We start from the raw sequence: 55,928 nt of genomic DNA, 5'->3' as shown, positions 1-55,928 counted from the left end.
TTTTCAATGTCAATGTGTTGTGAACGAAAACCTCAGTAGCTGACATGGATATTTCACAAAATGCTCATACTTTTTTCATTTTTCCCGAACATTTATTTCATATACAAAGAAGACCGTCCGCTATTTCGGACGGTCTTCTTCTATTATTACTTTACCTCAAAGCGCTCTGGTGCATCAGAGGCCGCTTTGAAATGGTATCGGATCGCATCGCAAATGCGCCGGGATGCTTCACCGTCTCCATATGGATTAGAGGCTTTAGACATTTTTTCATACGCAGCGTCATCTGTTAAAAGCTCAGACGCCAGCGAATAAATCGTTTCCTCGTCGGTACCCGCAAGCTTCAGCGTCCCGGCGTCAATGCCTTCCGGGCGCTCTGTTGTGTCGCGCAGCACAAGCACTGGCACGCCAAGAGAAGGCGCTTCTTCCTGTACACCGCCAGAATCGGTTAAAATAATGTGCGCACGCTCCGCAAAGTTATGGAAGTCGATGACGTCAAGCGGTTCAATTAAGTGAATGCGCGGATCGTTGCCTAAAATAGAGTCAGCTGTTTCACGCACTACCGGATTAAGGTGAACTGGATAAACGACTTGAATAGCTTCATGATCTTCCACTAACCGTTTGATCGCCCGGAACATATTTTTCATCGGTTCACCAAGGTTCTCACGCCGGTGTGCAGTCATCAGCACAAGACGGTCTTCTCCAAGCTTCTCCAGCACATCATGTGTATACTCTTCCTTCACCGTCGTTTTCAGTGCATCAATCGCCGTGTTGCCTGTGACGAAAATCGAGTCGGCTTTTTTGTTTTCATTCAGCAAATTTTGCTCAGACTGCTCTGTCGGCGAGAAATGAAGATCCGCCATAACGCCTGTTAGCTGGCGGTTCATTTCTTCCGGAAACGGCGAGTATTTATTCCACGTACGCAGACCCGCTTCCACGTGGCCAACCGCAATCTGATTGTAAAATGCCGCAAGTCCGGCAACAAACGTTGTCGTTGTGTCACCGTGAACTAAAACGATATCCGGCTTGACTTCCTTCATGACCCGGTCAAGACCTTCAAGTCCTCGCGTCGTGACGTCAATTAACGTTTGACGGTCTTTCATAATATTCAAGTCATAATCTGGTGTAATATCGAAAATGTTCAGCACCTGGTCAAGCATTTGGCGGTGCTGGGCTGTTACGGTTACGATGGCTTCAAATTCTTCCGGCCGTTTTTTTAATTCCAAAACGAGCGGGGCCATTTTGATCGCTTCCGGCCGCGTGCCGAAAATCGTCATTACTTTAATCGGGCGATCCATTCTCTCCACCTGCTTTTCTTTATTTTGTGCCAAACAAACGGTCACCGGCGTCGCCGAGACCAGGAACGATGTAGCCTTTTTCATTCAGCTTTTCATCTAAAGATGCGATGTAAATGTCGACATCCGGATGCGCTTCTTTCAATAAATCCACGCCTTCCGGTGCAGCAATCAGACACATAAATTTAATACTTTTCGCGCCGCGCTTTTTCAGCGAGTTAATCGCTTCAATGGCCGAACCGCCTGTTGCAAGCATTGGGTCAACGACGATGAAATCGCGATCCTCTACATCTGTTGGCAGCTTCACATAATATTCCACCGGCTGCAGTGTTTCAGGGTCGCGGTATAAGCCGACGTGGCCGACTTTAGCGGCAGGAATCAGCTTCAGTACGCCATCGACCATGCCGATACCTGCACGCAAAATTGGGACAATCCCTAATTTTTTACCTGCTAAAACTTTTGCTTTCGCGTCACAAACCGGTGTCTGCACCGTTACTTCCTCCAGCGGCAAATCGCGTGTAATTTCAAATGCCATCAATGTGGCTACTTCATCTGTTAAATCACGGAAATCTTTTGTTCCCGTGTTTTTGTCACGGATCATTGTCAGCTTATGCTGAATAAGCGGATGATCAAAAACATACACTTTTCCCATCAAGTTCACTCCTCATTATACGGACATGCAAAGTCAATCCTATTTTACTTGAAAAGCAAGCGGCGGGCAACAAACTGAAAAATCCGACATTCTTATTCTGCTGCGAATGAAAGCAGCCTCAAGTATGGCGCAATTATAAAAAATACGGCGCAATTCGCATGGAATTGCGCCGTATTTCCGGGAAATGCGCTGTAAACTCGGGAAATCGCGCCGTAATCTCTGTAATTGCGCGCTAATCCGTATAATTGCGCCGTATCCGTATCTGCGCAAAACAAAAACTGCCGGCTCATGCAGCCGGCAGTTTTTCCTTACGCTTCCTGGTAAAGCGCGTATTTAGCTGTTAATGAAAGAACACGGTCTGCTGATTCCTTTAAAACCGCTTCGTCATCGTGGTTTTTCAATGTTTTGGCGATGATTGACGCTACTTCATCCATTGCGTCAAGATCGAATCCGCGTGACGTAACCGCCGCCGTCCCGATGCGAACACCGCTTGTGACAAACGGGCTTTCCGGATCGTATGGAATCGTGTTTTTGTTTACTGTGATGCCGACTTCATCCAACACCGCTTCCGCTACTTTGCCTGTTAAACCAAGTGAACGTAAGTCTACTAGCAGCAGGTGATTGTCTGTGCCGCCTGATACGATGTCAATGCCTTCTTTTACTAAGCCTTCAGCGAGACGGCTTGCATTGTCAATGACGTTTTGAGCGTATACTTTAAAGTCATCCTGAAGTGCTTCTTTAAAAGCAACCGCTTTTGCTGCAATGACGTGCATAAGCGGGCCGCCCTGAATACCAGGGAAAATGGATTTATCAAATTTCTTTCCATACTCTTCTGTTGACAAGATCATGCCGCCGCGAGGACCGCGAAGCGTTTTATGCGTTGTCGTTGTCACAAAGTGAGCGTAAGGAACCGGGTTCTGGTGAAGGCCTGCAGCCACAAGTCCAGCAATGTGAGCCATGTCTACCATCAAATACGCACCGACTTCATCCGCAATCTCACGGAATTTTGCAAAGTCAATGGCACGCGGGTAGGCACTTGCACCGGCAACGATTAGCTTCGGCTTGTGCTCAAGCGCTTTTTGGCGAACATCTTCATAATCGATAAGCTGCTCGTCTTTTGTCACGCCGTATTCAACAAAGTTATACTGCACACCGCTGAAATTAACCGGGCTTCCGTGTGTTAAGTGGCCGCCGTGAGATAAATTCATGCCAAGCACCGTATCGCCTGTTTCTAAAACAGCAAAGTAAACACCCATGTTTGCCTGTGCACCTGAATGCGGCTGAACGTTTACGTATTCTGCACCGAAAAGCTCTTTTGCACGATCGCGCGCTAAATCTTCTACAACGTCCACGTGCTCACAGCCGCCGTAGTAGCGCTTGCCCGGATAGCCTTCTGCATACTTATTCGTTAAAACCGAACCTTGTGCTTCCATTACCGCTTCCGATACGAAGTTTTCTGATGCAATCAGCTCAATTTTCGTCTGCTGGCGCTTCAGTTCATCTTCAATTGCTGCAAATACAGCCGGGTCTTGCGCTTGAATTTTACTCATCGTTGTTCCCCTTCCCAATCTATAAAATAATATGTGCGAATGGTCGTTAAAAAATCCTCTTTCATAATAACATGTTTTCCGAATCTTTCAACTGTCTTTTTTGCTTTTTTCCGTACTTTCTTTTAAAAAAAGATGTTTTTCACCAAAAAACAGGCTATTTTCTTAACATTCCGTTCCGTTCAAATCGCTTACATTCGTTTTTTCGTATACAGCACGCGGACCCCCGATTAATTTCGGACGGGTCCGGGCCATCGTTACATGCGCAGCGCCAACGGAATGGCCTAACACGCGTACGGGAACCGCTACGTGCTTTAAGTGCATGCCGATCAACGTGTCGCCAATATCAATGCCGCCATCTGCCTGGACAAATTCAACGAGCATACAGTCCTTTTGACCGAATGCATAAGCTGCCATTGCACCGCCCGCTTTTCGGACCGGCACCGCTGCAACTTCTTCATAGCCAAGCTTTTCTGCTACATCTCGTTCTACGACAACGGCTCTGTTTAAATGCTCACAGCACTGAAACGCGAGGTGCACGCCTGTTTTTTCCGAAAAGGATTGAAGCACCTCATAAAGAGCAGCAGCTGTTTCTTCTGTTCCTGCCGTGCCAATGCGGTCTCCGGCAACTTCAGAAGTGGAACAGCCTACGACAAACAATTGGTTTTGTTTAAATTGTGCCTGATCCTGAAGCTCCGACAGCAATGCGCCCAATTCTTGTTTGTACGTTTCGAGTGTGTTCATCACTGCCCGCTCTTTTCTTCATATTCTGCAATTTTACCGATCCGCGTCGCATGGCGTCCTGCCTGAAAATCCGTCGTCAGCCATGTTTGGGCGATTTCCCGTGCCAGGCCAGCGCCAATGACGCGTTCGCCCATTGAAATGATGTTGGTATCGTTATGCTGCCTTGTCAGCTTTGCGCTGTACACATCGTGGACGAGCGCGCACCGAATGCCTTTGACTTTGTTTGCCGCAATCGACATGCCAATTCCTGTTCCGCAGATTAAAATGCCCCGGTCAAATTCCCCTGCTGCCACTTTTTCCGCTACCGGAAGAGCATAGTCCGGGTAATCGACGGAATCTGCACATTCACAGCCAAAATCCTCGTACTCTATACCGAGTTCTTCCATTAATGATTTAATTTCTTCCCGAATATTGATGCCGCCGTGATCTGACGCGATGGCCACTTTCATATAGAGCGCTCCCCTCGACTGTTTTCTTTTATTTTCTCATATTTCACGCAAAAACTACAATTTGAAACGGGTGATCACAGACTTTAACGCTTCCGCCTGCTCTTGCAGCGTTTGGCTGATGCCACCGATTTCATGGATGACATTGGATTGCGTGTGAGCCGCATGTGTGACTTCATTCGCCCCAGCTGACGTTTCCTCCGCAATAGCCGCTACTTCCTGTGATTGGCGTGTGGTTTGTTCAATTTTGCTCATTTGGCCATCAACAAGGCGGGAAATCTCTTCAACCTCTGCCGCCATATTCATGATTTTGCTGCTGATTTGGCCAACCGCTTCTTGAGCGGAGGCTCCTTTTTTCACACCTTCTTCGGCCGCCTCTGCTTGATCCGTAATCTTCCGGACAACATGATCCACTTCAACCTGGATCTGCTTCACAAGCCCGGAAATGCTTTGCACGGCAGATGCACTTTCGTCCGCCAGCTTCCGGACTTCTTCTGCTACAACCGCAAAGCCTTTGCCGTGCTCGCCTGCGCGCGCCGCTTCAATTGACGCATTCAATGCCAGCAAGTTGGTCTGCGCTGCAATATCACCGACCAGACCAATCACATTGCCGACCTTTCGCGCATTTTCTTCCAAAGACCGGACCGCTTCAAGCGACTCCTCATTATCCGCGGCAAGAGAATCCATTCCTGAAATAAGGGACTGGAAAGCCTGCCGGCTGATCTCTAATTCCTGCACCATTCCCTCTGCTTGATGAGCGGATTCTGTTGCTTTTGCTTGAACTGTTCCAGCGATGCCGGCGACATCCTCCATCGCTTCTGCTGTTGCCTGAACCGCATGCGCTGAGCTTTCCGCGCCGCCGGCGATTTCTTCTGCCGTCTGCGCCATGCCGCTTGCCTGCTGCGCTGCTTGTCCACTAATATCAGCAATATGGCTGACACTTTCGTTTGTCACCGCAAAGTTGCTTTCAATGCTTTGCACCATCGTCCGCAGGTTCGTCATCATATCGTTAAAGGCAAGACCAAGCGCGCGGATTTCATCATCGCTTTTCGGCAGCTCGACTTCCTGGTCGATTCGGCCATCAGCTGCCGCACGGGCTGCTGATTCAAGACGGACGATGGGCTTCACAAAATAAGCAGCTGCAAAGTACGCCAGAATACCCGACCATAAAATGCCCATTGCCAGAGTCGCAATCGTAAACATTGTTTCATTCATGTGAGAAAAATAAGCGGGGTATAAATAATACATAAAAACAGCACTGAACGTGTATGTGACAACTGCAAGCAGAGTCACAAGCAAAATCATTTTTTTCCGAATACTGAATGAATATGTCTTCGTCTCTCTCATTCTTTGTTCTCCCTTTTAAGCCAGTCGCTTATGTAATAGTCCAACTCTTCAAATGCCTTGCGATAATCTGCATCCGTCCCGCCGAATGGGTCCGCTACATCGCCGTCTGCTTCTTTCAGCAGTCTGACCTTGTCTTGAAATTGCGGAAAATGGATATCAATTAACTGTTTGTGAGAGGCTGTCATGGTCAGTACAGCGTCTGCCCATTGAAGCAGCTCCTCCGTCACTTGAGAAGAATGGTGTTCATGTGTAATGCCTTTTTCATCTAAAACAGCGGCTGTTCCTTTTGAAGCAGGCTCACCGGGGTTTGCGTACAAGCCTGCTGATCGAATGTGCCAGTCCGGCTTTCTCGTGCGCAATATCGCTTCAGCCATCGGGCTTCTGCACGTATTTCCAGTACAAACAAACAAAATGTTCATAACAACCACCTTTGCATCCGTTTTCTTTCATTATAAAGGAATAAATAACAGGAAAATAGTCCTTTTCACGGGAAAAGGACTTTATCATGCCAATAACCATTTTATCCCCATAACCAGCAAAAGAATGCCGCCCGCCGCTTCGCCTGCCTTCCCTACCGCACCGCTCATTTTGCTGCTGAGGATCAGGCCGCCCATGGTCATCATGCCTGCGCACAGGCCAAAGCTAATGACGGATGCCTGCTTGTCCAGCCCCAGCACCCCGAGCGACAAACCGGTTGAAAAGCTGTCCATGCTGACGCCAAAGGAAAACAGCAAAATCCCAATACCCATTGGCTTTTGTTTTTCTTCGTCTTTGAAAAAAGCGAGAATCATTTGCAGGCCTGTCAACAAAAGCACAATGCCGCCAGCTGAGAAAAGCCAGTCCCCAAATACATGAAAAAGCTCGCTGCCGATTGTCATGCTTATAAACGGAAGCAGGATGTGCATGAGTCCCACCGCAGCACTTAACTTTAATTTATCCACAAGACCAATCCGCCTCATGCCAACAGCCAGCGCCGCTCCGAAAGCATCCGCTGACAGAGCAAGCGATAAAATGAGAATGTCCATGCTTATGGATACGTTCCATCTTCTCAAATTATGAGAAAAAGAAGCAAAGAAAGCCGAACGATTGAATCGTCCGGCTTTTTCTTGTATGCAAAACTATCTGTCCCAAGCTTTTTCACGCTGTTGTAAAGCTGATTAGCTTGTAATCCATTTATGCCCGGCTGCTTTTTCGAGACGGTTCATAATCGCTTCTCCAAGTCCGTCTTTCGAAAATGTTTCCGCTATAATGACATCGACCTGCGAATCGTTAAAGGAGCGGATCGCTGTGTAAAGCTTTCTGGCGACAGACTCGAGATCGCTGCGCTGGCCGCAGGTGATAATAGCGTCTGCATGGTACTGCTCAGCCGTTTCTTCTGTCGCGAGCACGCCTACCTTTTTTCCTTCTGCCTGCCATTCTTCTACTTTTGCTTGAAGAGCAGCGGGCTTTCCTTCCATTAAATAAAGAGGTGCTTCAGGAGCGTAATGTGTGTATTTCATGCCCGGTGATTTCGGCGCTTTTTCTTCTTTTTTCAATACAGCATCGGTGGACGCTTGTCCTACAATGGATACAATGTTTTCCTGCGTAATACCGCCCGGACGCAGGATCACTGGGTAGGGTCCTGTGCAGTCAACGACCGTTGATTCGAGACCGACACCTGTTTCGCCGGCATCCACGACACCAGCAATCCGCCCATTCAAGTCTTCGAGGACGTGGGCAGCTGTTGTGGGACTCGGCTTTCCTGACCGATTGGCACTTGGCGCAGCGACCGGCACGCCCGCTTCTTTAATAAGAGCCAGCGCCGCAGGATGATTCGGCATCCGAATGGCAACGGTTTGAAGACCAGCTGTGACTCGATCTGATAATACGTCTTCCTTTTTCGGCACAACGACTGTTAAGGGCCCCGGCCAAAAAGCGTCCATTAATTGATAAGCATATGCTGGAATCGAGTGTGCCAACTCGTCAAGGTCCCGGTTATCTGCAATGTGGACAATGAGTGGATTGTCGGACGGACGTCCTTTTGCTTGAAAGATTTTTTCCACAGCTTTGTCCATTTTCACCTGTCCACCCAGTCCGTATACTGTTTCAGTTGGGAAGGCGACCACTTCTCCCTGCTGCAGAAGTGAGGCAGCTTCTTGTATCTGTGGATAATGTTTATTAGTTATACCGAACTTATCCACAATCCAATGCTTCGTTTTCATCATCGTCACCCTTGCTTTTAAATTTACAAAATCTTAATATAATCAATCATTTTTATACATAAATCGACTTTTCACTTTTTATATCACCAAAGTTATGCACATAATGTGTATAACCAATATCATTTTGTGCATAACTCTGTGGACGAATGTGGATATTAGTTGATTATTTTCAGTTAATTCTGCCATTCCCCCCACAATTCGACAACCGCCCATTTATATTCCGGCTTTTTCTCATCCTTTTCGAACTGTTCTTCCGGAAAACAAAACGATGGGTACAGCAAACACCACCAGTTATCCCCATCCCCGTCCCCAATCGTCATGACGAGTGTTTCGTATTCATTCGGCGGATACAAATAACGACCGTATTGTTTAACCGGAAATGCCTCCGTGCCAAACAGAACGTGCACGTTTTCCCCTGCCGTTTCAGAGGCTATTTTCTTCAAAGCAGGAATATTTTCTTTAATCAGCAGGCGCGCTTCTTCAATGGATCCGGCAGAAGAAGCCCATTCGTTTATTTGACCAGCAACCGCTTGATGCACGCGTTCTTTTTTATTTTGTTCAGCGCGGCTGTTATCGTGCGCGATCACCCGAATGCGAATGGCTTCCTCCGGTATTCCACCCGCTTCCGGATTTTCCGGTGCAAAGTATAGCATAAAAGCAGCAGCTGCTGAAAGTGTATATACATATAAAATAAGTACCATTGTTTTCATCGGTCCATCCCTCCCAGCAATCAGTATCGCCGGGAAGCTGCTGCTTTAAACATACAAAAATACCATTCTATCTTTTCCGTTAATATCGTCTATCACTTCTGTTTTTCCGTCTGGAAAGGCTGCCTGGAAAAGCGCCGCAACGGCTTTTGTCTGCCCGGCACCGGTCTCCACTCCAGCGATCCCGCCTTTTTTCAGCACAAATGGAAGCTGCGCAGCCATTTCCCGGTAAAGATCCAGTCCATCCTGTCCACCAAAAAGAGCCAAATGCGGTTCGTAATCCACAACAACTGTGGATAATGTTTGTTTTTCGTTTAACGGGATGTACGGTGGATTGGACAACAGCATATCAACCATCAGCCCTTTTTCGATGAGCGGCTTTAGCAAATCCCCATGCAAAAACATAACATCTGCATGAAGAGACTGGGCATTTTGAGCCGCTGTCGCCAGTGCCGCCTCAGATACGTCAATGGCATACACCGATGCATCCGGGCGCTCCGCTTTCATCGTGACCGCGATGGCTCCGCTTCCTGTCCCAATATCCGCGATAACCGGATTCGGGATTCTTTTTCCTTTTTCAAGCGCGTGATAGACAAGCTCTTCCGTTTCCGGGCGGGGGATGAGGACGTCACGATTCACGATAAAGGTACGGCCGTAAAACTCCTCCGTGCCAATTAAATGCTGAACAGGCACTCCATGGGCATGACGATGAATCATTTCTTGAAAAGCAGCTTCCTGTTCGCCGCTGAGTACATCATGCAGTCTCGCCAGCATCGAAGCCCTGTTCACCTGCAGAACATGCTTCATCACCAGCTCGCCGGCATTGGCATCGCGCCCGTTGTCCGTTAAATAAGAAGAAGCCCATTTGAGGGCCTCGTATATTTTTTGTGTCACGTATTAATCCTCCAAATTTTCAAGCCGGCTTGATTGATCTTCTACAATCAGCGCGTCAATCACTTCGCCCACTTTGCCTTCAAGAATCTGGTCCAGCTTTTGAATCGTCAAGCCAATGCGATGATCCGTCACCCGGTTTTGCGGGAAATTATACGTTCGAATGCGTTCAGACCGGTCGCCGGTCCCGACCGCTGATTTACGGACAGCGTCATACTCAGCCTGCGCTTCTTTTTGAAATTTATCGTAAATGCGTGCACGAAGCACCTTCATCGCTTTTTCTTTGTTTTTAATCTGTGACTTTTCATCCTGGCAGGACACAACAATGCCCGTCGGAACATGCGTCAGACGCACAGCAGACATGGTCGTGTTCACAGATTGCCCGCCCGGTCCGCTCGATGTGAACGTGTCCACGCGGATATCCTTATCATGGATGTCGATCTCGACTTCTTCTGTTTCCGGCAAAACCGCAACCGTGGCCGTTGATGTATGAATTCGTCCGCCTGATTCTGTTTCCGGCACCCGCTGTACACGGTGAGCCCCATTTTCATATTTCAGCTTGGAATATGCACCCCGCCCGTTGATCATGAAAATAATCTCTTTATAGCCGCCAACCCCGGTCGTACTGGCTTCGATCACATCGATTTTCCAGTTGTTCGCTTCTGCATACCGGGAGTACATACGGTACAAGTCACCAGCAAAAAGAGCCGCTTCATCACCGCCGGCCGCTCCCCGGATTTCCATAATAACGTTTTTATCGTCATTCGGGTCTTTCGGGATCAATAAAATTTTCAAGCGCGCTTCCTGGTCCGCCAGTGTTTGCTCCAGCTCACTTAGCTCTTCCTTTACCATATCACGCATGTCTGCATCCAGTTTTTCCTCGAGCATCGCTTTCGCGTCCGCATACTGTTCTTTTGCTTCTTTATATTCACGGTATACCTCAACCGTCTCTTGAATATCAGACTGTTCCTTTGAATAATCACGGAGCTTGGCCGGATCGTTGACGATATCCGGATCACTTAATAATTCATTGAGCTTGTCATAGCGGTCTTCCACCGCCTGTAATCGATCAAACATGCCGGTCACCTCTGATTTTTTGTTTATAATATTTCATTATAGTCTATCCGCTATGCTCGAGACAATGACGTCAAGAACGTTTATTGCTTTCGGACGTTTCGCTCCTTCTTTCTCCAGAAGGAAAAAGGGTGAAACAAAAGATTTTTAATAAAAAAGAATATGTCCATGAAAACCAGGTGACCATTTCTCTTTTTAAAGGCTACTGTGCTTGCGCAAGCATAGTCTGGGCGGCTTCTGCAGGACTACGCGTTCGGAGGGGCGGGCGGTGAGGAAAAGCAAATTGTAAAACCTAAAAAGAGAATCGTTCTTATGAGAAATAAAAAGAAGTCGAACGATCATTCGTTCGACTTCTTTGTTGATTCTTATTTAAAAGCAGCTTTTTCCCACACACTTTCCATTTGCTCAAGCGTCTTTCCTTTCGTCTCAGGAACGAGCTTCCAAACGAAGATCGCGGAAAGAACGCTCATTACACCATAAAACCCATATGTCATGCCACCGCTGAATTCCATCATCATCGGATATGTGGACGAGATGAAGTAGTTGGCTGCCCATTGTGCCGCTACGGCGACGGCTACTGCCTGACCACGAATCTTATTCGGGAAGATTTCCGAGATGAGCACCCAGCAAATAGGTCCCCATGACATCATAAATGACGCGGTGTATATGATGATAAACACGAGCGTACTAATCCCAATGACATTCGAAAAGGCCAGCCCGGATACACCAAACATCCCGATGGCCATCCCAATTGAACCCACAATTAGAAGTGGCTTTCTCCCCCACTTATCCACCGTCATGATGGCCAAAACTGTAAAGATAACGTTTACCAATCCCATTACGATGGTTTGAAGCATGGACGCATCTTTGGCAGCACCCATGCTTTCAAAAATACGCGGAGCATAATATAGAGCCACATTAATGCCTACAAACTGCTGAAATACCGACAACAGCACACCAACTACTATGACAATCTTGCCATACGCAAACAGTTTCGTCGTTTTTCGCTGAGACGTAAGCGTTTTCTGAATATCTGCTAAAATATGATTGGCTTCTTTTTTGCCATTCACTTTTGTTAAGACTGTCAATGCTTTTTCGTGATCTTGCTTCATTGCCAGGTAACGCGGTGTTTCCGGTACGAAAAAAAGTAAAATACCGAATAATAACGCTGGAATCGCTTCTGAAGCAAACATATAACGCCAGCCGACATCATTGATCCATTCAATCGACTGTCCTCTTGAAATTCCCCAGTTAACAAAATACACAACCAGCATACCGAAAATAATCATAAACTGGTTAAAAGAAACAAGGCGTCCACGGATATCAGCAGGCACGATTTCACCTATGTACATGGGTACAACAGCTGAAGCCAATCCCACTCCAATCCCGCCAATAATACGGTAAACATTAAACGTCATTAACAACGCCAGCGTTGGTTCCCCTTTTGTAAAAAACAAAAATTCCGGATAAGCGGACCCAAGCGCTGAAATAAAAAACAAAGCAGCTGCGAAAATAAGAGAACGCTTACGGCCAAATGCAGCCGCAAAATAACCAGAAATGACGCCGCCAATAATACAGCCGATTAATGCACTCGAAATCGTTGCGCCATGAGCTAAAGCTCCCAAGCCGAGTGGTTCAACCAAGTAAGCTTGAATCGACTGGTCTGCACCCGATATAACAGCCGTATCGTAGCCGAACAACAGGCCCCCAATTGCCGCAACAATGGTAATAGCCCAAATGTAAAAAACATTACGCTCTTTCTTCATACAAGAAACTCCTTTCGATTTAAACGGCTAGATAATCTTTTTTTGATACCGTTTACAAATCACTACGTAAAAAGTGTATCAAACTTTAACTATGTTTGTCTATTAGATAAACTAAGTTTTTTGTTTTTTATGATGAAAGAAATATTTCAGCCAGCAGTATTCAAAAAAAGAAGAGTCGGCGAAACTCTTCTTTTTTATCCTTTTTATAAAGGCGGATGCTGATGGCATTTCCGGCACACCGGATAGTAGGCATCATTGCCGCCGATTTGAATTTGTTCCCCTGTGTAAACAGGCTTGCCCGCTTCATCAACACGCAGGTTCATTGTCGCTTTCCGTTCACAAAACCAGCAGATGGTTTTCATTTCTTCCACCTTGTCCGCATAAATGAGCATATACTGGCTTCCTTCGAACAGCTCGTTTTGAAAGTCATTTTTCAAGCCAAAGCCCATGACAGGAATGTTTAATTCGTCCACAATTTGAGCCAGTTGAAGGACATGCTCTTTTGATAAAAACTGCACCTCATCGATTAAAATACAAGACGGATGTGTCAGATCTTTTTTCACTTCTTCAAAGACATTCGTGTCAGCAAAGATGGGTCTTGCTGGTCTGCGCAGCCCGATCCGGCTGGATATGTAGCCGACTTCATCCCGCGTATCTAAGCCTGACGTAAACAGCAGCACACATTTGTTTTGTTCTTCATAATTATTGGCAACCTTCAAGATTTCAATCGACTTGCCGCTGTTCATTGCACCATATTTAAAGAAAAGCTGGGCCATCCCACTTGTCCCTCCATTTTTACATACAAAAAAACAGGCAAGCAGTTTTCACTTCTTGCCTGTTCCTTCTATCATTATCTTGCTTGATCTTTAATGCCGTATTTTTTGTTGAAGCGATCCACACGTCCGCCTGCGTCAGCAAATTTCTGACGGCCAGTATAGAATGGATGGCACTCAGAGCAAACCTCTACGCGAATTTCTTCTTTTACGGAACCAGTTTGAAACTCATTTCCGCATGCACATTTAACAAGTGCTGTTTTGTAGTTAGGATGAATTCCTGATTGCATGTCTTTTCTCTCCTTCCGCCCTGAGTCATTCCGAAACAGAGTTAATGTCACACAACTTACATTATAACAGGCTGTTCGATAAAATGCAATTCTCTTACAGCATCTTTTTCGAAGCGCCGTTTTTCTTTGTTTCCGCTAAAAGCTGGGTAATAAATTCTTCGTTCGTTTTCGTTTGACGCAGACGGCGAAGCACTTTGTCCGCCAGATCCGGGGCATCCGACATTGTTTTCCGAATCGCCCAAACCATGTCGAGCTGCTCTTTGCCAATAAGAAGCTCTTCCTTCCGCGTACCGGAGCGGCGAATGTCGATCGCCGGGAATACGCGGCGTTCTGCGAGCGATCGGTCCAGGTGAAGCTCCATGTTGCCTGTGCCTTTAAATTCTTCGTAAATAACATCGTCCATGCGTGAGCCTGTATCCACCAAAGCCGTCGCCAGAATGGTTAAGCTGCCACCCTCTTCAATGTTACGGGCGGCTCCAAAAAAGCGCTTCGGCCGGTGAAAAGCAGCCGGATCAATCCCGCCGGAAAGCGTCCGTCCGCTCGGTGGAATGACAAGGTTGTATGCCCGCGCCAGACGCGTGATCGAATCCATCAAAATAATGACGTCGCGCTTGTGCTCCACAAGACGCATCGCGCGTTCGAGAACAAGCTCCGATACTTTAATGTGGTTTTCCGGCACCTCATCAAACGTGGAGCTGACAACCTCTGCCTGCACAGAGCGTTCAATGTCTGTTACTTCTTCCGGACGCTCATCTATAAGCAGGACAATAAGCTCGGCTTCCGGGTGATTGGCCGAGATCGAATTGGCAATTTCCTTGAGCAGCATCGTTTTCCCTGCTTTCGGGGGTGCAACAATTAAGCCACGCTGTCCAAATCCTACCGGCGAAACGAGATCCATGATTCGAGTGGATAAGTGGCGCGGCTCCAGCTCGAGTCCGATTTGACGGTCCGGATAAAGAGGCGTTAAGGCAGGGAAATGAACGCGTTCCTTTGCTGTTTCAGGATCGTCACCGTTTACCGCTTCTACATGCAGAAGCCCGTAATACCGTTCGTTTTCTTTTGGCGGACGAACTTTTCCGGATACTTTGTCCCCATTACGCAGGTCAAACCGGCGGATTTGGGAAGCTGAAATGTAAATGTCCTCGGAGCTGGCTGAATAGTTGATCGGGCGCAAAAATCCGAAGCCTTCTGACTGAATAATTTCCAGGACGCCTTCCATGAAAAAGAATCCCTGCTGTTCAGCACGTGCTTTTAAAATGGCAAAAATGAGTTCTTTTTTGGTGAGCTTGCTATAGTAGGAGATTTTATACGTTTTAGCCAGTTCATATAATTCTTTCAGTTTTAAGTTTTCCAGATAATTAATTGTTAATTCTTCCATTATAGGCACCACACTTTATTAAATTGATTGTTGGGAGGGAGGTTCTGAAGCATTTGGACAAGTGGATAATCAAATAAAACAGCGGAGAACCGGACCGGCTGCAACCGCTGCTTTTTTCATCATTATGGTTTGATGACAAAGTTAAGATTTTATAGTCTGTCTTGTTCATGCTGATCGCTTTTGAACCAGCAACGGTCTTGTCCATCCTATATTATAGCACATTTAAAAATTGTGCAGAATAATCTTCTAGGTTTTTCAAATGGAGAAGCCGCAGCATGACGGGTTCAGCGAAGCATCCTGTGACAGATGCTTCACTTGACCTCACTGTATTCTTCTTCTGTCATTTCTTCACGCCAAATGTCGGCGCCGAGGGCCGTTAATTTCTCCGTCAGCTTGCTGTAGCCGCGGTCGATGTGCTCAAGACCGGTGACTTCCGTTACGCCATCCGCCATCAGCCCTGCTATCACAAGAGCAGCTCCTGCGCGCAGGTCACTTGCTTTTACCTTTGCTCCCTGCAGCTGGACGGGTCCATTGATGATCGCAGAACGGCCTTCTGTTTTCACATTGGCCCCCATCCGGCGCAGCTCGTCAATGTGTTTAAAGCGTGCTGGATAGATCGTATCTGTCACAATCGCGGAGCCCGATGCTTTTGTTAAAAGAGAGGTAAACGGCTGCTGTAAATCGGTCGCAAAGCCTGGATAGACGAGTGTTTTAATATCGACCGTATTAAGGTCTGCTGCTTTCCCGACAAAGATGCGGTCTTCGCCAAGTTCAATCGGCACATTCATCTCCCGCAGCTTCGCGGTTAATGACTCCATATGAAGCGGAATGACATTATCAATAATGACGCCTTCCCCGGCAGCGGCGGCCATAATCATAAACGTTCCCGCCTCGATCCGGTCTGGAATAATCGAGTGGCGGCAGCCGTGCAGCTTCTCCACTCCATCAATACGGATAATGTCTGTTCCGGCCCCTTTAATAGAAGCACCCATGTTGGACAGCAATGTGGCGACGTCGATAATTTCCGGCTCTTTCGCGGCATTTTCAATAATCGTCTGCCCTTTTGCCCGTACAGCGGCCAGCATAATGTTAATCGTCGCTCCTACGCTGACCACGTCCAGGTAAATCCGTGCACCGCGCAGCTCTTTGGCGCGCAAGTAAATAGCGCCCTGCTCATTCGTCACTTCGGCACCCAGTGCTTCAAAGCCTTTAATATGCTGGTCGATCGGACGCGGGCCAAGGTGGCACCCGCCTGGAAGCCCAATCACCGCCTTATTAAAACGGCCAAGCATGGCGCCCATTAAATAATAAGAGGCGCGAAGCTTTTTTACTTTTCCATTCGGAAGCGGCATTGCCGTCATCGCCGTTGGATCAATATTCATTTCACCATCTTCAAACGTGACGATGCCGCCGATTTCCTCAAGCAGGCCCTTGAGCATATGAATGTCTGATATGTCTGGAAGCCCCTCGATTGTAATCGGTGATTCCGCTAAAATGGCGGCAGGGACTAAGGCGACGGCACTGTTTTTCGCACCGTCCACTTTAATCGTCCCTTTTAACGGATGACCGCCTTGAATTTTCAACTTTTCCATCATGATGTACTCCCTTCTTCCAGCGTAAACGGAAAGCGGGAAAGCTTTCTTGGTAGTCGTAGTTTAACCGATAACACTCTTCTCATGTACACATATTATTTTGCTTTGCGCTTTTCCCAGTCAGCAAGGAAGCCTTCGATGCCCTTGTCTGTTAGCGGGTGTTTAAACAGCTGCTCAAGCACTTTAAACGGTGTTGTCGCAATATGCGCGCCTTTTAAAGCAGAAGCTGTAATGTGCTGCGGATGACGGATCGATGCCGCAATGATTTCTGTTTCAATACCGTGAATCGCGAAGATGTCCGCAATCGTTTCGATTAATTCAAGGCCATCCTGTCCGATATCATCTAAACGGCCAAGGAACGGTGATACGTATGACGCACCCGCGCGAGCAGCCATTAATGCCTGGTTTGCACTGAAAATAAGCGTCACGTTTGTTTTAATGCCTTCTTTCGCAAATACTGCGACCGCTTTCAAACCTTCCGGCGTCATTGGTACTTTTACCGTAATGTTCGGCGCAATTTTCGCAAGCTCACGGCCTTCTTCAATCATGCCTTCTGCGTCAAGCGCAATGACTTCTGCACTTACAGAATCCGAAACAAGCTCAGTGATTTCACGGAGACGGTCATGGAAAGGAATCGTTTCTTTGGCTACTAATGAAGGGTTTGTTGTTACACCAGAGAGGATGCCCCAAGAGTGTGCTTCGCGGATTTCGTCGATATTGGCTGTGTCGATAAAGAATTTCATTAAATATTCCCTCTTTTCAGTTCATTTTATTATATAAACAACAACCGCCTATTCGTTAAAAAAGGCGGTTCTTGTCGTTATTCGTTTTCAAGTATTGCGTAAAGAATGCTTATGCTTGGCCTGAAGAACCGAATTCACGCATTTTGCCGATAACCGTCGCTTTAATTGCATCGCGAGCTGGTCCAAGGTATTTACGTGGATCGTACTCTTCCGGTTTCGCTGCAAGTGTTTCACGAACAGCTTTTGCAGAAGCGATCTGGTTTTCAGTGTTTACGTTGATTTTAGCTGTGCCAAGAGAGATTGATTTCTCAATGTCTTTTGTCGGGATGCCTGTACCACCGTGAAGAACAAGTGGAACTCCTGTTGCTGCACCGATTTCTTCCATTTCAGTAAAGCCAAGGTTTGGTTCACCTTTGTAAGGACCGTGAACAGATCCAAGTGCAGGTGCAAGGCAGTCAATGCCTGTTTTAGAAACAAGCTCTTTACACTCTTCTGGGTCCGCATAGATAACGCCTTCTGCTACGATGTCATCTTCCTGGCCGCCAACAGTGCCAAGCTCTGCTTCAACAGAAACGCCTTTAGAATGCGCATATTCAACAACTTTAGATGTTGTTTCAATGTTTTCATCAAATGGATGGTGGGAAGCGTCGATCATAACAGACGTGAAGCCTGCATCGATTGCTTCTTTACATTTTTCAAAGCTTGAACCGTGGTCAAGGTGAATGGCTACAGGTACAGTTGTACCATAGTCTTCCATTAGACCTTCTACCATTTTAACAACTGTTTTAAAGCCGCCCATGTAACGAGCTGCGCCTTCAGATACACCAAGAATAACAGGTGACTTTTCTTCTTCAGCCGCCTGAAGGATCGCTTGAGTGAACTCAAGGTTGTTTAAGTTAAATTGGCCTACTGCGTATTTTTTTTCTTTCGCAGTGTCTAACATTTCTTTCATTGATACTAATGGCATTCTAGTTCCTCCTCTAAGGGAAATGTTTGCTTCATGAAAAAAACCACATTAGTATCATATCAAATTCATCTTTTTATTACCAACAGAATTTACGCTATTTCTGTTATTGGGTTAAATGATCTTTGACGGTTTTGCGAATATCATCGATGTCAAACGGCTTCGGCACATGCATAATAGCCCCGATCTGTTTGGCTTCCTGAATCATATCGAGCTCTCCATACGCTGTCATAATAATGGCGCGAATCGCTTGATTGTCACTTTTCATTTTTTTTAAAATTTCAATGCCGTCCATTCCTGGAATCTTCATATCGAGCAGCACCAGGTCGGGATTTTCATCTTTCGCCAGTTTAATCGCATCAGGACCATTTGCTGCCTGAAGGGTTTCATACCCCTCTTTTTTTAATACTTCGTTTAATAAAATCCGTATGCCATATTGGTCATCCACTATAAGTATTTTCGCCGCCATTCCGTTTTCCTCCTAAAAATATCTTCTTCCGTTTCTGTCTTTTACTTACATTCGACAGCATTTTTAAAATTCCTTTTTTTCCTTTTCCTTCAACAAGGCTGGCAGGTGTGCGTTTTCGCCAAAAGAACTTTATAATGAGGATAAAAAAGAAAGAGGCGAGACCGATTGTCTAAAATGTTTACAACCCAGCTGAGCGGTTTGTTAAAGCGCATCGGTGAAAAAGAAGAATATTCAATCGAGGATGCGGGACGTCTGCTGGCTCAAGGTTTGATCAGCGAAGGGTCTATATATATGAAGGGATTCGGTGAAATGGCTGCGATTGAAGTAGAAGCAGTATCCGGCGCTGAAACGCTGAAGGGGGTCAAAGCCTGGACTCCTGACGCCCGGCTTACAGAAGCAGACCGCGTCCTGCTTGCTTCACGATTTTCCGATGACACAGAAGCGTTTTCTTTTGCTAAAACATTGTCATCCGAGGGAATTCCCTTCACCGCAATGGCCTCCAAAACGGAAACAGCTGGATTAGAAGAGATAGCGGATGCGTTTATCGACCTTCGCCTGACCAAAGGGCTTCTGCCAAATGACGAAGGCGGCCGGACCGGCTTCCCTTCCTCGATTGCCGGGCTTTACGCTTACTTTTTACTGAAAATGACGATCGAAGAAATTATTGCGGAGTATGAGTAATTATTAACAAAAAAAGCAGGTGACACTTTCTCTTTTTCAACGCCGCTGTGCTTGCGCCAACATAGTCGGGGCGGCTTCTGCAGGACTTCGCGTTCGGAGGGGCGGGCGGTGAGCTAACTTTTGTCGCTACGCTCCAAAAGTGGATCTCACCTGACCCGCTTGATCCCTCCCGAGTCTTCGTCCTGCGCCAGCCGCCCTGGTGGGGAGGAAAAGCAGAGTGTAAAACCGAAAAAGAGAATCGTTCTGATTGGAAAGAAAGAGACGAGCCCCTCTGCTTTTCACCATGTAGGAAAAGCAGGCTTCATTCTTGATGTCACACGCTTTTCAAGAACAGCTGTCTGTTATTCCCGCTGTTCTTTTAGAACCACTACGGGCGGAGGGCTGCCGGTGAAGACTCCAGTTGGACGAGCGGACAGGCTGAAACAGACGCGCTTTTTGGGCTGGTTCAGCGTTCGCCCAACAGGAAAGCGGAACCGGCAGACCGGAGCCCCTGAATATGCTTTTTTAGAAAGTTAGACTGATTTTTTTCTTTAAAAACATGAACCATCGCCTGAAAACGTCTGAATTCTGTTGACATGTTTGTTTTTCAACAATGTAAAAAAAGCTGCCCTGATAGGCAGCTTTTTTGTTCATTAGCTATGTTCAATTGATGCTTTGATAAATTCTCTGAATAGCGGCTGTGGACGGGTTGGGCGCGATGTGAATTCCGGATGGAACTGTGCCGCGACAAACCACGGGTGATCCGCTAGCTCAACGATTTCAACAAGACGGCCGTCCGGGCTTGTGCCGGAGAAAATAAAGCCTTTTTTCTCCATCTGCTCACGGAATTCGTTGTTGAATTCATAACGGTGGCGGTGGCGCTCATATACAATTTCTTCATTGTAGGCAGCGCGCGCCTGTGTACCCGGTGTTAACTTACATGCGTAAAGTCCAAGGCGAAGTGTTCCGCCCAGATCTTCAATATCCTTTTGCTCTGGGAGCAGGTCGATAATCGGATATGGTGTTTCCGGTGCAATTTCCGCTGAATGGGCACCTTCAAGGTTTAATACGTTTCGAGCATATTCAATAGATGCAAGCTGCATACCGAGGCAAATGCCGAAGAATGGCACCTTGTTTTCACGCGCATACTTAATGGCCGCAAGCTTCCCATCAATGCCGCGATCCCCAAAGCCGCCCGGTACGATAATACCCTCAGCATCCTTCAGACGTTCGGCAGCATTTTCTTGAGACAGTTCAGCCGAGTTGACCCAATCGATTTCCACGTCGGCGTCAAACTGATAACCCGCATGCTTGAGTGATTCAGCTACTGAGATGTAGGCATCCTGCAGTTCAACATACTTCCCGACAAGAGCAATGCGTGTTTTGTTCGGAAGGTTGCGCACTTTATCTACAAGCGCATTCCATTCCGTCATGTCTGCTTCGTGACACTGCATTTTCAGCAAGCGGCAAACGAGTTCGTCCATGTTTTGCTTTTGAAGCATCAACGGCACAGCATACAGTGTATCTGCGTCAGTCGCTTCGATTACGGCTTCTTTGGCAATGTCACAGAAGAGGGCAAGCTTATCCTTCATGTCCTGCGAAATCGGCATTTCCGTCCGTACGACGATAATATTCGGCTGAATGCCAAGGCTCCGCAGCTCCTTTACACTGTGCTGTGTCGGCTTCGTTTTCATTTCACCGGCTGCTTTTAAATACGGAATCAGCGTACAGTGAATGTAAAGAACGTTATCCTGGCCAACATCGCTTTTGATCTGGCGAATCGCTTCTAAAAACGGCAGCGATTCGATATCGCCTACTGTCCCGCCGATTTCTGTAATGACAACATCTGCACCGGATTCTTTGCCGGCGCGGAAAACGCGCTCTTTAATTTCATTGGTAATGTGCGGGATTACCTGTACAGTTCCGCCCAAGTATTCACCGCGGCGCTCCTTGCGAAGAACCGTTGAATACACCTTGCCTGTTGTGATGTTGCTTAGCTTCGTTAAATTGATGTCAATAAAACGCTCGTAATGGCCAAGATCCAGATCCGTTTCAGCGCCATCGTCGGTCACAAATACTTCTCCGTGCTGATACGGGCTCATTGTTCCCGGATCCACGTTAATGTATGGATCGAATTTTTGAATAAATACCTTTAACCCGCGATTTTTCAGCAAACGACCAAGCGATGCCGCCGTAATTCCTTTTCCTAAAGATGAAACAACGCCGCCCGTTACGAAAATATATTTCGTCAAAATGAAAATCCTCCTTCAATGGTTCTAAGTTCTCCAAAAAATACAAAAAACGCCCCGCTTACTTCTCAGTAAGAGGAGCGTTATCGACTAAGTTCATCGTCTCATAAAGAGCCCAAATAAAATACTACAATTCGCGAATGAAATAGTCAAGGGCAGATTCTTGTTTATTTGCTGTCGAGGTCGTATTCATCCTCGGCGCCTTCTTCTTCTTCAAAGTCATCGTCATCGTCTTCTTCATCCAGGTCTTCATCGATATCAACATCGATGTCTTCCTCCAGATCCTCGTCCAAATCGTCTTCATCAACATCAATATCTTCTTCGACTTCATCAAAGTCCTCTTCCTCGAAGTCAACGATATCCTCTTCTTCAACGACTTCTTCTTCGAAATCATCTTCAACCACTTTTTTCGCTTTTTTCTTGCGTGTTTTCACTGGTGCATTGGTTGTTTCCTCTTCCAGTTTTTCAACTGGATACCACGCGCGCAGACCCCAGCGGTTTTCACCAAGGGGCAAAAAGCTGCCATCAATATTTAAATCTGTATAAAATTGAACCATGCGGGATTTTACTTCTGCATCGGAAATGTCTAGATGCTTTTTAATTTCCGCTAATAAATCGTTGAATGCAACCGGCTCCCGCTTTTCAGCAAGAATTAAATGTGCCAGTTCAAGGAATGCCATTTCTTTCAGTTCTTCTTTCGAATGTTGTTGCAAGCTCACCATCCGCACTTCCCTTCTCTATTTACACGCCCAAAAGAGCAAAAACATTTTTTGCATATTCTCCATTATAAACAAAAAATATGGCTGTATGCCATATTTATGTGATGATTTCTGCTTTTTTTCCTGTAGGAGCGGGAGAAGGAGCTGTTTTTTTCGCTTCCCGGCGCTTTTTTGCCCGCCCGGAAAGCTCATCAAATGTTTTATAAAAGAAAAATATCGAAAGAAGCAGGAACGGAATAGCTCCCAATTGTTTCATATAAAGCCAGTATGATCCCACCGATACTAGAGCCACAATGAGGTAATGAAGAAGCTGCTTCACGTTTTCACTTCCTTTCTTTCGACAAATTTAGTGTAGTTGCATTCCATTTTCCCATTATACTCTCTTACTATAATAAGAATATGTATGTAATGTAAATTTATTTATGCCTATTCCCGCTTTTATAAAAATTTAATCGATTTTCCACGAAATAGGATCTTTCGGCACAGTTGTGTGTCCTTGTAACCATTTTCATCCTGTTGTGTTTCGAGTCATGACTGCCGGGTATTTTAAAGAGCAGAACAGAAAAACAAAAATAAAAACAAACCTTTCAGGAGGGTATTCTATCATGGATGACAAAAAATTTATTGGCGTATATCACAGCGAAACAGATTTAATGGCGAAAATGGACGAATTAAAAGCGCATGGCTATTCTGAAGAAGATATGTACGTGACAGCGAAAGATAAGGATGCCGTTTCAATGGTGCGCGGACGGACGAATGCAGAAGTTGAAGCAGCTGGTGGATCATGGGGAGACCGTTTCATGTCGTTCCTTTCAGGTGTGGATCCGATTCGCGGCGCATTCCGCAACATGGGCGTTTCTGATGAGGAAGCAGACCGTTATTACAATGAAGTAGAAAATGGCGGCTTTCTTCTATATGTAGACCGTGATTACAGCAACCGTTATGATGACGACTACGATCCGAGCCGTACGGTAGGTATTGCCGATGGGAACAGAGCCGATTTAGAAGAAGAACACTTGGATCCGATTGATTATGACGGCCTTGATAAAGTAAACAGAAATAATCGTGATGCTTCCATTGAAACCGGAATGACGGATACAAACCTTGGCAGCAATCTGCATTCAGAGCGCGAAGACCTTCGGGCGGACCGCAGCGACGGCCTGCGGACAGAGGATGGATTAACAGAAGAAGAAACACTCCGTCTTCACGAAGAGCGTTTAAATGTAAACAAAGAACGCGTTCAGACGGGAGAAGTTCATATCGAGAAAGATGTAGTAGAAGAAGAGCAGGTCATTGATGTACCGGTTGAACGGGAAGAAGTATTCGTTGAACGACGTCCTGTAACAGACAATGACTTAACAAGAGACGAAGGCGACCTAACCGGTTTTGACGACCGCGATCGCGCGTTTAAAGACGACCACGACACGATTCGCGTTCCGATTACGGAAGAGCGCGTTGAAGTAACGAAAAAACCTGTCGTGACAGAAGAAATCGTTGTCGGCAAGCGGAAAGTACAGGATACTGAAACTGTTCGTGATACGGTTCGCCGTGAAGAAGCTCATATCGAAGAAGATATTGACGAAAACGGACGCACTCGCAAAGACCGCGACGGCTTGCTATAATAAGAAACCGCTCTTCCTTCACTGGAGAGCGGTTTTTTTCTTGTGTCCACTTACTCCTTCTAGCAGCAAATTCGTTTGCAGTTCAATGTATTCCTCCAGCGTGAAGCTTTTTTGCAGCATCCATCGGCGAAACCCCCACATTTGACCCTGTACGAATATGTTTTGTGCAATCAGGTGAACGTGCGCCTCCCCCATATCCAGTACGCCCCGGTCGACACATTTTTGAATGAGCGTTTCGAGCATGCCGGTCATGTCGACTTCTTTTTGAAGGACATAAGGAAGAGCATCCTTTGAAAGAGACTTTGCTTCCTGATACATCACGAGCACTTCGTCCTGCATTTCATCCATCACATGAAAATAAAAGCTTATACCGAGTTTGAGGCTTTCCAATGTTCCCTGCTCAAGATCAATATGTTCAAGCCGCCTTTTCACCTGGTCATAAATACTGTCGCACACAAGGTACAGCACATCTTCCTTTGTTCGAATGTATTCATACAATGTCCCGATGCTAAAACCGGCGGCCTTTGCGATTTCGCGGGTGGTTGTCCGGTGAAATCCTTTTTGCTTAAACAGCTGGACAGCGCCCCGAATCATTTCAGTCCGGCGTTTTTCAATCAGCTGTTCATCTTTGACCGACGTATGCACCGGCCGTTTTGTTCGCTCCATTTCTTGCACCGCCCTACTTTGTCAGCATTCTTGAAATAACGAGGCGCTGAATTTCCTGCGTCCCCTCGTAAATTTGCGTAATCTTCGCATCGCGCATGTACCGCTCAACCGGATAGTCTTTCGTATAGCCGTACCCGCCAAAAATTTGAACCGCTTCGGTTGTCACCATCATTGCCGTATCACCAGCCAGCAGCTTTGACATCGCCGACGCCTTTCCGTACGGCTCTCCTTCTGTTTCCAGCCAGGCGGCCTGATAAGTAAGCAGCCGCGACGCTTCAATGGCCGTCGCCATATCGGCTAATTTAAACGAAATGCCTTGATTGGCGATGATCGGCTTGCCGAACTGCTTTCGCTCCTGGGCGTATTGCAAAGCCGCGTCAAGTGCGCCCTGTGCAATTCCGACAGCCTGTGCCGCAATGCCGTTCCGCCCCCCATCGAGCGTTTTCATCGCAATTTTAAAGCCGCTGCCGATCTCGCCCAATACATTTTCAGCAGGAACACGGCAATGGTCAAAAATAATTTCAGTTGTTGGCGATGAACGAATGCCCATTTTCCGTTCTTTTTTTCCGATCGAAAATCCTTCACATTCTTTTTCAATGATAAAGGCGGTGACACCTTCTTCTGCTGCGGCAAACACGATATACAGATCGGCTATGCCGCCATTGGTAATGAAAATTTTCGATCCATTTAAAATAAAGTGTTCTCCATCGCGGCGGGCAGTGGTTTTCATCCCGCCTGCATCCGATCCGCTTCCCGACTCAGTCAGCCCGTAAGCACCGATTTTTTCCCCCAGTGCCATTGGTTTTAAATAACGCATTTTTTGCTCTTCGGTTCCAAAGGCATAAATCGGCCACCCGGCAAGGGAGGTGTGGGCAGATAAAGTCACTCCGGTTGACGCGCACACACGCGATAACTCTTCCACCGCGATGCAGTACGCTAAATAATCACTGCCAATGCCTCCGTATTTTTCCGGCCACGGAATGCCTGTTAAGCCGAGCTCCGCCATTTTCCGAAAGATGTCCTCATCAAACCGTTCTTCTTCGTCACGAATCGCCGCTGTCGGCGCCACTTCCTTTCGCGCAAAGTCCCGCACCATTTTCCGAATCATGTCATGCTCTTCTGATAACATAAAGTTCATATCCCAGTCCCCTTTGCTAAATGCTTGCTAATGACAATGCGTTGAATTTCAGAAGTGCCTTCGTAAATTTCCGTTACCTTTGCATCGCGAAAATACCTTTCCGCCCTGCTGCTCCCGCTGATTTCCCGCAGACAATCACCGGCTATCGTGACAGCCGCTTTTGAAGCAAACCATTTGGCCATCGAAGCTTCTTTGCCGCAGGACAGCCCTTTTGACCTCAAAAAAGCGGCCCGGTACACAAGAAGGCGGGCTGCTTCCACAGAAACCGCCATATCAGCCAGCAGCACGCCCAGATCGTGCTGCTTCGCTTCATCAAAAGCAGCTTCTGCAATGCCCAGTGCCTGTGCCGCAATGCCAATCCGTCCCCCATCAAGATTGGCCATTGCTATTTTAAAGCCTTCCCCTTCAGCCCCGAGCCTGTTTGCCAGCGGAACACTCATCTGGTCAAACAGCACCGTGACCGTTTTAGAACCATTCAGCCCCATCTTTTTTTCATCCTTGCCGATCACCAGTCCCGACGTTCCTTTTTCAACAATAAACGCCGTTACTCCTTTTTCCGCCCGCGCAAATGCTATATAGACATCGGCCGCACCGCCGTTTGTAATAAATACCTTTGAGCCATTCAAGATGTAATCGCTACCATTTTTATGTGCCGTTGTTTTCATTGCTGCCGCATCAGATCCGGACGATGGTTCGGTTAAACAAAATGCACCGAGCCATTCTCCGGAAGCAAGCTTTGGAATATACGTCTTTTTCTGCTCCTCTGTCCCAAAGGAAAGAATCGGATTCGTGCCGACAGACGTATGGACAGAGAGAATAACGCCTGTCGCCGCACTCACCCTGGACAGCTCGTGAATCGCTATTATATAAGAAAGAAAGTCCTGTCCGCTCCCCCCGTAGGCAGTCGGGATCGGAATGCCCATCAGCTGCTGGCTGGCCATTTTCTGAACGAGTTCAAATGGGAATTCCCCTGCCTCCATTTTCGGAATGAAGGTGGCCACGATCTGCCGGGCAAATTCACGCACCTTCCTGCGCATTTGTTCCTGCGCATCCGTTAAACGAAATTCCATCCCGATCGCCTCCGTTTACTCGTACGTATAAAATCCCCTGCCCGCTTTTTTTCCTACCCATCCGGCTTTTACGTATTTCCGGAGAAGCGGACACGGACGGTATTTATCGTCACCGAAGCCTTCATGAAGGATTTCCATTATCGATAAGCACGTATCCAGCCCGATAAAGTCCGCCAGCTGAATCGGCCCCATTGGATGATTCATGCCGAGCTTCATCACCTCGTCAATCGCTTCCTTTGTTGCCACCCCCTCATAAAGAGTGTAAATCGCTTCGTTGATCATCGGCATTAAAATTCGATTGGATACAAAGCCGGGGAAATCATTTACTTCAACCGGCATTTTCCCGATCGTTTTGGTGACGTCTTCCACCTTTTTGTAGACCTCATCCTCTGTGGCCAGCCCGCGAATAATTTCGACGAGCTTCATCACAGGCACCGGGTTCATAAAGTGCATGCCGATGACTCGTTCAGGGCGGTCGGTTGCAGCGGCAATTTCCGTTATCGGCAGCGAAGATGTATTCGAGGCTAAAATGGTATGGTCCTGCGTGATTTCATCAAGCTGGGCGAAAATGTCGCGCTTGACGTTCATCTTTTCCACGACGGCTTCTATCACCATGTCAACAGCCGATGCATCCTGTAAGGAATGTGCCTGGGTGATTTTCTTCCGCGCAGCTTCTTTTTCCTGCTCATCCATTCGCTGCTTTTCAACGTTCCGCGCAAGATTCTGGTCAATTCTGTGCAGCGCTTTTTTTGTTTTTTCTTCATGCAGATCGTAGAGCAGAACATCATATCCCGCCTGCGCACATACCTGGGCGATGCCTGCCCCCATCTGTCCTGCGCCAATCACCATGATTTTTCTTATTTTCACTTTATGCCCTCCTTCAGGGGAATGGCGGTTTTTCTTATCCGGCGCTTGCTTCCTGCTGGCCAAAAACCGATTTCTCCAAAATTTCCGCCACGTCATAAGTGGAAACCGTCTCTTCCACTTCCTTCGCCTTCGTTCCGTCACTGAGCATCGTCAAGCAGAACGGACAGCCCGAGCTGATGATAGATGGCGTGACTAAAAGCGCTTGTTCTGTACGGGCAACATTGACCCGGTGACCGGTGTCCTCCTCCATCCACATCATGCCGCCGCCTGCGCCGCAGCACATGCCATCCTGACGGTTTCGCTTCATCTCAACCAGCTCCACACCCGGAATAGCGGTTAAAATCTCGCGCGGCGGATCATACACGTCATTGTAGCGGCCGAGATAGCACGAATCATGGAAGGTGATTTTTTCGTTCACCGCGTGCTGCGGCTTTAACCGGCCTTTCTTCACAAGTGTATCTAATAATTCTGTATGGTGGTATACTTCTGCTCGAAATCCAAAATCCGGATATTCATTTTTAAAAATATTATACGCGTGCGGATCAATCGTCACGATTTTTTTCACATCATTTTTTTCAAATTCAGCAATATTCGCTGCCGCCAGCTCTTGGAATAAAAATTCGTTGCCAAGACGCCTCGGTGTATCGCCCGAATTTTTCTCTTTATTGCCCAGAATCGCAAAGGAAACGCCCGCTTCATTCATTAACTTGGCAAAGGACAGCGCGATCTTCTGGCTGCGGCTGTCAAATGCCCCCATCGAGCCGACCCAAAATAAATATTCCGGCTCCTCGCCTGCTTTTTGCGCTTCCTTAAAGGTTGGGATGGAAACATCATCGCGAAGGTCGCGCCATTTTTCCTTGTCTTTCCGGTTGAGCCCCCACGGATTTCCCTGACGTTCAATGTTTTGCATCGCGCGCTGGGCATCCGGATTCATTTTTCCTTCTGTTAAAACGAGATAGCGGCGCATATCAATGATTTTATCCACATGTTCATTCATGACCGGACACTGATCCTCACAGTTGCGGCACGTTGTACACGCCCAAATCTCTTCTTCAGTGATCACGTCGCCAATCATCTGTGGACTGTACGGATCAATCCCTCTGGCAATTTTATTTCCTTCTGTATCAGCAAAAGCAAAGGCCGGTACCCATGGCTGCTGCGAGGTGACCGCTGCCCCGGTAAAGGTTAAATGGTCGCGCAGCTTCACAATTAAATCCATCGGTGACAGCATTTTGCCTGTGCCGGTTGCCGGACACATATTCGTGCATCGGCCGCATTCCACACATGCGTAAAAATCGATCATTTGTGTTTGAGTAAATTCTTCAATTTTCCCTACCCCGAAGGATTCCTGTGTTTCATCTTCAAAATCAACTTTGCGCAGCGTGCCTGCCCGGTCGAGCCGGTGAAAGTACGTATTCACCGGTCCAGCAATTAAATGAGCGTGCTTGGACTGCGGCACATAAACGAGAAAGGCAAGCAGCACAAACAAGTGAATCCACCACATTACATAAAACAAGCCAATGACGACCGGCTGTGACAATCCCGCAAAAACGAGTGCAATGACGGATGCCACCGGCTCCGATCCGCTCCAATGAATGGATTCCTCGTGCCAGATAAGCGACATGCCGTTCCCCACCAGAACAGAAACCATAAGCGAGCCGATAAAGATTAAGACAAGGCCGCTTTTCCAGCCGCGCTTTAATCGGACGAGCTTTTCAATGTAGCGACGGTAAAACGCCCAGACGACGGCAACAAGAATCATCAGCGTGACCAGCTCCTGGAAAAAAGTGAACGGTCCGTATAGCGGTCCGAGCGGCAAGTGAGCCCCCGGCATAATCCCCTTGATAATAAAGTCCAGCGCCCCCAGCTGAACGAGTAAAAAGCCGTAAAAAAACATTACGTGAATGGCACCGCTTTTCGGGTCCTTTAACAGCTTTTTCTGCCCGAATACATTAACCATAATGGCCCGGAGCCGTTCATCCCTTTTTTGTTCGAATTCTTCTTTTTTGCCGAGCTTAATAAATTCGTACCGTGTTTTCAGTAAATAAACGAATAAATAAACCGCGTAAGCGATTACAAAAATAGCCGCGATCAAATTCAGCCACAGCAATCCGTTCATACTCTGCACATCCCTTCCAATTGATCCCCTTTTCTTCTCTCCATCGTAATATATGAATGAGCATTCAGTCAATTATTTTTTCAACAAAACAAAAAGAGCGTTCAATGAGAAATAAGGGACAAATCCGTTTTTTCAAAGCCACCGTGCTTGCGCCAACACAGTAAGGGCGGCTTCTGCAGGACTTCGCGTTCCTGGGGGCGGGCGGTGAGCTAACCCGCTTGATCCCCAAAGAGTCTCCGTCCTGCGCCAGCCGCCCATAGTGTGGAGAAAAGCATTCCATGATATCAAGGAAGGGGTCATTTTTGATTTCATCCGCATCCTCAAAATGATAAAAAGCTCTTGAACGAACAGCTGTCTTTTATACTCCCTGTACCTTCAGAACTACTAAGGGCGTAGGGAGGCCGGAGAAAACTCCTGCTCCTGTGGGACGAGCGGAGCCAGCAGCCTGAAGCCCCTGAATGTTCTTTTTTAGAAGGACAACCCATTCCTTGCTAAGAAAAAACGTCTGTTTTCTCTTGATACGTTTGCTTTTTAACACGACAAAAAAGCTGCCAGGCAAGCCCGGCAGCTTTCTTAATTACATTTTTTCCGGTGCGGATACACCGATGAGCTTTAGTGCGTTTTTCAATGTGATTTGCACTGCCTGTACGAGGGCAAGGCGTGCAAGGGATGCTTCTTCGTTTTCTTTGTCGACTACTTTTTGCGAGCCGTAGAAGCTGTGGAAGGCCGCTGCGAGCTCGTGTACGTAGTTGGCAATCCGGTGTGGAATGCGTTTATCAGCGGATTCTGCCACCACCTGCGGGAAGTCGCCGATTTTTTTCAAAAGCGCCACTTCTTTTTCAGATGTGAGCAGTGCGACATTTGCGCTGGCGGATGCATTTAAGCCCTGTTCAGCGGCCTGGCGCAAAATGCTGGAAATGCGGGCATACGCGTATTGTGAGTAGTACACCGGGTTTTCGTTTGACTGGGACACAGCCAGATCAAGGTCGAAATCCATATGTGTGTCGCCGCTGCGCATAGCAAAGAAATAGCGAACGGCGTCCAGACCGACCTCTTCCACAAGCTCGCGCATCGTTACGGCTTTGCCGGTCCGCTTGCTCATTTTCATTTTTTCGCCGTCTTTATACAGCTGCACCATCTGGATAACTTCCACTTCCAGCTGATCCGGCTTCATGCCGAGTGCTTCCACTGCTGCTTTCATCCGTGGGATATAGCCGTGATGATCCGCACCCCAGATGTTAATGACCTTTTCGAAACCTCGTTCAAATTTATCCCGGTGATACGCAATATCCGGTGTTAAGTACGTATACGAGCCGTCCTGCTTGCGTAACACACGGTTTTTATCATCGCCGAAGTCCATTGAACGGAACCAGAGCGCGCCGTCTTCTTCAAACGTATGGCCTTTTTCGTCGAGTGCGTTTAATGCTTCGTCGATTTTGCCGTTTTCATAAAGCGACGTTTCAGAGAACCAGACGTCAAAGTGGACGCGGAAATCCGCCAGGTCCTTTTGAAGCTTCGCCAGCTCCAGCTTTAAGCCGTGCGCACGGAACGTTTTATAACGCTCTTCTTCTGACGCCTGCACGAATTGATCGCCAAACTCGCCTGCCAACTCTTTCCCGATCTGAATAATATCCTTGCCGTGATAGCCGTCCTCCGGCATGTCTTTGTCCAAACCGAGCGCCTGGTAATAGCGGGCTTCAACGGATAACGCCAGATTGTGAATTTGATTGCCGGCGTCGTTAATGTAATATTCGCGCGTCACGTCATAGCCGGCAGCATCCAGCACGTTGCACAAGGAATCACCGACGGAAGCGCCGCGCGCGTGGCCCAAATGCAAATCGCCGGTTGGATTGGCTGACACAAATTCCACTTGAATCTTTTCATTTCCGCCTGCGTTTGAACGCCCGTAGCTGTCGCCTGCTTGAAGAACCGCTGGCACAAGATCCGTTAAGTAGCTGTTGTTCATGTAAAAATTGATGAAGCCCGGTCCGGCAATATCGATTTTTTGAACTGATCCTTTCGACAGATCCATGTTGGCCTGAATCGCTTCGGCAATTTGGCGCGGTGCTTTTTTGGCAATTCGCGCCAGCTGCATCGCCATGTTTGTTGAATAGTCGCCGTGCGCTTTATCCTTTGGTGCTTCAAGCAAGACAGCCGGGATTTCGGCTTCTTCGGCAAGGCCTGCTTTTAAAACAGCCTGTTTAATTTCTTCCTTTAGCTGCGTTTGCATTTGTTCTGCAATGTTCACGAGTGTTCCTCCAGTTCATAATGAATGTTCATTGTGTAGGTGCCAACCGCATCCCCCTGCATCAGCAGCTTATACACTAATTCTGCCCGTCCGGTGCCTGTACCGTCCGTTTTATGGGTAAATGTTTTCGTATCGGTTGTGACCAGCAGTGTGCCGTACTGACTTTCGTATGAGCCGTTTAACAGCTGCCCTTTTTCAAAGATCATCCGCATCTTCAAGGCGCCGCTTCTTAAAATAAGCGCATTTGCGTCTGCGAGCTTGACGATCGTATGCACCACGCCCTCATCCTGCACTTCATCGTACTTTAAAAACGTGGACCCGTCCTTTTGAAACAAACGGCCAAAGAGCGACAGTTCAAACGTCTCTTTTTCCCCTTCGTGCGCTACATCTGTTTTCACCCAGATTTTCACTGGCACCTGTTCATCCGTCACGCCGAATCACTTCCTTGTTGTCATATTTGTTTATTTTAACATAGAAATCAAAACGGCTGAACGTCTCTTTTTTTTATATCGGCGTTACCGGACCGAAAGAAGCCGAACGATTGAATCGTCCGGCTTCCTTTCCTTTATGCTTTCGTTTTTTGTTAAAAAAAGCCGAGCAGCATTTCCCGGATCAGCTTTGAGGCTGTGTTGGCAGTTTGCTCGGAGCTGTCATAAACCGGTGCAACTTCCACCAGATCCGCTCCAACCACTTGAACATCAGACCCGGCAATCGCATGGATCGACGCCAATAGCTCTTTGGATGTGATGCCGCCGCAGTCTACCGTTCCGGTGCCCGGGGCATGAGCCGGGTCCAGTACATCAATGTCGATTGTGACATAAACTGGACGTCCAGCCAACGTCGGCAGGATTTCCTTCAATGGCTCAAGCACCTCGAATTTCGAGATGTGCATGCCGTTTTCCTTTGCCCACTGAAATTCTTCCTTCATGCCAGAGCGGATACCGAATGAATACACGTTTTTCGGGCCGATGTGCTCGGCGATTTTGCGGATTGGCGTGGAGTGCGACAGCGGCTCTCCTTCATATTGCTCGCGCAAATCGGTGTGCGCATCAAAATGAATAATGGCCAAATCCTCGTGTTTTTTCGCCACAGCCTTCATCACAGGCCACGACACTAAATGCTCGCCGCCCATGCCGAGCGGCTTTTTGCCGTCAGCCAGGAGGCCGTCAATATATTCTTCAATCATATCAATGCTTCGCTGTGCATTTCCGAATGGCAATGGAATATCCCCTGCATCGAAATAAGCAACCTCGTCCAGCTCACGGTCTAAATACGCACTGTATTCCTCCAGACCAATCGATACTTCGCGAATGCGGGCCGGGCCAAAGCGGGAGCCTGGACGGTAGCTGACTGTCCAGTCCATCGGCATGCCGTACAGAACAACCGAGCTTTCTTCATACGAAGACTGCATGCCAATAAAGACATTTCCTGAATACGCCTCGTCGAATCTCATCTTATGTTAAATCCTGCACGAATTTCGGCAAGGCGAATGACGCTTTGTGCAGCTCTTTCGTGTAATACTTCGTTTCGATTTCGTGGAAACGGCTGTCCTCTACCGCAAGTGGATCGTGTTTCTTTGACCCGATCGTGAAGCACCATAGTCCGCTTGGATACGTTGGAATGTTCGCTGTGTACAAGCGTGTAATCGGGAAGATTTCTTTTACATCGGATTGTACCTGGCGAATTAAGTCTGCTTTAAACCACGGGTTGTCACATTGAGCGACGAAAATACCATCTTCCTTCAATGCTTTGGAAATGCCTGCGTAAAAGCCTTTTGTAAACAAATTCACTGCTGGTCCGACGGGCTCAGTTGAATCAACCATGATCACGTCGTATTCGTTTTCCGATTCAGCGATGTGCATAAAGCCGTCGCCTACTTTTACTTCTACACGAGGGTCTTCCAGGTCGCCTGCAATTTCAGGAAGGTATACCTTTGAATACTCAATGACTTTGCCGTCAATTTCAGCCAGTGTCGCTTTTTTAACAGACGGATGCTTTAATACTTCACGAATAACGCCGCCATCACCGCCGCCGACAACAAGAACGTTTTCCGGGTTCGGGTGCGTAAAGAGCGGCACGTGCGCCACCATTTCGTGATACACAAATTCATCGCGCTGGCTTGTCATCACCATGCCGTCCAAAAACAGCATGTTGCCCCATTCTTCCGTTTCAACCATTTCTAAATATTGAAAGTCTGTTTGTTCTGTATGCAAAGTACGTTTCACTTTCATTGTGATTCCGTAGCTGCCTGTCTGCTTCTCGGTATACCATAATTCACTCATTTTATTAATTGCCTCCTTCTTTTTCTGAGGATTTCCATTGCTGAAAGTTCAGCACTAAAAAAGTATAGAACAAATCAAATAAAAATCATAGCGATTTTGTGACAGTATGTTTAAAATTGCGCCAACATTTTCATAATAGAAGAAAACAGCTGAACACGACCTGTACTAACTATGAATCTGACCGGTAAAAAAGCCGCATTGACTGATAAACCATTCGATTTGACCGATAAACGTAAGTTATCAGTCAGATCTTGCTATTTATCGTTCGAATGAGCTCACTTACCCGTCACTTCCCATGAATATCGCTTGAGAGGAGATGTGACCGATGAAAAAATGGCTCGCTGTTTTTTTTATATTGATCGCAGGCGCTGCCGCTGCTTTTTTTTATGCGCTGTACGCCCCTGGACCGCCTGACGTAACTGTGCCCCGCTCCACCTTGTTTTATGCGGCAGATGGAACAAAAGCGGCCGAAACACATTCAGGAGAAAAAAGGTACTGGGTGAAGCTCGACAACATCGCACCGTCTGTCGTGAATGCGGTTATTTCAATTGAAGACAAGCAGTTTTATGACCATTTCGGCCTTGACCCGAAGCGGATTGCCGGCGCTGCACTAGCAGATCTCAAAGCAATGGCGAAAGTGCAGGGTGCAAGCACCATTACACAGCAATATGCCCGTAATGTTTTTTTAACGCACGATAAAACGTGGACGCGGAAGCTGAAGGAAGCGTGGCAGGCCCTTCGCATTGAAGCGTTTTATTCAAAGGATGAAATTTTAGAAGGCTATTTGAATACCGTTTATTTCGGGCATGGCGCCTACGGGGTTGAAGCTGCTTCCCAGTTTTACTTCGGCAAGTCTGCCGATGCCTTGACCGTGTCAGAATCGGCTCTGCTTGCCGGTATTCCGAAGGGCCCTTCGATTTACTCACCGCTTGCATCCCGTGAAAAGTCAGAGCAAAGACGCCGGCTGATTTTGTCGGAGATGAATCTACCGAAAGCCGAATACGAAAAAGCCATCGCCGAGATTCCAGATGTAAAAGGAGCGTTTGACCAAGGGGAAAATGCGGCTCCTTACTTTATCGATGCGGTGCGGACGGAGCTTGAAGCCCTCGGCTTTAAAGAGCAAAGCGGTCTCAAGGTGTATACAACGCTTAACTTCATCCATCAGGAGGCCGCTGACCAGGCTGTCGCCGATGGAATTGAAGCCGGAGCCTCGGTTCAGTCTGCGCTCGTGTCAATTGATCCGAAAACCCATTATGTCACCGCCCTGTCCGGAGGCCGCGACTATGCAAAAAGCCCCTTTAACCGCGCTGTACAGGCGTTCCGGCAGCCGGGTTCGTTGATGAAGCCTTTTTTGTATTATGCTGCCCTTCAAAATGGTTTTACACCTGTGACGAAACGAGTCAGTGAACCGACCACATTCAATAACACGTATTCACCAAAAAACTTTAACAGCCAGTATGCGGAACGCGGCGTCACCATGGCGGAGGCACTTGCTGTCTCGGATAACATTTATGCCGTGAAAACGAACATGCTGCTGGAGCCGGAAACACTGGTCAAGACGATGAAGCAGTTCGGCGTGTCATCTGAATTGGAGCCTGTCCCCTCTCTCGCGCTCGGCACGTCGGGCATGACGGTGTTAGAATCAGCGAACGCTTACGCCACAATCGCCTCAGGCGGTGTATACGGCAAGCCCGTTTTCATTACAAAAGTGGAAGCGGCAGATGGCACTGTTCTGTACCGCTACAAGAAAAATCACGAGCAGCGATTGGATGAAAAGAAGCTAGCCGTCCTGACCCGGATGATGACCGGTATGTTTGATGAAACAATGAGTACGTACGCTGCGCCGACAGGAGCCGCAATGGCTGCTTCCCTGACACGTCCCTATGCCGGAAAATCAGGCTCGACGCCGTACGACTACTGGATGGCTGGATTTACGCCTGCACTTGCTACTGTTGTTTGGACGGGCTACGATGACGGATCGGAAATTACCAAAACCGAAGACCGGTCACGCGCAAAGGTGATCTGGTCTGCTTTTATGGAAAAGGTTCATATGGGGCAGCAGCCGCAGGAATTCAAGTGGCCGCGCGGTTTGATAGAAGTCGAAGTCGATGTGGAAACAGGCACCGCTTGTACAGGTGGTCACAAGCTGTTGTTTGAGCGGGGAACGGAACCAACAGAAGAGTGCCAGCCGGAAACCGATCCTATAGAAGATCAGCTGTTTCCGGAGCTGCCGGAATGGTTCCGATGACATGCAAAAGCCCGGGGGTGCTGTCCCCGGGCGATTTGCATGTCCTAGCTCATGCACTTATGCATTGCTTTCAGTTTACTCCCTTTTTGCCTGATCCGGCAACAGAAGAAAGTAGAATTATGGAATCTTCACAATTCCGTCACATTTAAGCCTTCCTTCAGTTCATCGGATGACCGGTTCCACATGTCAAGGTTATGTCCCTGAAGGAATTCGCGCAAAATCACCTTTGACGGATCGTCCATCACATCGACAATAATATGGCGCTTTAGTGACTTATCCATCCGGTTGACGTGCTCCGGTAGCGATTTATACCCCCGGCGGATCTCACGGTTCACCGTCATTTCACATGCCGTCACTCCGGCATAATAAGGGCCTTCCTCATTCCGGTCAACGGTGACCCAGACGAGCCAGTACAGCTTCGCATCCGGCACCTCTTCTTTTGTTTTTAAAAATTTAATGCCTTTTTCCACCGCACTGCGGGCATGCATCGCGCCGATGTCGATGTGAGCAGAGTGATCCTCTACATCAATAATAACCGGTGACACCTGCTCCAAGCTGAGCGAGCTCTTCCCGAAGCCTTTATGGCCATCTGTCGGGTCGTTTTTAATAATATTAAAGCCAACTTTCTTTTTTTGTTCCATTGTGTTTAAGCCCTCCTTACAAAAATACGCCGAAAATCGATTCGAAACCGGCTAAAACGCTGTTCGTCATCCTGGTTAAAAAAGGACGGATCGTATGGTCGCCAAGCGGTGTGATCACGAGAATTAAAAACAGCAGCACACCATACTGCTCATACTGCGTCATTTTCACCCGTGTACGCGGCGGGGCTAAGTCTTCGATAATCCGGTAGCCGTCAAGCGGCGGAAAGGGCAGCAGGTTAAAAACAAACAGCAGCACATTCAGCCAGACCATCATGTTCAACAGCTGAATCGCAAACACCGGCGCGCTGCCGACGACCAGGTACAAGAGGCCGAAAGCAAGAAACGCGATTAAAAAGTTGCTGAGCGGTCCTGCCAGTGACACGAGCACACCGGCAAGCTTCGGGTTTTTAAAGTTGCGGCGGTTGACCGGCACCGGCCGCGCCCAGCCAAAGCCGGCAATTAAAATAAAAATCGTGCCGATCGGGTCCAGATGATGAACCGGGTTGAGCGTGAGCCGCCCCTGGTCCTTTGCCGTATCGTCCCCGAATTTAAAGGCAGTATACGCATGAGCGAATTCATGCACCGTAAACGCGACAAGCAGCGCGATAATCACAAACGGCAGCTGCTCCAGATCAAATGCTAAAAATTGTTCCAAAAAGTGAGTCCCCTTTTACTTGCGATAGATTTCTAATATGCTTCTGATTTTCCGCTTCACAGTCCGATGGGAGGATTCATCACGAAGTACATCCACCGGGAAGTACAATTTATGATCGGTCCGCCGCTTGCCGGAAATCGCTTCGACAATGTCGGACCGCCCCGAGAGCTCCTGCAGCGTTTCGTCGTCCTTCATTAACAAATAAATCGGCTGGCGCTCCGATTCAATGCCCGGCCGGTAAAAATCGTACGGCAGGTCAGACGATGAGTCATGGACCAGGTAGTAGGCCGGATCAATGTCTGCTTTCCGGAACAATTCTTCCAGCTCGGCATACTTTTCCTGCTCGGCTGCCGGGTCGAACTCCACATATTTAAACAGATTCCGGTTCATAAACCGCGTACATAAGTCTTTTAAAATCACATCTTCTTCTTCCTGCCAGACATGAAAATAAAACATAACAACCGATTCATCCAGGTTTACATATTCCTCAAGCGAGCAGTCTCCTTCAAACAAAGAGGTAAAGTGAACCGGCTCCTGACGGAAGGAATAGCCCTTTTCATACAGCTCTTTTGCCCGGTGCAGCGTTTTCGACAGCAGCACCTCGGCACTCCGCGTCACAGGGTGGAAATAAATCTGCCAGTACATCTGATAGCGGCTCATAATATAGTCTTCCACCGCATGCATGCCGCTTAACTTGAATACCGCCTGCTCCTCACGCGGACGGATGACCCGGAGAATGCGCTCCATATCAAAGTGGCCGTAGCTCACACCTGTATAGTACGCGTCACGTTGAAGATAATCCATCCGGTCCGCATCAATCTGGCTAGAAATCAAGCTTACGACCAGTTTATTCGGATACGTTTTATTAATGACTGCCGCTACCTGTTCCGGAAAATCCTCGCTGACCTTGGACAGTACCCGGTGAATGTCCGTATCCCCGAGAATAATTCGTTTCGTGTATTCTTCATGATCCAGTCCGAACACCTTTTCAAACGAATGTGAAAATGGACCATGCCCGACGTCGTGAAGAAGCGCGGCACAAAGACTGACCAGCCGCTCCTCCGCATTCCACTCGGGACGCCCTCTGAATATATCGTCGACAATGCGGCGGACAATTTCATAGACACCGAGAGAATGATTAAACCGGCTGTGCTCCGCCCCGTGAAACGTGAAGTACGTCGTACCGAGCTGGCGAATCCGCCGCAGCCGCTGAAATTCTTTTGTGCCGATCAAATCCCAGATAACCACATCGCGCACGTGGACATACCGGTGGACCGGATCTTTAAACACTTTCTCTTCCTTCAACTTCTGCTTCGCGTAGCTCACATATGCGCCTCCCGTTCCTTTTTTTGTCCATTATAACGGAAAAATCAATCATTATGGGAAAATTCGCACTGGTTGATGCATATACTGCTAGCAAACAGAAAAAAACACCTTCTGAAAAAGCAAAGGTGCTTTGCATTATGACTTTAGTTTTTTCTCTATCTTTTCCATAAGCTCGTCTTCTGTTAACGCTGCCACCGGCCGGTTGTTGACAAAGGCAAATGTCTTCTTGCGGCCAGGTCCGCAGTAGGATTGGCACTTTACGTCAATCACCGCGTCCGGATCGATCTTCTCAAGCTTTGGAATTAATGTTTTCAGATTGACTGCCTGGCAGTCATCGCACACACGGAACTCATTCGCCATGTCAAACATCCTTTCCGTTTCATTCATCACGATATTTTACATGGAAACATGCGTGTTTGCAAGCTGACGGCGTATAAAACGCCCGTACTCTGGCAATCCTGTTCACACACACTATTTTCATAAGGAGAGATGATCACATGAAAGTTCGACAAGATGCCTGGTCGGAAGAAAATGATTTGCTTTTAGCTGAAACGGTTCTTCGTCACGTTCGGGAAGGCAGCACCCAATTAAACGCATTTGAGGAAGTTGGCGATCTCTTAAACCGGACGTCTGCCGCCTGCGGTTTCCGCTGGAATGCCGTTGTACGGACCCAATATGAAAAAGCGCTCAGCCTCGCTAAAAAACAGCGGAAGCAGCGCAGCCGGACGATTGAGAAAGGAGTGCTGTATACACCTGCCGCTCCGTCCGGACTGACAATGGCCGATGTGATTGGGTATCTGCAGGGTTTGGATGCTGTTGATTCACTCAAAGCCGAAAATGAGCGGCTCCGGACCGAAAACGAGCAGCTTCAGCAGCGCCTGGACAAAATCGAGCAGTCTTCAGAAGTCATGCAGGAAGACTATGAAACATTAATGAAAATCATGAATCGCGCCCGCAAGTTTGTAGCTCTCGATGATGACGAAGCACCGGCTGTCACCTTTAAGATGGAGCAAAATGGAAATCTAGAAAAAGTAGCGGAGTAGCATCAAGCCAGCGCTTTGTCGTTTCGCTCAACTACCCGCTGCAAGTAGTGGTCGAATACGTCCGCTTCGTAAGCCGTCATAGACCCGCCTTCAAGCGGCCCGCCAAGCTCCTTTAATGACGTTAAAAAACGGATGATGACGTCCTGGACCAATAACGGTTCGCCTGTCAGCTCAGCTAAAGAAGCCATCACGTCCGGTTCAATATCAGGATAGACCCACTTCGTGTCTGCCTGCTGTTTGGCTGCTTCGTAAAACGAGCGGATGTCGGCTGCACGCTCAGAGCCGCTGCCGTTGACGCACAAGTAAATTTGAACCGCAACGCCTTTTTTCAAGCGCCGCTGCGAAATCCCGGCGAATTTTTTCCCGCCAATGCTAAGGTCATAGCTTCCCGGACAGTACGATCCAATAATTTCATAGGCGTCGATCCTGACTTCGGGGAACATGTGGCAGATTAGTGCATACATCGCTTCGTATCCGCGGTCAATGTCGATGCCTTTTTCTGTGTCCGGCACGATGAGGGACAGGTTTAAAATGCCTTCATCCAGCATCACCGCGAGCCCGCCTGAATTCCGGACGATGACTTTATAGCCCTCATCCTCCAAAACGCGCACCCCTTCTTTTAGATAAGGAAGCTTCGTATCCTGGATGCCGAGCACGACGGTGTCATGGTGCACCCACGCCCGGACCGTAGCTGGACTTTCCCCTGCCCCAATTGCTGTTGCCAGCGCATCGTCTGTCGCAAACGAATGAATCGGGTTGAACCCCGGACCATAAGCGGATTGATCGATAAACCGCCAGACCGGACGGCGCAGGATCGATTCTGATTGATCCATGTTTTAACGTCCCCTTCACAAAATAGTCTCCTTTTAATGTAGCCCTCCTGTGGAATCGGTTCAAGCCTTTTTTTTCTTCAATATGATATAGTAAAGAAGACTATAACTACATAGGAGTGAAGAGCATGAGTGAAGCAGCGAAAACGCTTGATGGCTGGTACTGCCTGCATGACTTCCGGTCGATTGACTGGGCATCGTGGAAAATGCTGTCGAGTAACGAGCGGGAAAGCGCTATTGCCGAATTCCGCAAGTTTTTGTTTAAATTAGAAGCCACGCAGGAAATCAAAGCCGGCAGCCATTCTTTCTACAGTGTGATTGGCCAAAAAGCCGATTTCATGCTGATGATTTTACGCCCGACAATGGCGGAGCTGAATGTCATTGAAACAGAATTTAACAAGCTGAAGATTGCTGAATTCACGATTCCGGCGTATTCGTACGTCTCTGTTGTGGAGCTGAGCAATTACTTGTCTTCTGATGAAGATCCATACGCAAACCCGCAAATCCGGGCGCGTTTGTATCCGGAGCTTCCAAAGTCCGAATACGTCTGCTTCTACCCGATGGATAAGCGCCGCGACGGCAACGACAACTGGTACATGCTGCCGATGAAAGAGCGCGGCAGCCTAATGCGCAGCCACGGCATGATCGGCCGCCAGTATGCGGGTCTCGTTAAACAGATCATTACCGGTTCTGTCGGCTTTGATGATTACGAGTGGGGCGTCACGCTATACGCGGATGACGTGCTTCAATTTAAAAAATTAATTTATGAAATGCGCTTCGATGAAGTAAGCGCGCGCTATGGCGAATTCGGTTCGTTTTTTGTCGGCCACCTTTTAACCGACGAGAAGTTCGACCAGATGATGCATGTAAATTAAGAAAAAGGCAGTGTCCACCGGGCACTGCCTTTTTTGTGTTGTCACCAAACCTTCCGTGTGGGCATAAGGTAAAACGGGAGGTGTTGATGTGGCTGTTGTCGCTCATACGGAAGAAGATGTAAAGCTCCTGGCTCGGCTCATGCGTGCGGAGGCGGAGGGTGAAGGGCCGCTCGGCATGCTGATGGTCGGCAACGTCGGTGTCAATCGGGCCCGTGCAGACTGCCTTGATTTTAAAGATATCCGCACGATCCGCCAGATGGTGTTTCAGTCGCCGGGCGGGTTTGAAGCAACACAAAAGGGCTATTTTTATCAAAGTGCCCGCCAAAAGGAAATCGATCTGGCCAGAAAAGCACTGAATGGCGGCCGGTATCATCCGGCATCCAACGCCCTCTGGTTTTTTGAGCCGGCGGGTGCCTGTCCTGCCACCTGGTACAACCAGCCGAACACAGGCCGGTTCAAGGCGCATTGCTTTTTCAGTCCGCTCCGTTCTGCTTGTCCATCTGTTTATTAAAAAAGGAGGCGCGTTAACATGAATCCATTTCAGTACATGCCCGCTCCAGGGAATATGAATCAAGGCATGCCCCCTGGAATGACACCAGGCGCACAGCAGGCAGCGCCGCCAATGGAAGAATCGTATATCGAAAACATCTTCCGCTTAAACCGCGGCAAAATGGTCACCGTGTATACGACATTTGAAAACAACAAGGAATGGAACGCCAAAGTATTCCGCGGCCGAATTGAAGCCGCCGGACGGGACCATTTAATCCTGAGCCACCCTTCCACCGGCCACCGCTACCTGATCCCGCTTCTTTATCTGGATTATGCCACGTTCGATGGAGAAATCGCCTACGAATATCCGTACAACAACCAATAATGATAATGCTATTTGTACAATAGCAAGGGTGAGCGCCGGTATCGTGGATATACCGGTGATAGACCATAGTGTTGAAAAACAAACGCATCAAGAAAGTTTTGATGTTTTTTTAAAAGTCCCTTCCTTTTTTAGTGCCAGAAATCGGTTGTCTTTCTAAAAAAGAACATTCAGGGGCTGCGGGCTGCCAGCTCCGCGCATCGAAAAAGCAGGCGGTGAGCTGGTCTTTGTCGCTGCCGCGCCAAAGCCGGATCTCAACAGCATGATCTATCACCGGTATCGTGAATATACCGGTGATAGACCCTTTTATATCAGCGATAAATAGGACTTCCTAGCCTTTTAATGAAAAAGGTTGTTGAATGATTTCTGTTTTCCCTCATTCTTTCCACTTTCACTTTTCCCTCTACCCGAGACGCATACCAATTTTTGTTATATAATGAATTCTAACAAACCGTTTTTTAAAGGGGGTTTAACTCCATGCGTATGAAAAAATGGCGCCCTTTTCTTTTTTCAACGTTCAGTGCAGTGATTCTTTTGATTATAGGTACATTCATTTTTTCCCCTGAACGCTTTTTCCCAGACACTTCTCTGACGTATGCAGAATCGATTAAAACCAATTGGGGCCTCACCATACCTGATCCAGATCAAGAAACTACAATCAAAAATGAACGATTCGCTCATGGAGACGGCGAGACAATTACAGAATTGTACTACGAGAAATCGACTGACCTTCAATCGATCAAAAACCTCTCCAATTCATGGATGACCGGCAAAGAATTTGAAGAAAAGAAAAAAGACCTTCCACCTTGGATTGATGACTTGATAAAAGAAGTAAATAGCGAGGCATCTTATTTTTATTTCAAAAAAGATCACAATGATTATCTTATTTTAGAATTAAGAGGTAATAACGTAACCGTGTATGAATCATACATATAATGCCCCTGCGGATGTGGGCAGCGGGTCTTTTCATATTGTTGACATACAATTTAGGCAAGAGAGTACTGGTGCTTTTTCCCGAATTTTTATCGGAGCAAGATAAAGAAAAGCCGACTGACTGCGAATTTCGCATGATCACTCGGCTTTTCTTCTGTTTGGACTCTTCTATTTTCAGACTGGAACCATCATCTGTTTAAAATGGCATCCATTCTCTTCGCATACCTCGCTGCATTATGACTGAATATGCTTTACAGCGCCAACAATGACGAGGACCCATGCGGCAAGAAACAGGACGCCGCCGATTGGCGTGATCGCACCGAGCTTGCTGACCGCGGTCAGAACGAGGACGAATAAGCTTCCTGAGAAAAAGATGATGCCGGCAAACATGAGCCAGCCTGCCCACTTGAACGAGGCAGCCTCCGGAAACTGTGCCATTAAAAAGCCGATAACCAGTAAGCCGAGTGCATGGAACATCTGGTACTGCACGGCTGTTTTCCAAATATCTAAATATTTCGCTTCGACCTTTCCTTCAAGCCCATGTGAGCCAAATGCGCCTAGTGCGACCGCCAAAAAAGCGTTAATGGCTCCTAAAATAATAAATAATTTCATTTTCCTTCTCCTTTAAAAATCGAATATAGAATCTCCATTGGATCCGTCCCCTGTTGAAATGCGTTCTGCCTGGCCGACTGTCTGGACCGGCTGCTGAACCTGTGGTGCCATAACGGCCGGTGCCGGTGCTGCTTTTGAAGCAGGCGCCGCTGTTTCCATGCCCATCAATAAATCACACATCGATTTAATGGCGTAAATATGCCGCTCCGCTTCCTCTGGGGCGGCCCGTCGTGCGGAGGCGATTTCCTGCTCCATTTTTTGAAGCACTTTTTCACGGGATACATTCATTTTTTCTCACCTGCTTTCAAAGAAAATTGAAAGCAGGGATGACCGGATGATCGCTTGACCACAACGGATGGCACCTGCTTTGTTTTAAATCCATATGCACGGCAGCCGCGCGGGGCTTTCGGATCCCACGTCACGTAAAAGTGCCGGCATTTCATACAATTCGGCTCCGTTTTAACCACTTCCCTTTTCTAAATGTTTCACGTGAAACAGTCCACTAGTTTGAATGAAGACACCAATTAATGGGCTCGTCGCCCATTGCGATTAACGCGTCATTTGCTTTTGAAAATGGACGGCTGCCAAAAAATCCTCTTGAAGCGGAAAGCGGGCTTGGATGCGGGGACTCAATAATGACGTGTTTATCCACATTAATAAGCGTTTTTTTCGTCTGGGCCGGCCTTCCCCATAAAATGAACACAGCCGGCTTGTCACGGTCGCTGATCAATTGAATAACACGGTCTGTAAATGTCTCCCAGCCTTTTCCGCGGTGTGAGTGAGCTTGTCCATCTCGAACGGTTAACACTGTATTCAGCAGCAGCACGCCTTCATCCGCCCATTGCTTCAAATAGCCGTGATGTGGGATCTCGCAGCCGGTATCCTCCTTTAATTCCTTATACATGTTGCGGAGTGACGGCGGCGGTGTGATGCCCGGCTGCACAGAAAAGCTCAGGCCATGCGCTTGATTCGGTCCGTGGTACGGGTCCTGCCCAAGAATGACAACTTTTACGTTATCATACGGCGTGTAATGCAGCGCATTGAAAATATCGTTCATATCAGGATGAATCATTTGCGTTTTGTATTCTTCTTTTAAAAACGAGCGGAGCGCTTGATAGTACGGTTTCTCGAATTCATCTTCAAGAAGCGGCGCCCAGTCGTTTGATAGAATATTCTTTGTCATTCGCTTCACCTCTTCCCCCATTATAAAGGAATCCTTCCCTGTTTAAAAACAAATCAAGCGGGTAAATCAATCCTAGACAATGAAAAAGACATGAGGAGGCTCCTATGTATACAGTTAAAGTAGTAAAAAGCCAGGAAGAAGCAGTGAGCGTCGTTAATGCCTTTGCCCAGGATGGTTTTGTGAAAGAAGATATTTACATTTTCGCCCATAATAAAAACGAATCTGAACAGCTGACGAATGCCACCGATACAGGCGAAGTCGGCTTCAAGGAGCAGGGCTTGTATGAGTCCATCGGCAACATGTTCAAAGGACGCGGCGACGAGCTTCGTTCCAAATTCCGCGGACTCGGCATGGACGAGCCCGAAGCGGCTGAGTACGAAGAGGAGCTTGACCGGGGGCACATCCTGGTTGTGGCCACAAACGAAGCAGCCGATAAAAGCCATGACAAGCACCGGACAACAAATGACCGTACGAACAACACAGCCCTTTAACAGAGGGCTTTTTTCCTTGTACATTTTCGGATAGTTTTTTAAACTAGAGGGAGTGTAGAAAGAGGAGGAATTGCAATGATGAAAAAGACGTTAACGATTGCGGGCTCGGATACAAGCGGCGGTGCGGGTATTCAAGCCGATTTAAAGACATTCCAGGAGCACGGCACATATGGCATGACCGCATTGACGACGATTGTCACGATGGACCCGGATAATGGCTGGAGCCACGGTGTTTATCCACTGGCAATTGATGCATTGGAAGCGCAGCTGAAAACAGCAATGTCCACAGGCATCGACGCGCTAAAAACTGGCATGCTGGCAACGCCGGAGATCATCCAAACAGCTGCTGCCTCGATTAAATCAAATGGCATCGGCAAAGTTGTCATTGATCCGGTGATGGTGTGCAAGGGTGAAGATGAAGTGTTAAATCCCGAAGCTGCCGAAGCCACACGCGACCTGCTTCTGCCACTGGCAACAGTTGTCACGCCGAATTTATTCGAAGCGTGGCAATTATCCGGTGTCGGCCCGATCCGCACAGTGGACGATATGAAAGAAGCGGCGGAGAGTATTCATGAGCGCGGGGCGAAGAATGTCGTGATCAAAGGCGGCAAGCAGCTCGACAGCGATAAAGCGGTGGATCTTTTCTATGATGGCGAAGAGTTTATTTTGCTTGAAGGAGAAAAGCATGATACGTCTTACAATCATGGAGCCGGCTGTACGTTTGCGGCGGCAATTACGGCGAACCTTGCGAACGGGCAGGATGTAAAAGAAGCGGTTCACAACGCAAAAGAGTTCGTGAACGCAGCAATCAAGCATGGCTGGAAGCTGAACGAATACGTTGGCCCTGTTATGCACGGCGCCTACAACTTAAAATAAGAAAAGCCGGACGCTTAAATGTGCGTCCGGTTTTTTTTCAGCTGAAATACGTAATTTTTTCAGAAATTGGCGTGCGTGCTTTTGCTTTTGGCAATTCATCATAATAACCGAACTGAACCATTGCTAAAATGCGCTCGCCCGGCAATACACCCAGTGCCTGGCGGAATTTAGGCGCATCAATCCATGGCGGCGTTTTCCAGCACGTGCCGATGCCTTTTTCCCACGCAAGCAGCTGTGCGTTTTGAATGAGCGCACTTGCCGCTGAAAAGTCCTCAAGCCGCTCTTTTTGACGTGGATCTTCTGGAACAACAACAAATACAAAGGCACCTGGCAGCTTGAAGCCAGCCGTTTTCTGCTCCAGCTCTTCCGGTGAAAGGGTGTTCCACTTCGGAATTGTGCACTCCTTTAACGTTTCACGAATGGCTGTTAAGCCGTTTTCTGCCGCGACAACAAAGCGCCACGGCTCGCGGTTGCCGTGATTCGGCGCCCATGCCGCATCCTCAAGCACCGCTGTCACATCGGCAGCTGCGACCGGCTGTCCATTAAACTTTTTAATCGACCGCCGCTCTTGAATAATCGTTTTCAGCATATGTACCACCTCTATCTTTAAAAATAAGTCACTCTTTACATCATACTGAAAAAGCTAGATTTTCGCTATCCGAATCATTTTTTAGTACAATAATGAAATGACAAAGTGGACTGGAGGCCAACAAGCATGGAACCGATATTACCGGAAAAGGTGCAGGAGCTTATTAATAAGTTTGCCGATGAAGAAATTTATCTTCATATGGAAACAACAAATGGCGCCTATGCCTCTCATTTTAATGAAAAATTCTTTTCAGCAGGGGCTTATATCCGCAATGCGAAGCTAACGTATGAGCACGGCAAAATTGTCGGTGACGGACCGTTTCGCGTCGGGTTAAAGCTTGCGATCGGCTGGGTGTATGCAGAAGGGCTGACGCATTACGGGTTTGACGAAGAAGGCCATTTGCTTTTAGCGGGCCACGATTTTGACGGAAAGCTGGCAGTGGCGCTCGAAATGGGCAAAACGCCGTTTAAGTAAGGAGGAGCTTGAATGACTGAAACAATGGAAATCGAACAGGAACGCCATGTACTCGTTATTTTTCCACATCCGGATGATGAAGCGTTTGGTGTTTCCGGCACCATTGCCGTTCACACCGAGCGCAAAACGCCGGTTACGTATGCTTGCTTAACGCTCGGCGAAATGGGACGCAACCTTGGCAACCCTCCGTTTGCGACTCGGGAATCCTTGCCGGACATTCGCAAGGCAGAGCTTCAAAAAGCGGCGGAAGCGATCGGCATTCAGGATTTACGTATGATGGGCCTTCGGGATAAGACGCTTGAGTTTGAAGAGGATCAGAAGATGATGGATCTTGTCACAGACCTTATTACGGAGCTGAATCCTTCTCTTATCATCTCCTTCTACCCTGGCTACTCTGTTCACCCGGATCATGAAGCGACGGCACGTGCCGTTGTGCGCGCAGTGCGGGCGATGGCGCCGGACAAACGGCCGAAGCTGCATTGTGTAGCGTTTGCGAACAATACGCTGGAGGAAATCGGCGAAGCGGACATTCGTTACGACATTCAGCATGTGTATGAGAAAAAGATGAACGCGATGAAAGCTCATATTTCGCAAACGATCTGGATGCTCAAGGAACTCGAGTCCGGCGTGGCATCGGAAGGAAGCGAGCTGCACGACCGCTTCAACTACGAGCATTTCTGGACGTATACGTTTGATGAAAAAGATAAAGTGAGTCACATAAAAAACTGACCTGCACATGCAGGTTAGTTTTTTTTGCTGTTTTATCCGATGGCGATCGCCGGTATATTTGCCAGAGCGCTGATATGCTTTCCTCTAACGCCGGAATATGTATATATCGGCGTTAAGGGGACTTTTACCAGCGCTTATTCGTATATACCGGCGTTAGACAGCTTTTTCCGGCGCTTGTTCGCCTATATTAGCGTTAGAACAATGAAAAAAAGCCCGCCTGCTTTTGCAGGCCGGGCACATTTGTTAAATTAACAAGTTAAATAACAGTGGATCGTTGTTAATTTCCATATACGGGAAGCCGTTTTCTTTCATCCGTCTCACGAGCGGCTCGTAATCTTCCTTGTACTTCAGCTCGATGCCAACCAGCACCGGTCCTTCATCACGGTTTGTCCGTTTCGTGTATTCAAAGCGGGTAATGTCATCCTGCTCGCCCAGCACCTGGTCCATGAACTTCCGAAGTGCGCCGGCACGCTGCGGGAAGGTGACGATGAAGTAATGCTTCAGTCCTTCATAAATAAGCGAACGCTCTTTGATTTCCTGCATGCGTTCGATGTCGTTGTTGCCGCCGCTGATCACGCAAACGACATTTTTCCCTTTAATTTCGTCCTTGTAAAAATCAAGTGCCGCCACCGATAACGCACCGGCTGGCTCGGCCACAATCGCATTTTCATTGTAAAGCTGAAGAATCGTTGTGCACACCTTGCCTTCCGGGATAACGGAAATGCCGTCCAGCACGTCCATGCAGATATCCATCGTAATGTCACCCACTTGCTTGACCGCTGCTCCGTCGACAAACGGGTCGATCGTGTCAAGACGCGTCACCTGCTCATTGGTGAGGGACGCCTTCATTCCGGCCGCACCGGCTGGCTCTACCCCGATCAGCTTCGTTGACGGGCTGATGCCTTTTAAATAGGAGCCGACACCTGCCGCAAGACCGCCGCCGCCAATCGAACAAAACATGTAGTCAATCGGCGCCAGCATATCGTTTAAAATTTCCACCGCTACTGTGCCCTGTCCGGCAATCGTCCGGTAGTCGTCAAACGGGTGAACAAACATTTTCTCTTCCGCTGTGCAGTATTCCATTGCCGCTGTGTACGAATCATCAAACGTATCGCCCGTTAGAACAACAGATACTTTATCGCCGCCGAATCGTTTCACCTGCGACACCTTTTGACGCGGTGTTGTCGATGGCATAAAGATTTTCCCTTCAATGCCGAGCGCCAGGCACGAATACGCCACGCCCTGTGCGTGATTTCCAGCACTCGCACATACGACTCCCTTCGCCCGCTCTTCTGCCGTCAAACTGCGGATAAAGTTGTATGCACCGCGCAGCTTAAAGGAGCGGACAATTTGTAAATCTTCACGCTTTACATATACGTTGCAATCATAACGAGCAGATAAAATTTCATTTTTTTGAAGCGGCGTTTTGACGACCACGTCTTTAAGCACCTGGTTCGCCACGACGATTTCTTCTACTGATACTTTTGACAAAGCGAATTCTCCTTCTAATTGCGAATTTTAAGAATTATTGTATCATTTCACCATGCTTCGTTCCAGTGCATCTTCTATTGCCTTGGCCACACCGCTGTCATCATTTTTCGCTGTTTCAAAGCGCGCAGCTTTTTTAATGTTGGCATCTGCATTGCCCATTGCGTAGGAATAGCCGACGCGCTCAAGCATCGAGATATCGTTATAATTGTCGCCAACCGCCAGTGCGTCCGTCATAGACAAGCCCTTTGACGCCAGGTAGTTTTCAAGGGTGATGCCTTTTTGAGCCTGGTCGTTCGTGACTTCCAGGTTCTCATTTCCGGATGAGCTGACCGCCACACCCGCCATTCCTTCCAAACGGTCTGCCGCTTTTTGCAAAAGATCGTAATCAGTAGAAAACACGAAAAATTTATAAATGTGCTGGTTCGTATCGCGAATAATTTCTTCATAATCATCCACCTGCTTCACAAGGCCCTGTTCGATGCGAAGGCGCGCCCGGTCACGAATATCTTCTTCCTTTGTTTCCGGATGAGCAGACATCACAATATCAATCAGCAGCTCAACCGCTTTTTGTGCATTGTCCGTGTAAGTAGCCTGGTTTGTATACACTTCAAAATAGACGCCTACATCCTTTAAGCGGCGGTATAAATCGTATGCCAGATCGTCGTCGAGAGCGGTAAACTGCAGAATTTCGCCTTCTGCGCTGCGCACCTCCGCTCCGTTCACCGCAATGACCGGACAGTCAATGCCTGTTCCATCGAGCGCAAATCGTGCCTCTTTGTAAGATCTTCCGGTTGCCACAATGACTTCGATGCCAAGTTCCTGCGCTTTTTTAATGGCGGCACGGTTCGCTTCGCTTACTTCCATTTTTCCATTAAGCAGCGTCCCGTCCATATCTGTTGCAATGCTTGTAATCATTCGAGTCACCTTCTCGTTTTTATTTAGTCCCCTCCTATTTTAACATGAAAATAGTTCGGAATCCGGAAAAATGCTGGGATGTTAAGCCATAAGGGTTGTAAGCGCAATCAAAATTCTGTATTTTATGACTATGTGTGAAAGCATAGCATTTCGGGAATGAATGAATTAAACTGTGCGTATGTTGAATATTTATACAAAAGAAAGGATTCTATATATGCAAACATCCAATTCCTCCTGGCGGTTCATCATTCCGTCTATTTTAGGAGTTTTATTGTTTATGACGCCTGTGCCTGTGGAAGATGGGATGACCATTCCAATCGCGGTGCTGTCCGGTGCTCTCCAGGACGCTGTCGGTGAAGCGATTCCGGGGATCATGACTGCCCTGATCGTACTCGCTGCTCTTTTTACATTACTGATCAAAGGCATTCGTCCTGGCTTTGTCCGCCATTCTGCTTTTTTATCTGCGCTGTTTGATGTGTCCCTTTTTTGGACGATTATCCGTGTGCTTGGAGCCATTTTTGCGGTCATGACGTTTTTCCAGCTTGGACCGGAGGCCATCTGGTCTGACGCAACAGGCGGTACGCTGCTATTCAGCCTGCTGCCGGTGCTGTTTTCCGTGTTTTTGTTTGCCGGTCTGCTGCTTCCCCTTCTGCTGAACTTCGGCTTGCTTGAATTTGTCGGCTACTCCTTGACAAAGGTCATGCGTCCGCTGTTTTTGCTGCCGGGACGCTCTTCTATTGACGCACTTGCTTCGTGGCTTGGCGACGGAACGATCGGTGTTCTGCTGACGAGCAAGCAGTACGAAGAAGGCTTTTATACGAAAAAAGAAGCCGCTATTATCGGGACGATGTTTTCCGTTGTGTCGATTACATTCTGCCTTGTGGTCATTGGACAGGTTGGACTGGAAGAGTACTTTATTCCATTCTATTTAACCGTTATTTTAGCCGGTATTGCCTGTGCACTCATTATGCCGCGCATTCCGCCGCTTTCTGGAAAGCCGGATACCTTTATCAATGAAATGCCGCGCAGTTCGGATGACGAAGCGATTCCCGCCGGCTACTCGTCCTTTTCATACGGATATGAGCAGGCGGTGAAGCGGGCGGGACGCAACCGCTTCTCAGAAACAGCTGCAGATGGTGTGAAAAATGTACTCGATATGTGGCTCGGCGTGATTCCGATCGTCATGGCGCTTGGCACACTGGCACTTATCATCGCCGAAACAACACCTTTGTTCCAATGGCTCGGTCTGCCGTTTATTCCGCTTCTTGAGCTGCTGAATATTCCATACGCGAAGGAAGCATCCGAGACAATTATGATCGGGTTCGCCGATATGTTTTTGCCGGCGATTTTAGGAGAGAGCATTCCAAGTGAACTGACACGCTTTGTCATTGCGGCTTTGTCGGTCTCTCAGCTGATTTATATGTCTGAGGTTGGCGGTCTGCTGCTCGGAACCAAAATTCCCGTTTCATTTAAAGACTTATTTATCATTTTTATTATCCGCACACTTATTTCTTTGCCGATTATCGCGGGCATTGCCCATCTTTATTTTTAAAAAGCCGGAACTTCCCGGCTTTTTTTTCGTATAATCGGGTACAGATAATATGTTACACATAGAAAGGACGTGTCTCTTTGACAAACAAGCTCTGGTTCCAGGCAGGCATCGGCATCTTGCTGGCCATGCTCATTATTTTTATGTTTCAGGAAATACACGAAGTATTTCAACCCATTGTTATTATTGCCAAAACGATCTTTCTGCCTCTGTTAATTGGCGGTGTGCTTTTTTATTTAACAAGACCGCTTTTGCACTGGCTTGAATCAAAAAAATTCCCCCGCTGGGCGTCGATAACATCGGTGCTTGCCGTCGTTATTTTCGTTTTTTGGCTTATTTATGCGATGATCGGTCCAGTGATCGGGGAACAATCGGCTTCTCTGGCGAAAAACACACCTGAGATGATCGAGGAAGGTGAAAAGTGGTTTGATTATTTACTCAGCCACCGTGATGATCTTCCGCCGCAGGCACAGGATTCTGTTGAAAGTGCGATCAGCAATGTATCGAATAATGTCAACGACTGGGCTGTCGGCTTCGGTACCTGGCTGCTGTCGTTCTTGCAGGGCTTTGTACAAGGACTGTTTTTACTGATTTTAGCTCCGTTTTTCCTTGTCTACATGCTGAAGGACCATGAAAAATTCGCTCCATTTGTTGCTGGTTTTTTCAGCGGTGAACGCAAAACATGGATGCGCAAAACGCTTCATGATCTGGATGTGACACTTCGCTCTTACATTCAAGGGCAGCTGTTAGTCAGCTTTCTTGTCGGTCTGATGCTGTTGATTGGCTATTTGATTATTGGCCTTGACTACGCATTGCTTCTTGCCCTGTTCGGGATGTTCACGAATGTCATTCCTTTTCTCGGCCCGTATATCGCTGTCGTGCCGGCCATGTTTATTGCCCTGCTGCAGGAGCCTCAAATGGCCTTGTATGTGGCTATTATCATGCTCGTCGCCCAGCAGATTGAAAGCAATTTTATCTCGCCAAACGTCATGGGCAAGGCGCTTGATATTCACCCGCTGACGGTCATTACTGTCATTCTAGCTGCCGGCAACATCGCCGGTATCTGGGGAGTTATCCTCGCGATTCCGTTTTACGCTGTTGTGAAAACAATCCTGTCCAATCTTTATCAGAAACGGACCGAAATTCGCGAAGCTGCCGGAAAAGAAATCGAGTAACTTTACACAAACGTTACATAACCGAACGATCTGCGGATGTGCAGTCGTTCGGTTTTTCATTGTGACGTTGTGACGGCGCAAATAAATGGATTTGGGCGCAATTATCACCTTATTGCGCCATATGATCCATAATTGCGCCGTAGAAAAAGGATTGGAGGATGGATACGTCCTCGTCTTTCCAAATACGTAAAATTCGTGTAATCTTACTCTAAAGGAGTGATCCGGTTGAATAAAGAGCAGCTGATTAACCTGGTGTCTGTAAAATTAAAATTAGTGAGAACCGAACGGAATTATACGCAGGAGAAAATGGCTGAAGTGATCGGGCTGTCCAAAAAAACACTCGTGCAAATTGAAAAAGGACGGATATCTGCAGGATGGACAACGACCGCTGCTGTTTGTGCGATATTCCGCAACAGCGACACACTTCAGTCTGCACTCGGTGGCGACCCGGTTGAAATGGTGGAGTTAACGGCCCACGATACCATTACCCGCTCGTCCCGGGACAAAACGACGGGCGGTCACTTATGGTGGCGTGACGTTGATCAGCAGAATGGATTCCGGCTGCAGCAAAATGTGATCAGCAGTCATTACCGGGTACTTGATTCCGAGGATTACCGCTTATTCAGCACGTATGACGCAGCGGAGGCAGAAGAGCATTTCCAGGATTACATTCGGCAGGATGAAAGCGAATAAAAACGATTCATTCGCTTTCGTCTGCACACGGAAAACAAAGCAGTTCTCCATTTTCTTTTACGCCATTTAAAAAGCCATCCATGCAGTAAATGTCTTTTCCGCATACAGCGCACGTGCCAACAAGCTCCTTCAATGAAACCGCCTCCTTTCGATTTCCATTATATCCCGGTATGTATCTTTTTGTCCAAATTTCGTATAATAAAAGGACTACTTGTAACGGAGAGGAACGACAGGCCTTGAGGAAATATGTCTTATTAATCGTCGCTGCCTTTTGTGTATATATAAGCTTTTTGACCCTGGAAAAAAGTGACTATGTCGAATCCGGCAATCAATATAAAGATCCTGTCCTGTTCGTTCACGGCTTTAAAGGTACAGCGCGGTCCTTCAGTACGATGATTGCCCGGTTTGAGGAGCGCGGCTGGGGCGAACGGGCGCTGACCATGAATGTGACGCGGACAGGCAAGCTTCTTGTTAGAGAAGAACCCTTTTCTTCTGAACGTCCGGCGCTTATTCAGGTGATTTTCGAAAATAACCGTTCCTCGTTTGACGCGACCTCAACCGCCCTGGCAGCGGTCATGCAAGTACTGAAAAACGACTATGGCATGGAGCGTGTGAAAATCGTCGGCCATTCGATGGGCGGCATCGTGTCGGTGAAATTTTTGCAGGAGCTGTACGATCCGGCACTTCATCCCGTGACCAGCCAGCTTGTGACGATCGGCAGTCCCTTCAATGGTGTTTCAGGCGGACGCTGGTTTACTCAAAACCACGGACCTGCTGTGTATGACCTCATGCCCGGCTCGCCGGCTCTCGCTAAGATTGCGGCGAACCATAATCGCTTTCCATCCCAAACGGACGTGTTGAATATTGCCGGCACCGGTGATCAGGTCACCCCATTGCAAAGCGCGCTCAGCTTAAAAGGCATCGTGCCAGAAGACCAGTACCGCGCAGATGTCCTGTATGATAAAACCATCGATCACAGCGGCCTTCATGAAACCGCCGCCGTCGACGAAAAAATCGGCGCCTTCTTCGATTTCAAATGAAAAAAAATGGGTAAAGTGAATCTTATTGTTTTTTCAAGATTGTTCCCTTTCTCAGTGCAAGGAATAGGCTATTTTTCTAAAAAGAACATTCAGGGGCTCCGGGCTGCCGGCTCCGCTTTCCGGTGGGGCGAACGCTGAACCAGCCCAAAAAGCGCGGCTGTTTCAGCCTGTCC

General features: G+C 47.8%; 61 protein-coding genes. 16 read left to right on the top strand and 45 right to left on the bottom strand.

Features of this window, described 5'->3' with window-relative positions:
- Positions 1–146 precede the first annotated feature (146 nt).
- The 20 genes from wecB to BW952_RS04150 all read right to left on the bottom strand — a co-directional run bounded on the left by wecB (position 147) and on the right by BW952_RS04150 (position 18,876).
- Positions 147–1,295, bottom strand: coding sequence for a non-hydrolyzing UDP-N-acetylglucosamine 2-epimerase (wecB, locus tag BW952_RS04250; protein ID WP_045852014.1), 1,149 nt, complete (start codon positions 1,293–1,295; stop codon positions 147–149).
- A 19-nt stretch (positions 1,296–1,314) separates the two neighbouring features.
- A complete protein-coding gene (upp, locus tag BW952_RS04245; RefSeq protein WP_045852015.1) occupies positions 1,315–1,944 on the bottom strand; it encodes a uracil phosphoribosyltransferase in 630 nt (209 codons plus the stop codon).
- 308 nt (positions 1,945–2,252) lie between these two features.
- On the bottom strand, positions 2,253–3,494 hold the full coding sequence (glyA, locus tag BW952_RS04235; protein ID WP_045852017.1) for a serine hydroxymethyltransferase: 1,242 nt from the start codon (positions 3,492–3,494) through the stop codon (positions 2,253–2,255).
- A gap of 162 nt (positions 3,495–3,656) precedes the next feature.
- Positions 3,657–4,235 (bottom strand): TIGR01440 family protein, encoded by a 579-nt coding sequence (locus BW952_RS04230; protein ID WP_045852018.1) that lies wholly within the window; start codon positions 4,233–4,235, stop codon positions 3,657–3,659.
- Positions 4,235–4,684 carry a ribose 5-phosphate isomerase B gene (rpiB, locus tag BW952_RS04225; RefSeq protein WP_045852019.1) on the bottom strand — a complete coding sequence of 150 codons (450 nt, stop codon included), beginning with the start codon at positions 4,682–4,684 and terminating at the stop codon, positions 4,235–4,237. Before rpiB ends, BW952_RS04230 begins: the two co-directional genes overlap by 1 nt.
- Positions 4,685–4,738: 54 nt before the next feature.
- On the bottom strand, positions 4,739–6,028 hold the full coding sequence (locus tag BW952_RS04220) for a methyl-accepting chemotaxis protein (protein WP_045852020.1): 1,290 nt from the start codon (positions 6,026–6,028) through the stop codon (positions 4,739–4,741).
- Complete coding sequence (locus tag BW952_RS04215) at positions 6,025–6,447, bottom strand: low molecular weight protein arginine phosphatase (RefSeq protein WP_045852021.1); 423 nt, start codon at positions 6,445–6,447, stop codon at positions 6,025–6,027. The genes BW952_RS04220 and BW952_RS04215 overlap by 4 nt, the downstream gene beginning before the upstream one ends.
- Before the next feature lie 84 nt (positions 6,448–6,531).
- Entirely contained in the window at positions 6,532–7,053 is a 522-nt protein-coding gene (locus BW952_RS04210; RefSeq protein WP_045852022.1) for a manganese efflux pump MntP, read from the bottom strand.
- A 132-nt stretch (positions 7,054–7,185) separates the two neighbouring features.
- Complete coding sequence (locus BW952_RS04205) at positions 7,186–8,229, bottom strand: L-threonylcarbamoyladenylate synthase (protein WP_045852023.1); 1,044 nt, start codon at positions 8,227–8,229, stop codon at positions 7,186–7,188.
- 173 nt (positions 8,230–8,402) lie between these two features.
- The gene (locus tag BW952_RS04200; protein ID WP_052698520.1) at positions 8,403–8,939 is read right to left on the bottom strand and encodes a stage II sporulation protein R; all 537 of its coding nucleotides are present in this window, start codon (positions 8,937–8,939) and stop codon (positions 8,403–8,405) included.
- Positions 8,940–8,984: 45 nt separating this feature from the next.
- Positions 8,985–9,830, bottom strand: coding sequence for a peptide chain release factor N(5)-glutamine methyltransferase (gene prmC, locus BW952_RS04195; protein ID WP_045852024.1), 846 nt, complete (start codon positions 9,828–9,830; stop codon positions 8,985–8,987).
- 3 nt (positions 9,831–9,833) lie between these two features.
- Positions 9,834–10,904 (bottom strand): peptide chain release factor 1, encoded by a 1,071-nt coding sequence (gene prfA / locus BW952_RS04190; RefSeq protein WP_045852025.1) that lies wholly within the window; start codon positions 10,902–10,904, stop codon positions 9,834–9,836.
- A gap of 362 nt (positions 10,905–11,266) precedes the next feature.
- Entirely contained in the window at positions 11,267–12,667 is a 1,401-nt protein-coding gene (gene xylE / locus BW952_RS04185; protein ID WP_045852552.1) for a D-xylose transporter XylE, read from the bottom strand.
- 203 nt (positions 12,668–12,870) lie between these two features.
- Entirely contained in the window at positions 12,871–13,443 is a 573-nt protein-coding gene (locus tag BW952_RS04180) for a thymidine kinase (protein WP_045852553.1), read from the bottom strand.
- 74 nt (positions 13,444–13,517) lie between these two features.
- Positions 13,518–13,730, bottom strand: coding sequence for a 50S ribosomal protein L31 (gene rpmE, locus BW952_RS04175; protein ID WP_045852554.1), 213 nt, complete (start codon positions 13,728–13,730; stop codon positions 13,518–13,520).
- A gap of 94 nt (positions 13,731–13,824) precedes the next feature.
- Positions 13,825–15,108, bottom strand: coding sequence for a transcription termination factor Rho (rho, locus tag BW952_RS04170; RefSeq protein WP_045852555.1), 1,284 nt, complete (start codon positions 15,106–15,108; stop codon positions 13,825–13,827).
- A gap of 311 nt (positions 15,109–15,419) precedes the next feature.
- A complete protein-coding gene (locus BW952_RS04165; RefSeq protein WP_045852560.1) occupies positions 15,420–16,700 on the bottom strand; it encodes a UDP-N-acetylglucosamine 1-carboxyvinyltransferase in 1,281 nt (426 codons plus the stop codon).
- A gap of 95 nt (positions 16,701–16,795) precedes the next feature.
- Positions 16,796–17,443 (bottom strand): fructose-6-phosphate aldolase, encoded by a 648-nt coding sequence (gene fsa, locus BW952_RS04160; protein WP_045852556.1) that lies wholly within the window; start codon positions 17,441–17,443, stop codon positions 16,796–16,798.
- A gap of 109 nt (positions 17,444–17,552) precedes the next feature.
- On the bottom strand, positions 17,553–18,410 hold the full coding sequence (locus BW952_RS04155) for a class II fructose-bisphosphate aldolase (RefSeq protein ID WP_045852557.1): 858 nt from the start codon (positions 18,408–18,410) through the stop codon (positions 17,553–17,555).
- 103 nt (positions 18,411–18,513) lie between these two features.
- Positions 18,514–18,876 carry a response regulator gene (locus BW952_RS04150; RefSeq protein WP_045852558.1) on the bottom strand — a complete coding sequence of 121 codons (363 nt, stop codon included), beginning with the start codon at positions 18,874–18,876 and terminating at the stop codon, positions 18,514–18,516.
- 174 nt (positions 18,877–19,050) lie between these two features.
- Between BW952_RS04150 and BW952_RS04145 the strand changes: the two genes are divergently transcribed.
- Positions 19,051–19,557 (top strand): DUF2529 family protein, encoded by a 507-nt coding sequence (locus BW952_RS04145; protein ID WP_414735845.1) that lies wholly within the window; start codon positions 19,051–19,053, stop codon positions 19,555–19,557.
- Positions 19,558–20,189: 632 nt separating this feature from the next.
- Here the strand turns inward: BW952_RS04145 and BW952_RS04140 are convergent.
- From BW952_RS04140 to BW952_RS04130, 3 genes are all read right to left on the bottom strand, one after another.
- Positions 20,190–21,788 (bottom strand): CTP synthase, encoded by a 1,599-nt coding sequence (locus BW952_RS04140; RefSeq protein WP_045852384.1) that lies wholly within the window; start codon positions 21,786–21,788, stop codon positions 20,190–20,192.
- A 164-nt stretch (positions 21,789–21,952) separates the two neighbouring features.
- Positions 21,953–22,507, bottom strand: coding sequence for a DNA-directed RNA polymerase subunit delta (rpoE, locus tag BW952_RS04135; RefSeq protein ID WP_331428877.1), 555 nt, complete (start codon positions 22,505–22,507; stop codon positions 21,953–21,955).
- 94 nt (positions 22,508–22,601) lie between these two features.
- Complete coding sequence (locus BW952_RS04130; protein ID WP_045852385.1) at positions 22,602–22,823, bottom strand: hypothetical protein; 222 nt, start codon at positions 22,821–22,823, stop codon at positions 22,602–22,604.
- A gap of 286 nt (positions 22,824–23,109) precedes the next feature.
- On the opposite strand from BW952_RS04130, the gene BW952_RS04125 reads away from it, so the two are divergent.
- Positions 23,110–24,126: a YsnF/AvaK domain-containing protein gene (locus BW952_RS04125; RefSeq protein ID WP_045852386.1), complete on the top strand. Its 1,017-nt coding sequence runs from the start codon at positions 23,110–23,112 to the stop codon at positions 24,124–24,126.
- An 18-nt stretch (positions 24,127–24,144) separates the two neighbouring features.
- Here BW952_RS04125 and BW952_RS04120 read toward each other — a convergent pair whose 3' ends face one another.
- The 9 genes from BW952_RS04120 to speE all read right to left on the bottom strand — a co-directional run bounded on the left by BW952_RS04120 (position 24,145) and on the right by speE (position 34,516).
- Positions 24,145–24,792: a TetR/AcrR family transcriptional regulator gene (locus tag BW952_RS04120; RefSeq protein WP_045852387.1), complete on the bottom strand. Its 648-nt coding sequence runs from the start codon at positions 24,790–24,792 to the stop codon at positions 24,145–24,147.
- A gap of 13 nt (positions 24,793–24,805) precedes the next feature.
- Complete coding sequence (locus BW952_RS04115; protein ID WP_045852388.1) at positions 24,806–25,930, bottom strand: acyl-CoA dehydrogenase; 1,125 nt, start codon at positions 25,928–25,930, stop codon at positions 24,806–24,808.
- Complete coding sequence (locus BW952_RS04110) at positions 25,927–27,000, bottom strand: acyl-CoA dehydrogenase family protein (RefSeq protein ID WP_045852389.1); 1,074 nt, start codon at positions 26,998–27,000, stop codon at positions 25,927–25,929. The genes BW952_RS04115 and BW952_RS04110 overlap by 4 nt, the downstream gene beginning before the upstream one ends.
- 15 nt (positions 27,001–27,015) lie before the next feature.
- The gene (locus BW952_RS04105) at positions 27,016–27,867 is read right to left on the bottom strand and encodes a 3-hydroxybutyryl-CoA dehydrogenase (RefSeq protein ID WP_045852390.1); all 852 of its coding nucleotides are present in this window, start codon (positions 27,865–27,867) and stop codon (positions 27,016–27,018) included.
- Between the two features lie 34 nt (positions 27,868–27,901).
- The gene (locus BW952_RS04100; protein ID WP_045852391.1) at positions 27,902–29,986 is read right to left on the bottom strand and encodes a (Fe-S)-binding protein; all 2,085 of its coding nucleotides are present in this window, start codon (positions 29,984–29,986) and stop codon (positions 27,902–27,904) included.
- 577 nt (positions 29,987–30,563) lie between these two features.
- Positions 30,564–32,234 carry an arginine--tRNA ligase gene (argS, locus tag BW952_RS04090; RefSeq protein WP_045852514.1) on the bottom strand — a complete coding sequence of 557 codons (1,671 nt, stop codon included), beginning with the start codon at positions 32,232–32,234 and terminating at the stop codon, positions 30,564–30,566.
- Positions 32,231–32,665, bottom strand: coding sequence for a YwiB family protein (locus BW952_RS04085; protein ID WP_045852515.1), 435 nt, complete (start codon positions 32,663–32,665; stop codon positions 32,231–32,233). The genes argS and BW952_RS04085 overlap by 4 nt, the downstream gene beginning before the upstream one ends.
- A 152-nt stretch (positions 32,666–32,817) precedes the next feature.
- Entirely contained in the window at positions 32,818–33,687 is an 870-nt protein-coding gene (gene speB, locus BW952_RS04080) for an agmatinase (protein WP_045852516.1), read from the bottom strand.
- A gap of 1 nt (position 33,688) precedes the next feature.
- On the bottom strand, positions 33,689–34,516 hold the full coding sequence (gene speE, locus BW952_RS04075; RefSeq protein WP_045852517.1) for a polyamine aminopropyltransferase: 828 nt from the start codon (positions 34,514–34,516) through the stop codon (positions 33,689–33,691).
- A 325-nt stretch (positions 34,517–34,841) separates the two neighbouring features.
- Between speE and BW952_RS04070 the strand changes: the two genes are divergently transcribed.
- Complete coding sequence (locus BW952_RS04070; protein WP_045852518.1) at positions 34,842–36,764, top strand: transglycosylase domain-containing protein; 1,923 nt, start codon at positions 34,842–34,844, stop codon at positions 36,762–36,764.
- A gap of 128 nt (positions 36,765–36,892) precedes the next feature.
- Here BW952_RS04070 and BW952_RS04065 read toward each other — a convergent pair whose 3' ends face one another.
- The 4 genes from BW952_RS04065 to BW952_RS04050 all read right to left on the bottom strand — a co-directional run bounded on the left by BW952_RS04065 (position 36,893) and on the right by BW952_RS04050 (position 39,746).
- Positions 36,893–37,405: a YwhD family protein gene (locus BW952_RS04065; RefSeq protein WP_045852519.1), complete on the bottom strand. Its 513-nt coding sequence runs from the start codon at positions 37,403–37,405 to the stop codon at positions 36,893–36,895.
- A 16-nt stretch (positions 37,406–37,421) separates the two neighbouring features.
- Positions 37,422–38,060 carry a site-2 protease family protein gene (locus BW952_RS04060; protein ID WP_045852520.1) on the bottom strand — a complete coding sequence of 213 codons (639 nt, stop codon included), beginning with the start codon at positions 38,058–38,060 and terminating at the stop codon, positions 37,422–37,424.
- Positions 38,061–38,075: 15 nt separating this feature from the next.
- The gene (locus BW952_RS04055; RefSeq protein ID WP_045852521.1) at positions 38,076–39,386 is read right to left on the bottom strand and encodes an HD domain-containing protein; all 1,311 of its coding nucleotides are present in this window, start codon (positions 39,384–39,386) and stop codon (positions 38,076–38,078) included.
- Positions 39,387–39,521: 135 nt separating this feature from the next.
- The gene (locus BW952_RS04050; RefSeq protein WP_045852522.1) at positions 39,522–39,746 is read right to left on the bottom strand and encodes a YuzB family protein; all 225 of its coding nucleotides are present in this window, start codon (positions 39,744–39,746) and stop codon (positions 39,522–39,524) included.
- Between the two features lie 137 nt (positions 39,747–39,883).
- Here BW952_RS04050 and BW952_RS04045 point away from each other — a divergent pair, with 137 nt between their 5' ends.
- Positions 39,884–40,429 (top strand): RsfA family transcriptional regulator, encoded by a 546-nt coding sequence (locus BW952_RS04045; protein WP_045852523.1) that lies wholly within the window; start codon positions 39,884–39,886, stop codon positions 40,427–40,429.
- 2 nt (positions 40,430–40,431) lie between these two features.
- On the opposite strand, the gene lipL is transcribed toward BW952_RS04045, so the two are convergent.
- The gene (gene lipL / locus BW952_RS04040; RefSeq protein WP_045852524.1) at positions 40,432–41,262 is read right to left on the bottom strand and encodes an octanoyl-[GcvH]:protein N-octanoyltransferase; all 831 of its coding nucleotides are present in this window, start codon (positions 41,260–41,262) and stop codon (positions 40,432–40,434) included.
- A gap of 125 nt (positions 41,263–41,387) precedes the next feature.
- Between lipL and hemQ the strand changes: the two genes are divergently transcribed.
- From hemQ to BW952_RS04020, 4 genes are all read left to right on the top strand, one after another.
- Entirely contained in the window at positions 41,388–42,134 is a 747-nt protein-coding gene (hemQ, locus tag BW952_RS04035) for a hydrogen peroxide-dependent heme synthase (protein ID WP_045852525.1), read from the top strand.
- An 88-nt stretch (positions 42,135–42,222) separates the two neighbouring features.
- Complete coding sequence (locus BW952_RS04030) at positions 42,223–42,645, top strand: cell wall hydrolase (protein ID WP_045852526.1); 423 nt, start codon at positions 42,223–42,225, stop codon at positions 42,643–42,645.
- Between the two features lie 18 nt (positions 42,646–42,663).
- Entirely contained in the window at positions 42,664–43,008 is a 345-nt protein-coding gene (gene gerQ, locus BW952_RS04025) for a spore coat protein GerQ (protein ID WP_045852527.1), read from the top strand.
- A 474-nt stretch (positions 43,009–43,482) separates the two neighbouring features.
- Positions 43,483–43,941, top strand: coding sequence for a hypothetical protein (locus tag BW952_RS04020; protein ID WP_045852528.1), 459 nt, complete (start codon positions 43,483–43,485; stop codon positions 43,939–43,941).
- Between the two features lie 231 nt (positions 43,942–44,172).
- Here BW952_RS04020 and BW952_RS04010 read toward each other — a convergent pair whose 3' ends face one another.
- The 4 genes from BW952_RS04010 to BW952_RS03995 are packed head-to-tail and all read right to left on the bottom strand — an operon-like array spanning position 44,173 to position 45,733.
- Positions 44,173–44,550 (bottom strand): DUF423 domain-containing protein, encoded by a 378-nt coding sequence (locus tag BW952_RS04010; protein ID WP_045852530.1) that lies wholly within the window; start codon positions 44,548–44,550, stop codon positions 44,173–44,175.
- Between the two features lie 12 nt (positions 44,551–44,562).
- Positions 44,563–44,838, bottom strand: a complete 276-nt coding sequence (locus BW952_RS04005; protein ID WP_045852531.1) for a YwdI family protein — start codon at positions 44,836–44,838, stop codon at positions 44,563–44,565.
- Complete coding sequence (locus BW952_RS04000; protein ID WP_045852532.1) at positions 44,835–44,993, bottom strand: hypothetical protein; 159 nt, start codon at positions 44,991–44,993, stop codon at positions 44,835–44,837. The genes BW952_RS04005 and BW952_RS04000 overlap by 4 nt, the downstream gene beginning before the upstream one ends.
- A gap of 59 nt (positions 44,994–45,052) precedes the next feature.
- Positions 45,053–45,733 (bottom strand): uracil-DNA glycosylase, encoded by a 681-nt coding sequence (locus tag BW952_RS03995; protein WP_045852533.1) that lies wholly within the window; start codon positions 45,731–45,733, stop codon positions 45,053–45,055.
- A 104-nt stretch (positions 45,734–45,837) separates the two neighbouring features.
- Here BW952_RS03995 and BW952_RS03990 point away from each other — a divergent pair, with 104 nt between their 5' ends.
- Both BW952_RS03990 and pdxK read left to right on the top strand, forming a co-directional pair.
- Entirely contained in the window at positions 45,838–46,224 is a 387-nt protein-coding gene (locus BW952_RS03990) for a YflT domain-containing protein (protein ID WP_045852534.1), read from the top strand.
- A gap of 78 nt (positions 46,225–46,302) precedes the next feature.
- A complete protein-coding gene (gene pdxK / locus BW952_RS03985) occupies positions 46,303–47,100 on the top strand; it encodes a pyridoxine/pyridoxal/pyridoxamine kinase (RefSeq protein ID WP_045852542.1) in 798 nt (265 codons plus the stop codon).
- A gap of 37 nt (positions 47,101–47,137) precedes the next feature.
- On the opposite strand, the gene BW952_RS03980 is transcribed toward pdxK, so the two are convergent.
- Positions 47,138–47,689: a nitroreductase family protein gene (locus BW952_RS03980; RefSeq protein WP_045852535.1), complete on the bottom strand. Its 552-nt coding sequence runs from the start codon at positions 47,687–47,689 to the stop codon at positions 47,138–47,140.
- A 126-nt stretch (positions 47,690–47,815) separates the two neighbouring features.
- Here BW952_RS03980 and BW952_RS03975 point away from each other — a divergent pair, with 126 nt between their 5' ends.
- Together BW952_RS03975 and bshB2 are read left to right on the top strand one after the other, a co-directional pair.
- Positions 47,816–48,163: a YojF family protein gene (locus tag BW952_RS03975; protein WP_045852536.1), complete on the top strand. Its 348-nt coding sequence runs from the start codon at positions 47,816–47,818 to the stop codon at positions 48,161–48,163.
- A 24-nt stretch (positions 48,164–48,187) separates the two neighbouring features.
- Positions 48,188–48,892 carry a bacillithiol biosynthesis deacetylase BshB2 gene (gene bshB2 / locus BW952_RS03970; RefSeq protein WP_045852543.1) on the top strand — a complete coding sequence of 235 codons (705 nt, stop codon included), beginning with the start codon at positions 48,188–48,190 and terminating at the stop codon, positions 48,890–48,892.
- A gap of 243 nt (positions 48,893–49,135) precedes the next feature.
- Here the strand turns inward: bshB2 and ilvA are convergent, their stop codons facing one another.
- Positions 49,136–50,383, bottom strand: coding sequence for a threonine ammonia-lyase IlvA (ilvA, locus tag BW952_RS03960; RefSeq protein ID WP_045852538.1), 1,248 nt, complete (start codon positions 50,381–50,383; stop codon positions 49,136–49,138).
- 42 nt (positions 50,384–50,425) lie between these two features.
- Complete coding sequence (locus tag BW952_RS03955; RefSeq protein ID WP_045852539.1) at positions 50,426–51,298, bottom strand: Cof-type HAD-IIB family hydrolase; 873 nt, start codon at positions 51,296–51,298, stop codon at positions 50,426–50,428.
- A gap of 214 nt (positions 51,299–51,512) precedes the next feature.
- Between BW952_RS03955 and BW952_RS03950 the strand changes: the two genes are divergently transcribed.
- The 3 genes from BW952_RS03950 (at position 51,513) to BW952_RS03940 (ending at position 54,715) form a co-directional block, all read left to right on the top strand.
- Positions 51,513–52,850, top strand: coding sequence for a YjiH family protein (locus tag BW952_RS03950; RefSeq protein WP_045852540.1), 1,338 nt, complete (start codon positions 51,513–51,515; stop codon positions 52,848–52,850).
- A 77-nt stretch (positions 52,851–52,927) separates the two neighbouring features.
- On the top strand, positions 52,928–54,022 hold the full coding sequence (locus BW952_RS03945) for an AI-2E family transporter (RefSeq protein ID WP_045852541.1): 1,095 nt from the start codon (positions 52,928–52,930) through the stop codon (positions 54,020–54,022).
- A gap of 225 nt (positions 54,023–54,247) precedes the next feature.
- Complete coding sequence (locus tag BW952_RS03940; protein ID WP_082084691.1) at positions 54,248–54,715, top strand: helix-turn-helix transcriptional regulator; 468 nt, start codon at positions 54,248–54,250, stop codon at positions 54,713–54,715.
- A 7-nt stretch (positions 54,716–54,722) separates the two neighbouring features.
- Here BW952_RS03940 and BW952_RS19770 read toward each other — a convergent pair whose 3' ends face one another.
- Positions 54,723–54,848, bottom strand: a complete 126-nt coding sequence (locus BW952_RS19770; RefSeq protein ID WP_269430744.1) for a hypothetical protein — start codon at positions 54,846–54,848, stop codon at positions 54,723–54,725.
- A 103-nt stretch (positions 54,849–54,951) separates the two neighbouring features.
- On the opposite strand from BW952_RS19770, the gene BW952_RS03935 reads away from it, so the two are divergent.
- Positions 54,952–55,755: an alpha/beta hydrolase gene (locus BW952_RS03935; protein ID WP_169714080.1), complete on the top strand. Its 804-nt coding sequence runs from the start codon at positions 54,952–54,954 to the stop codon at positions 55,753–55,755.
- Positions 55,756–55,928: the final 173 nt, after the last annotated feature.

This window comes from Domibacillus enclensis, from assembly GCF_900156125.1.
GTDB classification, from domain to species: Bacteria; Bacillota; Bacilli; order Bacillales; family Domibacillaceae; genus Domibacillus; species Domibacillus enclensis.
Note: the sequence above shows the minus strand (reverse complement) of the source record. Positions and strands in the feature narration are given on the sequence as shown.

What these genes read in the sequence shown, in the direction of transcription:
- BW952_RS04050 (WP_045852522.1), bottom strand. Translation starts at nt 39,746, where the DNA reads ATGGCGAATGAGTTCCGTGTGTGCGATGACTGCCAGGCAGTCAATCTG.
- BW952_RS04100 (WP_045852391.1), bottom strand. Translation starts at nt 29,986, where the DNA reads ATGAACGGATTGCTGTGGCTGAATTTGATCGCGGCTATTTTTGTAATC.
- glyA (WP_045852017.1), bottom strand. Translation starts at nt 3,494, where the DNA reads ATGAGTAAAATTCAAGCGCAAGACCCGGCTGTATTTGCAGCAATTGAA.
- BW952_RS04205 (WP_045852023.1), bottom strand. Translation starts at nt 8,229, where the DNA reads ATGAAAACGAAGCATTGGATTGTGGATAAGTTCGGTATAACTAATAAA.
- BW952_RS04070 (WP_045852518.1), top strand. Translation starts at nt 34,842, where the DNA reads ATGAAAAAATGGCTCGCTGTTTTTTTTATATTGATCGCAGGCGCTGCC.
- BW952_RS04110 (WP_045852389.1), bottom strand. Translation starts at nt 27,000, where the DNA reads ATGGAATTTCGTTTAACGGATGCGCAGGAACAAATGCGCAGGAAGGTG.
- rpoE (WP_331428877.1), bottom strand. Translation starts at nt 22,507, where the DNA reads ATGGTGAGCTTGCAACAACATTCGAAAGAAGAACTGAAAGAAATGGCA.
- BW952_RS04150 (WP_045852558.1), bottom strand. Translation starts at nt 18,876, where the DNA reads ATGGCGGCGAAAATACTTATAGTGGATGACCAATATGGCATACGGATT.
- prfA (WP_045852025.1), bottom strand. Translation starts at nt 10,904, where the DNA reads ATGTTTGATCGATTACAGGCGGTGGAAGACCGCTATGACAAGCTCAAT.
- gerQ (WP_045852527.1), top strand. Translation starts at nt 42,664, where the DNA reads ATGAATCCATTTCAGTACATGCCCGCTCCAGGGAATATGAATCAAGGC.
- rho (WP_045852555.1), bottom strand. Translation starts at nt 15,108, where the DNA reads ATGGAAGAATTAACAATTAATTATCTGGAAAACTTAAAACTGAAAGAA.
- BW952_RS03995 (WP_045852533.1), bottom strand. Translation starts at nt 45,733, where the DNA reads ATGACAAAGAATATTCTATCAAACGACTGGGCGCCGCTTCTTGAAGAT.
- BW952_RS04210 (WP_045852022.1), bottom strand. Translation starts at nt 7,053, where the DNA reads ATGGACATTCTCATTTTATCGCTTGCTCTGTCAGCGGATGCTTTCGGA.
- BW952_RS04115 (WP_045852388.1), bottom strand. Translation starts at nt 25,930, where the DNA reads ATGAACTTTATGTTATCAGAAGAGCATGACATGATTCGGAAAATGGTG.
- speE (WP_045852517.1), bottom strand. Translation starts at nt 34,516, where the DNA reads ATGAGTGAATTATGGTATACCGAGAAGCAGACAGGCAGCTACGGAATC.
- BW952_RS04220 (WP_045852020.1), bottom strand. Translation starts at nt 6,028, where the DNA reads ATGAGAGAGACGAAGACATATTCATTCAGTATTCGGAAAAAAATGATT.
- BW952_RS04180 (WP_045852553.1), bottom strand. Translation starts at nt 13,443, where the DNA reads ATGGCCCAGCTTTTCTTTAAATATGGTGCAATGAACAGCGGCAAGTCG.
- BW952_RS04125 (WP_045852386.1), top strand. Translation starts at nt 23,110, where the DNA reads ATGGATGACAAAAAATTTATTGGCGTATATCACAGCGAAACAGATTTA.
- upp (WP_045852015.1), bottom strand. Translation starts at nt 1,944, where the DNA reads ATGGGAAAAGTGTATGTTTTTGATCATCCGCTTATTCAGCATAAGCTG.
- BW952_RS04000 (WP_045852532.1), bottom strand. Translation starts at nt 44,993, where the DNA reads ATGAAATGCCGGCACTTTTACGTGACGTGGGATCCGAAAGCCCCGCGC.
- BW952_RS03955 (WP_045852539.1), bottom strand. Translation starts at nt 51,298, where the DNA reads ATGATTACAAGCATTGCAACAGATATGGACGGGACGCTGCTTAATGGA.
- BW952_RS04005 (WP_045852531.1), bottom strand. Translation starts at nt 44,838, where the DNA reads ATGAATGTATCCCGTGAAAAAGTGCTTCAAAAAATGGAGCAGGAAATC.
- BW952_RS04230 (WP_045852018.1), bottom strand. Translation starts at nt 4,235, where the DNA reads ATGAACACACTCGAAACGTACAAACAAGAATTGGGCGCATTGCTGTCG.
- BW952_RS04215 (WP_045852021.1), bottom strand. Translation starts at nt 6,447, where the DNA reads ATGAACATTTTGTTTGTTTGTACTGGAAATACGTGCAGAAGCCCGATG.
- BW952_RS03980 (WP_045852535.1), bottom strand. Translation starts at nt 47,689, where the DNA reads ATGCTGAAAACGATTATTCAAGAGCGGCGGTCGATTAAAAAGTTTAAT.
- BW952_RS03950 (WP_045852540.1), top strand. Translation starts at nt 51,513, where the DNA reads ATGCAAACATCCAATTCCTCCTGGCGGTTCATCATTCCGTCTATTTTA.
- BW952_RS03990 (WP_045852534.1), top strand. Translation starts at nt 45,838, where the DNA reads ATGTATACAGTTAAAGTAGTAAAAAGCCAGGAAGAAGCAGTGAGCGTC.
- bshB2 (WP_045852543.1), top strand. Translation starts at nt 48,188, where the DNA reads ATGGAAATCGAACAGGAACGCCATGTACTCGTTATTTTTCCACATCCG.
- BW952_RS03975 (WP_045852536.1), top strand. Translation starts at nt 47,816, where the DNA reads ATGGAACCGATATTACCGGAAAAGGTGCAGGAGCTTATTAATAAGTTT.
- BW952_RS04165 (WP_045852560.1), bottom strand. Translation starts at nt 16,700, where the DNA reads ATGGAAAAGTTGAAAATTCAAGGCGGTCATCCGTTAAAAGGGACGATT.
- rpiB (WP_045852019.1), bottom strand. Translation starts at nt 4,684, where the DNA reads ATGAAAGTGGCCATCGCGTCAGATCACGGCGGCATCAATATTCGGGAA.
- hemQ (WP_045852525.1), top strand. Translation starts at nt 41,388, where the DNA reads ATGAGTGAAGCAGCGAAAACGCTTGATGGCTGGTACTGCCTGCATGAC.
- lipL (WP_045852524.1), bottom strand. Translation starts at nt 41,262, where the DNA reads ATGGATCAATCAGAATCGATCCTGCGCCGTCCGGTCTGGCGGTTTATC.
- fsa (WP_045852556.1), bottom strand. Translation starts at nt 17,443, where the DNA reads ATGAAATTCTTTATCGACACAGCCAATATCGACGAAATCCGCGAAGCA.
- xylE (WP_045852552.1), bottom strand. Translation starts at nt 12,667, where the DNA reads ATGAAGAAAGAGCGTAATGTTTTTTACATTTGGGCTATTACCATTGTT.
- BW952_RS04045 (WP_045852523.1), top strand. Translation starts at nt 39,884, where the DNA reads ATGAAAGTTCGACAAGATGCCTGGTCGGAAGAAAATGATTTGCTTTTA.
- BW952_RS04155 (WP_045852557.1), bottom strand. Translation starts at nt 18,410, where the DNA reads ATGCCATTAGTATCAATGAAAGAAATGTTAGACACTGCGAAAGAAAAA.
- BW952_RS04065 (WP_045852519.1), bottom strand. Translation starts at nt 37,405, where the DNA reads ATGGAACAAAAAAAGAAAGTTGGCTTTAATATTATTAAAAACGACCCG.
- wecB (WP_045852014.1), bottom strand. Translation starts at nt 1,295, where the DNA reads ATGGATCGCCCGATTAAAGTAATGACGATTTTCGGCACGCGGCCGGAA.
- BW952_RS04120 (WP_045852387.1), bottom strand. Translation starts at nt 24,792, where the DNA reads ATGGAGCGAACAAAACGGCCGGTGCATACGTCGGTCAAAGATGAACAG.
- BW952_RS04200 (WP_052698520.1), bottom strand. Translation starts at nt 8,939, where the DNA reads ATGAAAACAATGGTACTTATTTTATATGTATATACACTTTCAGCAGCT.
- speB (WP_045852516.1), bottom strand. Translation starts at nt 33,687, where the DNA reads ATGAGATTCGACGAGGCGTATTCAGGAAATGTCTTTATTGGCATGCAG.
- BW952_RS04010 (WP_045852530.1), bottom strand. Translation starts at nt 44,550, where the DNA reads ATGAAATTATTTATTATTTTAGGAGCCATTAACGCTTTTTTGGCGGTC.
- BW952_RS04020 (WP_045852528.1), top strand. Translation starts at nt 43,483, where the DNA reads ATGCGTATGAAAAAATGGCGCCCTTTTCTTTTTTCAACGTTCAGTGCA.
- rpmE (WP_045852554.1), bottom strand. Translation starts at nt 13,730, where the DNA reads ATGCAATCAGGAATTCATCCTAACTACAAAACAGCACTTGTTAAATGT.
- BW952_RS04145 (WP_414735845.1), top strand. Translation starts at nt 19,051, where the DNA reads ATGTTTACAACCCAGCTGAGCGGTTTGTTAAAGCGCATCGGTGAAAAA.
- pdxK (WP_045852542.1), top strand. Translation starts at nt 46,303, where the DNA reads ATGAAAAAGACGTTAACGATTGCGGGCTCGGATACAAGCGGCGGTGCG.